The following is a 45,279-nucleotide window of genomic DNA, read 5'->3' on the forward strand; positions in this document are numbered from 1 at the left end:
AGGAACATCGCACCGACGCCGCGGTCCTGCGCGAGATACCAGACCACTACGCAGAGGGCCACGAGGAGCACGCCGGCCTTCACCGCCATCAGGGTCAGCGACCCCTCGGTCAGCCCGGCGCGACGCCGCCGTACGGTCGTTCGCCAGTCGGAGAGGAACATCCCGAGCGCCGCCAGCCCGGCGAACGTGTACGCCAGCCACGGCGGCAGGAACAGCTGCTGCGTGAAGAACACCAGCGGCGAGTCGAACGGGATGTTGATCGTGCTGTTCCTCCCGAGCACCCACAGCTGGAGGCCGAGCACCGAGAGCAGCGCGGCGAGCGTGATCAGGAAGCTGGGCACCCCGAAGCGGGTGAAGAGCAACCCGTAGATCAGCCCCAGGACGCTTCCGGCGAGGATCGCCGCGACGATCGAGACCGCAAGCGGCCAGCCGAGGTTGACGAACGTGACCCCGACGATCACGCCGGACAGCCCGCTCACCGAGCCCACCGAGAGGTCGATCTGGCCGATGAGCAGCACCAGCACGATGCCGATCGCGATCGTTCCGACGGCCGCGCACTGCACGGCCAGGTTGACCAGGTTCTGCGGGGAGAGGAACGTCGGGTTGAGCAGCTGGAAGACGGCCCAGATGAGCACGAGGCCGATGACGACGGGCAGTGACCCGAGGTCGCCGCCGCGCACGCGGTGGCCGAAGCCGGCGATCGCGTCGCGCATGCTCTCGCCGCGGGGGAGCCGGTCGGTCTGCGGCGGCGTGGGAGCCGGTCTCGTGCGGGTCATGCGCTGTCTCCCCGGTCGCCGAGGCGTTCCGCGCGACGGCTGACCACGTTGTCGGTGGCGCCCGTGATGGCCGAGATGATCTCTTCGTAGCTCACGTCGGGTATCCGGAAGTCTCCGTTGTTGCGGCCGAGGCGCAGCACGGTCACCCGGTCGGCGACGGCTTGCACGTCGGCCATGTTGTGGCTGATCAGGATGACCCCCAGTCCTTGCTCGCGCAGCCGCTCGATGAGGTTCAGGACCTCCGCGCTCTGTGCGACGCCGAGGGCGGCCGTCGGCTCGTCGAGGATCACGATGCTGGGCTCGCCCACGAGCGAGCGGGCGATCGCGACCGTCTGGCGCTGACCGCCGGACAGGGTGGCGACCGCCACCCGCACCGACGGGATGCGCGCCGAGAGCTGGCGGAGCAGACTCCACGCCCGGCTCTCCATCTCCTCTTCGTCGAGCGTCCCGTGCGACACCTCGCGTCCCAGGAAGAGGTTGGCGACGACGTCGAGGTTGTCGCAGAGCGCCAGGTCCTGGAAGACCGTCGCGATGCCGAGTTCGCGCGACGCCGCCGGGCTCGGGATGACGACCGGGTCGCCGTCGAAGAGGATCGTCCCGGCGTCCTGGGTGTGCACACCGGCCAGGATCTTGATCAGCGTCGACTTCCCGGCGCCGTTGTCGCCGACGATCGCCACCACTTCGCCCGGGTACACCTCGAAGTCGACATCGGTCAGCGCCTGGACGGCTCCGAACCATTTCGAGATGCCGAGCATCGCGAGCACGGGCTGTCGCGGGTTCGCGGCTTCCGCGAAGCCTGAGTTCTCCATCGTCACGGTGTTCCTATCCGATTCCGTGCTGGGCACAGGCGGCTTTGTAGTCACCGGCGCAGATCTTCGCTGTCGTGTCCGGTCCGTAGAACTTGTCCTTCACGACGGAACCTTCCACATCGGCGGCGGTGACGGGGGTCACGTTGAGCAGGAACGACGCGATCTTCGCCCCGCCCACCGAGACGGTGGTGTCGGCGCGCGGGTGTTCCGAGCGCGTGAGGGCGACGGCGAGCTGCGCCGCCTTCTCCGCCTCCGGCTGGATCGCCTTGTACACGGTCATGTACTGGTCGCCCGCGAGGATGCGCTGCACGGCGGCGAGCTCGGCATCCTGACCGATCACCGGCCGCAGCGGGGTGACGTCCGCGGCTTTCAGCGACGCGATGGCGGCTCCGGCGAGCACATCGTTCGCCGCGTAGATGCCGTCGATGCGGTCGCCGTATTGCGTGATCTGCCCGGTGACCCAGTCCTGCGCCTTGGCGGGGTCCCAGGCCGGTGTGTCGTATTCGGCGAGCAGCGTGTAACCGCTGGCGTCGATCACCGAGTGCGCGCCCTTCTTGAACAGGGCCGCATTGTTATCGGTGGGCGATCCGTTGAGCATCAGGATGCCGTGGTCGCCCCGGCCGGCGCCGCTCGCCTTCAGCTTGTCGACCAGTGCCTGCGCCTGCAGCCGGCCGACCTTCTCGTTGTCGAACGAGATGTAGTAGTCCAGGTGCTTGCTGTGGACGAGCCGGTCGTACGAGATCACCGGGATGCCGTCGGACTTCGCCTCGACGGCGATCGAGGCCGCTGCCTGCGAGTCGAACGGGTCCAGGACGAGAACGCTGACGCCTTGCGCCAGCATCGATTCGGCCTGCTGCTGCTGCTTGCTGGCGTCGCCGTCCGCGTTGGCGTAGAGCAGCTTGCAGCCGGGGCACAGTGCTTTCAGCTCGGCTTCGAAGTACGGCTTGTCGGCGTTCTCGTAGCGCGCGGTGACGGAGTCGGGCAAGAGGAGCCCGATCTTGGCGGTCTGCGGGTCGTGACTGGGCCGCACGCCGGGGGTCACAGCGTTGGTGCAGGCCGACAGCGCGCCGACGACGAGGAGTGCCGTCGCGGCGGCGAGGAGGGACTTCGCGAGCGTCATCGGGGCCTCCGTTCGGGTCGTGGCGTGGTTGGTTGCAGGGGTCGTGGCATGGTTCGGGTGGGATGAAGGGTCATGGTGCGCATCAGTAGGAGGGGGGCTCTCCTCCGACGCCGGCACGGTCGACGGCGTAGACGACCGCGCCCAGTGTCGCCGCTCGGGTGCCGAGCGCGCCTTCGACGATTTCGGGCCCGATGTCGCCGCCCCCGATGATGGAGCGCTCGACCGCGTGGCGCAGCGGCCCGAGCAGGAGCTCGCCGGCTCGGGCCAGCTCGCCGTCGACCACCACCATCTCGGGGTCGAACAGGTTGCAGAGGTTCGCGGTCGCCTCGCCGATGTGCCGACCCGCGTCGCCGATGGCCCGGATGCACCGCGCATCCCCTGCCATCGCCTGCGTGACGACGTCGCCGAGCTTGAGACTGCCGAGGTGGTCGCGCAACTCGTCGAGGATGGCGGGCCCGCCCGCGATCGCTTCCAGGCACCCGCGGTTCCCGCACCGGCAGAGCGGTCCGTTCTCGCGGATGACCGTGTGACCGAACTCTCCGGCGATGCCGTGCGAGCCGCGGTACAGCTGTCCGTTGAGGACCAGCCCGGCTCCGATCGTGTCGGCGATGTCGAGGGTGACCGTGTTGCGCTTCGACCGGGCGACACCGAGCCGCGTCTCGGCCAGCGCCGTCAGATTGGCGGAGTTGTCGACCCAGACCGGGCGCTTGACCCGGCGTTCCAGCGACTCGGCGATCGGCACCCCGTCCCAGCCCCGCATCATCCCGAGCCGTGCGACCGTGTGCGTGGCCTGGTCGATCGGCGCGGGGACGGCGACTCCGACCGCGAGCACTTCGTCGCGCCCGGCGTCGACGGAGTCGAGCATGTCGGTGAGCAGCAGCGAGATCTTGTCGAGCTCGTTGTCGGCTCGATGGTCTTTGGCGAGCGGCATGTGGTGCTCGGCCACGACGGTGTGCGCGACATCGGCGAGGGCGATGCGCATGTGCCGGGTCGAGACGTGCACACCGACGACGAGTCCGAGGGCGTGGGCGAGTGTCACGTGCTGAGCACGGCGACCGCTCCGGATGCTCTGCGACGTGTTCACCACCCCGGAGCTCGACAGCTCCTTGACGATGTTCGACACGGTCGCGGGGGAGAGCCCGGTCGCGCCCGCGAGCTCGATCTGCGTCAGGCCGCCGTGGCGTTTGATGGCATTGACGATGCGTGCCCGGTTCGCTTCGCGCAGGGAGGTCTGCGATCCCGGAGTCCGACGCTGGGTTGCCACCAGATGAGCGTACAGTGCTGGAACCTCGGCTCATCGTGTGCGAATCCGCTGCGCAGACGGTTATGGCTTTGTGAGCATTCGACGCACACCAGGAGCAGTGGAGTTGGCAGGATAGGGGTATGGCCGATCTGCACGTTCACTCCGACCGACTTGAGATCCACCTCACAGCGGCCGAGAAGGTGCTCGCCTTCAAACGGGAGGACCTCGTGCTGCCGCGTGAGAGCATCCGGTCGGTGTCGATCACCGAAGACCCGTGGATCTGGATCCGCGGCATTCGCGCGCCCGGTGCGGCGGTGCCGCTGACGCTCGCGATCGGAACCTGGAAGTTCCACGGCGGCAAGGACTTCCTGCTCATCAAGGGCAAGCAGCGCGCCGCCGTGGTGATCGACCTCGAGGGCGAGGAGTACTCCCGGGTCATCATGTCGACGCCGCACGCGGCCAAACTCATCGAGACCCTGCGCGTCGACATCAACGACATCGCGGTCGACGGCGAGATCATCGACTGAACGGCCGGCCTGGTCAGCCGATCGCCAGCAGCACCAGCCCGACGATGGGCAGCACGCCCTGCAGCAGGGCGGCGCGCAGATACCGGCGGCCGGTCGTGAGCAGCACGAGGGCGGCGAGCACCATGCAGGTGGCGCAGAAGAACACCAGACCGAAGCCGACATCGCGCAGGGTCGTCCAGTAGAGCACCAGGCCCACCGCCGCGCCCCCGGCCAGGAACAGGTTGTAGAAGCCCTGGTTGTACGCCATCGGCCGCACGACGTCGGCGTCGCGCTGCGAGGCGACGCCGAACCGCCGCCACACGTTCGGCGACGACCACAGCACGCTCTCCATCGCGAAGAAGACGAGGTGAACGAGCACGGCGGCTGCGATCACGACCGATCCGATGATGGCCATGAGGGTGAGCATACGCTTAGCGTCGGAAGGGATTGCTCATGGAAACGTCCTGTGTGATCGCCGGAGGCGGTCCGGCCGGCATGATGCTCGGCCTCATCCTCGCCCGCGCCGGACTCGACGTGGTCGTGCTCGAGAAGCACGAGGACTTCTTCCGCGATTTCCGCGGCGACACGATCCACCCCTCGACCCTCACGCTGCTCGGCGAACTGGGGTTGCGCGAACGGTTCCTCGGACTGCCGCACACGAGCATCCGGACCCTCGACGCGGTGGTGAACGGAACCCGGCTGCATCCGATCGACTTCAGCCGTCTCGCGCCGCCCGACGACTTCCTCGTGCTCGCGCCGCAGTGGGACTTCCTGAACTTCCTCGCCGCGGAGGCCGCCGACTACCCGGGGTTCCACCTGCTGATGATGACCGAGGCCACGGGCGTGATCGAGGAGGGCGGTGGGATCCGCGGCGTCACGGCGCGCGGACCCGACGGCAAGTTCGACGTGCGCGCCGCGCTGACGGTGGCGGCGGACGGCCGTGACTCGGTCGTCCGGTCGGCCGCCGGTCTGCGCCCCCGCGCGTTCGGCGTCTCGATCGACGTGCTGTGGTTCCGGCTGCCGAAGCCCGAGCCGGTGCCGCCGAGCACGCTCGCCTACGTCGACCAGCACGGGATGATCGTGACGATCGACCGCGGCGACTACTACCAGTCCGGTCTGATCATCCCGAAGGGCGGGTTCGACGAGCTGAGGGCGAAGGGGCTCGACGCGTTCCACGAGGTGCTGGCCACGACGGCCCCGGTGCTCGCGCCGGTCGTGAAGAGCATCGGCAGCTGGGATGACGTGAAGCTGCTCAATGTCCAGATCAACCGACTGCAGCGCTGGTATCGCACCGGGCTGCTCGCCATCGGCGACGCGGCGCACGCCATGTCGCCAGCCTTCGGCGTCGGCGTGAACTACGCGATCCAGGATGCGGTGGCCGCGGCCAACGCGCTGGTCGCGCCCCTGCGCGCGGGCTCCGTGGACCTGCGGGTGCTCGACGCCATCCAGGAGCGGCGTCTCCCGCCGGTCGCACGCATGCAGTCGATCCAGCTGGCCGCGCACCGGCGCATCGCACGGCCGGGCGGTGCTGCGCTGCTGCCCGATCCGCTGCCGGAGCCGTTGCGGCTGGCGCTCGACGCGGCCATGCCGCTCGTGCAGCAGTTCACCGCGAAGATGATCGGCCGCGGCTTCCGGCCGGAGTCCGTCGCGCCCGAGCTGCGCGACCCCGCCCGTCCCGCCCCGCCCGCGCCGCCGCCCAGCACGCGAGTCCTGAGTTGATGGGTCGAAATCGCGGCTTTCGACCCATCAACTCAGGACTCGACCGTGGCGGCGGAGCCGAACGCAGTGTGGGTCAGGAGAAGAGCATGAGCACGAAGCCGAGGAGCGGGAGGATCCCCTGCACCAGCGCCGCCCGCAGGTAGCCGCGACCGGTGGTGACCAGCACGATCGCCGCCGCCACCATGCTCGCCATGGTGAACAGGATGAGTGCCAGCCCGGCCGCGTGCATCCCGACCCCGTAGAGGATGAGCCCGACGATGGCGCCGATCGCCAGGAACAGGTTGTAGAACCCCTGGTTGTACGCCATCGGGCGAACCGTGTCGGCCGCCTCCTGCGAGGCGACGTTGAATCGCTTCCACACGGCGGGCCGCGTCCACCCGATGCTCTCCATCACGAAGATTCCGATGTGGAGTGCTGCTGCGAGGGTCACGACAACCGTGGCGAGGACGATCATGCTGTCAGCTTAGGGGCGCGCTTCGCCGTTCAGCCGAGCGACAGCCCCAGGTAGTCGGCGTAGTCGGTGCCGGCCGCTTCGAGCGCCGCGGCCTCGGCGTCGTCGAGCGGATCGTCGAGCTGCACATCGATGCGCACCTCCGACCGGGTGGGGGTGGCCTTCCAGTGGCCGGCGAGACGACCGTCGAGCAGGACCGTGTGCAGGTAGGCCGCGAGTGTCGGAGTCGCCGAGCGGCGCGGATCCGTGCCCTCGAACAGCAGGACCTGCGTCTCGCTATACGACATCACGCACTCGTCGTACCCCTGCACGAGGTCGAGCCGCGGCCTGGCCGGCGCGCCGGGAGCGTCGGCGGCCTCGAACCACACCTCCACCCGCTCGAGCTCCGGATGCTCGACCGCGTCGCTCACCAGCTCGGATGCCACCTCGGCGTGCCCGTGACGCGCATCCGCGAGTGTGAGCCCCGACCAGCGGGCGAAGTCCTTCACGCTGGCCGGTCCCCGGGTGCGGAAGTACCGGCGCGCCAGCTCGGCGAGGTCGTGCTCGCGGTCGGTCGCGTCGCGCACCGGCACCCGAGCGTCGTAGTCGGCGTACGTGTGCTGCCGGCCGCGGAGGGGCCCGCTCACGATCACCCGGTCGAGCTCGGCGCGCATCAGCACGTAGCCGATGCGCACTCCGTCACCGGTGACGCCGGCTGCGGCGAGCGCCGTCGTCAATTCGGCGCGCGTGCGGGGTCCGCCGGCGACGGCCGCGGCGATCGCCCGTTCCCCGGCGTGGGCGACCTCGTCGTCGACCCCGGTCGTGCGGTACATGTATGCGTTGGCCGCGTGCACCCGCTCGGAGAGCAGGCGCAGCATCCAGTCGGTGTCGTCGCGGGCGAGCAGGTGCCAGGTCGGCCTCACGGCGTGGGTGCGCAGCAGCTCGCCGGCGTTGAACGCGGCCCGCATCGCGCGGGCGTCGACGCTCCGGATGCCCCCAGCGCGCCGCACCCGCTGGGCCGTGCCCCACAGGGCGTACGCGAACTCCTGTCCTTGCATGGCGGCGAGCCGGCTGACCGCTTCAGCCGGTGTCCCCGCGCTCGCCCCGCCCCACAGTCCCAGGCCGTGCATCCGGCGTGAGACCGCTTCGTTCGCGTCCACGTCTCGACCCTAGCCGCGCTGCAGCCGCTTGTGCCGACCCGATCGGGCCGGGTGACCCGCTCACGCCCGCACGTCGACGACGGTTCGCCCCCGCAGGCGCCCGGCCAGGATGTCGCCGGCCGCGGGGACGGCGGCGGCCAGCGGGATGACCGTCGTCATCCGGGCGAGCAGTTCGGGGTCGAGGTCGGTGGCGAGGCGTCGCCAGGCGGTCTCACGCAGTGCGAGGGGCGCCTCCACCGAGTTGATGCCGACGAGCGTCACGGCACGCAGGATGAATGGCATCACTGTGGCCGGGAGGTCGCCTCCCTGCGCCAGCCCGCACGCGGCGACCGTGCCTCCGTATCGGGTCTGGGCCAGCACGTTGGCGAGTGTGTGGCTTCCGACGGCGTCGACCGCTCCCGACCAGCGCTGGCTCTGCAGCGGTTTTCCGGGGTCGGCGAGCTCGGCGCGGTCGATGATCGCGGTCGCGCCGAGGCCGGTCAGGTACTCCGACTGCTCCTCGACCCGCCCTGTCGACGCGGTGACCGGGTAGCCCAGTCGCGAGAGGATCGCGACGGCCACCGAACCGACGCCGCCCGCCGCTCCGGTGACCAGCACGCTCGACCCGTGCTCGCGCACGCCGTCCGGGTCGAGACCGTTCCGCTCGAGCGCCAGCACGGCGAGCATCGCGGTCAGCCCCGCCGTGCCGATCGCGGCCGCCTGCTCACTGCTGAGCGCGTCGGGCACCCGCACCAGCGCATCCCCGCCCACCCGGGCCCGTTCGGCGAGTCCGCCGTGGTGCTTCTCGCCGATGCCGTCTCCGTTCAGCACCACCCGGTCGCCCGGCTGCCAGCGCGGGTCGGCGGACTCCTCCACGGTGCCGACGAGGTCGATGCCCGGGATGAGCGGCGAAACGCGCGCCACGCCGGGCTTGCCTGCGATGGCGAGGCCGTCTTTGAAGTTCAGGTCGGAGAACTCGACTGCGATCGTCACGTCTCCCGGCATCAGGAACGCATCGGTGAGCCGCCGGACCTCCGCGGTGTGAGCGAGGATGCGTCCCGCTTCGGTCTCCTGCTCGATCACGATGGCCCGGAAGTCGCTCATGTTTTCACCATACGCCGGGAGGTCTACTGCGCCTTCGACGTCTCTGACGGGCGCGCTCCGGCCCGCCGTAGGATGGCCCCATGCCGCAGACCACGGTTCCGAAGACGCGGTCGACGACGGCGCGCCCGCGGTCGATCAGTGCGGCCGTCGACAACGCGTTCTTCGTGTTCGGCGGCGTGGCCGCGGTGTGGCTGGCGTGGATCGCCTTCACCGAGAGCTTCGGGTGGGGCTGGTTCCTCATCCTGTTCTTCATCGCGTTCTGGCTGCTGCTGGCCTACCTGGTTCTGCCGCGCCTGCACCGCATCCTGACCTCGATCTACGTCCCCGACTACTTCATCGGCCGTGCCCGCACGAGCGACGGCCTGCTCGGCGACCCGATCAACCTGGCCGCCATCGGCACGGAGGCGCAGCTCGACGAGGCGATGGCGAAGGCCGGCTGGACGCGCGCCGACGCGATCACCCTCGGCTCGAGCGGGAGGATCATCGCGTCGACCCTGCTGCGCCGCAGCTACGACGAGGCGCCGGTCAGTCCGCTGTTCCTGTTCGGCCACCAGCAGGACATCGCCTACCAGCAGGAGGTGCTCGGCAACCCGTCGAAGCGTCATCATGTGCGGTTCTGGCGGTGCCCGGACGGCTGGCTGCTTCCCGGAGGCCACCGGGCCGACTGGATGGCCGCCGGCACCTTCGACCGGGCTGTCGGCTTCTCGCTGTTCACCCTCCAGGTCACGCACAAGATCGACGCCAACACCGACATCGAGCGCGATCATGTCGTGTCGACGCTCGTGGATGCCGGCATCGGCGTGGACGTGAAGGTCATCCACGACTTCTCGACCGGCTACCACTCGCGCAACGGCGGCGGGGACAGCATCGAGACCGACGGCGATCTGCCGGTGCTCGACGTGAGCGCCGTCGCGGTCGACTCGAACGCGCTCGCCGTCGCCGATCAGGCGGCTGCCCGGCGGAGCGCCCTGGCCGACCGGAGGCCCGCCCCCACCACCCTCGGCTTCCTGCTGATGCTCTGGCGGGTCGTCGCTGCTCTGCTGTTCATCACACTGACGGTGCTCGATTGGCGCAGATTCGTCCAGTCCCAGCTGGCCGACCCGAGTGTCGGCCCGCTTGATCCGCAGACCCGGCACACGGTCGAGCTGGTCCTGGGGATCGTGATGGTGGTGTGGGCGATCGGGGTCGTCGTCTACCTGGTGCTCGCCGTACTGGTCTTCCGGGGCAGCAACTGGGCGCGCATCGCCTCGATGTCGTTCAGCTCGCTGCTCGTGATCGCGGCCGCCATCGACTTCTTCAACGGCGGCCCCCAGGTCTCCTTGCGCAACAATCTGCTCGGACTGCCCTTGGACATCCTGGTCGTGCTCGCTCTGTCGTCGCAGCGCTCCCGTCTCTGGGCGCGCCGGCTGCACCCATCGCGCCGCGAACGTCGCGAAGCCGCGGAGGCGCTTCCCGCCGCCTCGTCTTCGACGGCGCCCGCGGACGACACCACCCTTCGCTAGCCCGGGCGGCCACCGTCACAGCATCGGCTTGCGCGGCCCCGACTTGAGGGCGGCCTCCTCCGCGTCGAGAAACGCCAGCACCGACCGCACAGCGAGCTCCTGGTAGCGGCCCTCCGAGCGCGCCGACAGCACGGCGTGCCGCTCCGCCTTGATCATCGACCGCCGCAGCCGCTGGTACTCGATCGGGGCGTCCTCCGTCTCTTCCGGCGTCGGATTCTCGAGCGCGTCGGAGAGGAACACGGCGTTGATGCGCAGACGCTCGATCACCCGATGGTCCTCGTCGCCCGTGACCTCGGACTGCAGGTGGTCGAGCCCCGCCGTCTGCGCTTCGGCGAGCAGGCGCTGCATCTCGCCGGACTCCTGGGCGAAGTCGGGCGGGGGCAGCCGAAGCCGGCGGATGATCCAGGGCAGGGCGAGCCCTTCGAGCAGCGTCGCCACCACGACGACGAAGGCCAGGAACTGCAGGAATTCCCGGTGCGGAGTCACCGTGGGCAGCAGGAACACCGCGGCCAGCGTGACGACGCCCCGGATGCCCGCGAAGGAGACCGCGATGCCCGTGGGCCAGTTCCACCCGCGTTCGCGCAGACGCTCCGGGCCGTATCGGTAGAGGGCCGTCGTGAACACCATCCACACGAACCGGGCGACGAACAGCGCCAGCAGCACGACGACGCTGATGAGAACCGTCTGGGGGACCGTGATGCCGGAGCGGAAGGCGCCGTTGAGGATGCTCGACAGCTCCAGCCCGATGAAGAGGAAGACCGCGTTCTCGAGCAGGAACTGGATCGTGCGCCAGTTGATCGCCTCGGCGATGCGTGCCTCGGCGGTCTGGATCGTCGGAGACCGGTAACCCAGGAAGAGCCCGGCGACGACCACCGCGAGGATGCCCGACCCGTGCAGGAACTGCGCCGGGATGAACGCGATGTACGGGGTGATCAGGCCCAGAGAAGTGTCGAGCACCGGAGCCCGGAGCTGCTTCCGGATGATCGCCAGCAGGTAGCCGACCCCGAGTCCGACGGCGACGCCGACGACCACCGCGAGCACGAAGTCGCCCGCGATCGCCCACGGATTGATGACGCTCACGATCGCCGCGATGGTCGCGTTGAGGGCGACGAGCGCCGTGGCGTCGTTGAGCAGGCTCTCGCCTTCGAGCACGGTCACGAGACGCCTCGGCAGATGCAGCCGGCCGGCGATCGCCGTCACCGCGACCGTGTCGGTGGGCGCGACCACCGCGCCGAACGCGAATGCCGCCGCCAGGGTCAGCGACGGCACCACCAGCCACGTCGCGAATCCGACGACGACCACCGTGAAGATGACCAGCCCCACGGAGAGGAGGAGGATGCCGTCACGCCTGGCACGGACGTCGACGAACGACGTCTGGATCGCGGCGGCGAACAGCAGCGGCGGCAGCAGCCCGTAGAGCACGAGCTCGGGCTGCAACTCGACGTGCGGGACGCCGGGGATGAACGACACGGCCGCACCGACCGCCACGAGCACCACCGGCGCCGACCAGCCGACACGGCGCGACAGTCCCGTGACCGTGACCGTCACGAGGACGAAGGACACGATCCAGACGATGGTGGCGACCGGATCCATGGTGTTCATGATGGCCGCAACGCCTCGAAGGCGGCAATGTTTCCCGCCAGCCTGTGGAGAACTGATCGCTCAGAGCGAATGTGAGGGGATGTCCGTCACACCGCGTGGACGCCGCAGCGGGCATCCGGTGCCGACTCACCGCAGCCCTCGCACACCACCAGCTGCTCGCGACACGACGGGTCGGCGCAGTTGCGCATCCGGTTCGTCGGCGTCGCGCACACCACGCAGCGGCCCAGCACCGCGGCGTGGTCGCTGAAGTCCATCGATCCGCGTCCGTCGAAGACGTAGAGCGACCCCTCCCAGAGTCCCTCGTCGCCGAAGGTCTCCCCGTAGCGGACGATACCGCCGTCGAGCTGATACACCTCGCCGAAGCCGCGCGAGCGCATCAGGCCCGAGAGCACCTCGCAGCGGATGCCGCCCGTGCAGTACGTGACCACCGGCTTGTCCTTGAGATGGTCGTACTTGCCGCTCTCCAGCTCCGCCACGAACTCGCGGGTGTTCGACACGTCGGGGACGACCGCATCCTTGAACCTGCCGATCTCCGCCTCGAAACGGTTGCGCCCGTCGAAGAACACCACGTCGTCCCGGCGACCGATGAGAGCGTGCAGGCCCACCGGGTCGAGCCGTTCCCCGCCGCCGACCACGCCGGAGGAGTCGACACGCAGCTCGCCGGGCGCCCCGAAGCTCACGATCTCGTCCCGCACCTTCACCGACAGGCGGGGGAAGTCCAGGCTCAGCCCCTGGTCGTCGAGCCCGGTTCCCTCGCTCCACTTGACGTCGAGGGCTGTGAAGGCCGGATAGTCCTTCGTCTTGCGCAGGTAGCGCTTGAGCGCGGTGAGTTCGCCGCCGACGGTGCCGTTGAGGCCGTGCTCGGAGATCAGGATGCGCCCGCGCAGCCCCAGCGACTCGCAGAGGTCGCGCTGCCACAGTCGCACGGCATCCGGGTCGGGGAGCGGTGTGAAGGCGTAGTAGAGCAGGATCTTCGGAACGGGCACCGCACCATGGTAGGCGGCCCCGGCTGTGGGGATTCTCAGCAGCAGACCGCCCCCCGGTTTCCTCTCCTTCACCCGCATCCGCGATGCTTAGGGGCGTACAGTGCGTTTCGCCCGAAAAGGAGGTGGGTCCATGAGCACCCTCGTGATCGTCCCCACCTACAACGAACGCGAGAACGTGACGACGATCGTGGCCCGCGTGCGCGCCGCCGCCCCCGAGGTCGAGATCCTCGTCGTCGACGACAACTCTCCCGACGGCACAGGTGCGCTGGCGGACGCGCTCGCCGCGGACGACCCGATGATCCACGTGCTGCACCGCGCGGGAAAAGAGGGACTGGGCGCGGCCTACCGCGACGGGATGCGCTGGGCGCTCGACTCGGGTTACGCCCGCGTCGTCGAGATGGACGCCGACGGGTCGCACCAGCCCGAGCAGCTGCACCGCCTGCTCGACGCGCTGCGGCCGGAGCATCCGGAGCATCCGGAGCCTGCGGAACCGACCCGAGCCGGCGCGAGCGGCGCGGATGTCGTCCTCGGCTCCCGGTGGGTGCCGGGCGGGGGAGTGGAGAACTGGCCGGCGCGACGGCGGATGCTCTCGCGCGGCGGAAGCACGTACTCGCGCCTGGCGCTCGGCATCCCGGCCCGCGACGTGACCGGGGGCTACCGCGCCTTCACGGCCGACGCGCTGCGCCGCATCCACTTCGCCGACGTGGAGAGCCAGGGCTACTGCTTCCAGATCGACATGCTCCGCCGTGCCTACGAGGCCGGCCTGCGGGTCTCCGAGGTGCCGATCACGTTCGTCGAGCGCACGCACGGGGCCTCCAAGATGACCGGCGGGATCGTCGCCGAAGCGATGCTGCGCGTCACCGGCTGGGGGATCGCCGGCCTGCCCGCGCGGTTCCGCCGTCATCCGCAACCCACGTCTACGTCTCAGGGAGCGGGCATATGGTGAGTTCATGACTGAGAAGGATCCCCTCGCGCGCTTCGGCGCCGTGCCCCTGTTCACCCTCACCAGCGACGACATCGCAGACGACCGCCCGCTCGGCCGCGCCCAATGGGGCGCCGGTGGCGGCGGCGGCGACATCTCCCCGCAGCTGAGCTGGAGCGGCTTCCCCGCCGGCACCAAGAGCTTCGCCGTCACCATCCATGATCCGGATGCTCCGACAGGGTCGGGATTCTGGCACTGGGCCGTCTACAACATCCCGGCGACCGTGACCTCGCTTGAGCCGGGAGCGGGCGCCGAGGGCGGCGGATCGCTGCCCCAGGGCGCGGCGATGCTCTCCAACGAGCTGGGCTCGAAGAGCTTCACCGGCGCCGGCCCGCCTCCTGGAACGGGCACGCACCACTACAACGTGATCGTGCACGCGCTCGACGTCGAGAGGCTCGACCTCGACCCCGCGTCGTCGTCGGCGATCCTCGGCTTCAACGCGCACTTCCACACGCTCGCACGCGCTGTGCTCGTGCCGATCGCCACCGCCGGAGACATCTAAGCGGGTCACGGACGCGGCGGTCAGTGCTTGTTGCCCGTGAGGGCGAGCACCCCGCCGAGTCCGATCATCATCACGCCGCCCGTCGCCCCGAGGCGCTCCACGCGCTTCGGGGAGCGGGCGAACCAGGTGCGCGCGGTCCCGGCCGCCAGCGCCCACACGCTGTCGCACACCAGGGCCAGCGCCAGGAACACCAGGCCCAGCGCCATCAGCTGCACCGGGATCGACCCCGCCGAATAGTCGACGAACTGCGGAAGCACGGCGACGAAGAACACCAGCGACTTCGGGTTCGTGAGGCCCACCACGAAACCCTCCGACAGGATGCGCAGCCGTGACCTCCGCAGCGGCACCGCTTCATGGGTCACAGCCGAGTGGCGACGATGCCGGATGGCCTGCACGCCCAGGTAGACGAGGTACGCGGCTCCGGCGAACTTGATGATCGTGAACACGACCACCGACTGGGCCACCACCGCGCCGATGCCGAGAGCGACGGCGGCGACCAGGGGGAGCATCCCGAGAGCGTTGCCGAGCACGCTGAGCAACCCGCCGGCGCGGCCGAGTGACAGCGATCGCCCGATCACGAAGAGCACGCTGGGACCGGGGATGACGATGAGCGCCAGCGACGCCAGCGCGAAGCCGAGCAGCGACGACGGGGGAACCATGCGCACAGCGTACTGCCGACCACTCGCCCGGCCCGAACAGGTAGGTTCGAGGTGTGAAGCTCCACAACGTGCGCGTGCACCGCAGCGACGAAAACCTCACCCGCCAGAACCAGCTCGCCTGGGCGATCGCCGAGGTCGCCGCCGACCCCGTCGAGGTCCTCCCCGAGGTGACCGACATGGTCATCAACCGGGTCATCGACAACGCGGCCGTCGCCGCCGCGTCGCTCACCCGACGGCCCGTCGTCAGCGCCCGCGCCCAGGCGCTCGCCCATCCGCTGCCCACCCGGCAGCTCGAGGAGCTGACCGAGGCCGTCGAGCGTCCGCAAGACGGCTCGACCGTCTTCGGCGAGCCCGCCGCCACGCGCGTCTCACCCGAGTGGGCCGCCTGGGCGAACGGGGTCGCCGTGCGCGAGCTCGACTACCACGACACCTTCCTGGCCGCCGAGTACTCCCACCCGGGAGACAACATCCCGCCGATCGCGGCGGTCGCCCAGCACGCCGCGCGCGCCTTCGGGCTGAGCGGTCGCGAACTGGTGCGCGGCGTCGCCACGGGCTACGAGATCCAGATCGACCTCGCCAAAGCGATCAGCCTGCACGCCCACAAGATCGACCACGTCGCGCACCTCGGCCCGAGCGCCGCCGCCGGCATCGGCACCCTGTTGGGACTGCCGGTCGAGACGATCTTCCAGGCCATCGGCCAGGCGCTCCACACGACCACGGCCACCCGTCAGTCCCGCAAAGGCGAGATCTCCAGCTGGAAGGCCCACGCACCCGCCTTCGCGGGAAAGATGGCGGTCGAGGCGATCGACCGGGCGATGCGCGGCGAGACCAGCCCCACCCCGATCTACGAGGGCGAAGACGGCGTGATCGCCTGGCTGCTCGACGGACCGGACGCGAGCTACGACGTCCTCCTGCCCGAGCCGGGGGAGGCGAAACGCGCCATCCTCGACAGCTACACCAAGGAGCATTCGGCCGAATACCAGGCGCAGGCCTGGATCGACCTCGCCCGCAGGCTGCACCGCGAGCATCCGGAGGCCGCCGACCCCGCGAACGTCGCGAGCATCCTCATCCACACGTCGCACCACACGCACAACGTGATCGGGTCCGGCGCCGGCGACCCGCAGAAGTACGACCCCGCGGCCTCCCGTGAGACGCTCGACCACTCCATCCCGTACATCTTCACCGTCGCGCTGCAGGACGGCGGCTGGCACCATGTCGAGTCCTACCTCCCCGAGCGCGCCGGCCGGCCGGACACCGTCGAGCTGTGGCACAAGGTCACCACGACCGAAGACCCGGAATGGACCCGCCGCTACCACTCGAACGACCCCGCCGAGAAGGGGTTCGGCGGCCGCGTCGAGATCACGCTGACCGACGGGACGGTGATCGTCGACGAGATCGCCGTCGCCGACGCCCACCCGCTCGGCGCCCGTCCGTTCGCCCGCGCCGACTACGTCGCCAAGTTCCGGATGCTCGCCGCCGACGTGCTCGAGGAGGCCGAGATCGACCGCTTCCTCGCCCTCGCCGAACGCCTCCCCCAGCTCACCGCCGCCGAACTGGGCGGCCTCACCATCACGGCCAAGCCGGGGCTGCTGGCGACCGTCCCGGCCCCGAAGGGACTCTTCTGATGCTGTACTCCACCGTTCCCGCGCACGAGAAGCGCGCGGCGTTCCGCGCCCGCCTGAACTCCGGCGAGCTGATCCGGATGCCCGGAGCATTCAATCCCCTCTCCGCCCGCCTCATCGAGCGCAAGGGCTTCGAGGGCGTGTACATCTCGGGCGCCGTGCTGAGTGCGGACCTCGGACTCCCCGACATCGGCCTCACCACGCTCACCGAGGTCGCGGGGCGATCCGCTCAGATCACCCGGATGACCGACCTGCCCGCCCTCGTCGACGCGGACACGGGGTTCGGCGAGCCCATGAACGTGGCGCGCACCGTGCAGACCCTCGAAGACGCGGGGGTCGCCGGCCTCCACATCGAAGACCAGGTCAACCCCAAGCGCTGCGGACATCTCGACGGCAAGCAGGTGGTCGACGAGAACACGGCCCTGAAGCGCATCCGGGCCGCCGCCGACGCGCGTCGCGACCCGAACCTGCTGATCATGGCGCGCACCGACATCCGGGCCGTCGAAGGCCTCGACGCGGCGATCGACCGCGCCAAGGCGCTCGTCGACGCCGGGGCCGACGCGATCTTCCCCGAGGCGATGGCCGACCTCTCCGAGTTCGAGGCGGTGCGCAACGCCATCGACGTGCCGATGCTGGCCAACATGACCGAATTCGGCAAGAGCGACCTGTTCACGGTCGACCAGCTGCGCGACGTCGGCGTCAACATCGTCATCTGGCCGGTCTCGCTGCTGCGGCTCGCCATGGGCGCCGCGGAGCGCGGACTCGACCAGCTGCTCGAGAGCGGAACCCTCGAACCGAAGCTCGGCGAGATGCAGCATCGCGCGGAACTGTACGACCTGATTGACTACGAGGGATACAACACGTTCGACACGTCGGTGTACAACTTCGAGGTCCGGCGTTGACGACCGACTGCAGCGAGGGAGCAGCATGACCGATCCGGAGATCCACAAGGGCCTGGCCGGTGTCGTGGTCGACACCACCGCGGTCTCGAGCGTCAACCCCGAGACCAACTCCCTTCTCTATCGCGGATACCCCGTTCAGGAACTGGCCGAGCACTGCTCCTTCGAGGAGGTGGCCTACCTGCTGTGGCACGGCGAGCTGCCGGGCGACGACGAGCTCGCCGCGTTCGAGTCGCTCGAGCGTTCGCTGCGCCCGCTGGACGAGCGCACGAAGCGGATCATCGACGACGTCCCGCTCACCGCGCACCCGATGGATGTGGTGCGCAGCGCGGTCAGCCAGCTCGGCGGCCTCGACGCCACCCTGCACCAGGCCGACGGCATCCTCGACCCGGAGCTCAACGACGGCCGGGCGGTCTACCTCCTCGCCCAGCTGCCGACGATCGTCGCCTACGACCAGCGCCGCCGCCACGGCCTTCCCGCCGTGGAGCCCCGCGACGACCTCGACTACTCACGCAACTTCCTGTGGATGACGTTCGGGGAGATACCGGATGACGTCGTCGTCGACGCCTTCCGTGTCTCGCTGGTGCTGTACGCCGAGCACTCCTTCAATGCGTCCACCTTCACGGCGCGGGTGATCGCCTCCACCCTCTCCGACGTCTACTCGGCCGTGACCGGTGCGATCGGCGCCCTCAAGGGCCCGCTCCACGGCGGCGCGAACGAAGCGGTGATGCACACGTTCGACGAGATCGGGTCGGCCGAGCGGGCCGAAGCGTGGCTGGATGCCGCCCTCGCTGAGAAGCGCAAGATCATGGGATTCGGCCACCGCGTCTACAAGAACGGCGACTCGCGGGTGCCGACGATGAAGGCGGCCCTCGAGAAGCTGGCCGAGCACTACGACCGGCAGGACATGCTCGACCTCTACGACACGCTGGAGAAGGCGATGGGCGACCGCAAGAACATCAAGCCCAACCTCGACTACCCGTCCGGTCCGGCCTACAGCCTGATGGGCTTCGATACCGAGACGTTCACGCCGCTCTTCGCGGCCGCTCGCGTCGCCGGCTGGACCGCGCACGTCTTCGAGCAGTACGCCGCCAACTCGCTCATCCGGCCGCTCTCGCTCTACACCGGCGCCGCCGAGCGCCACCTGTCGCGCTAGCGGCGCCCGTCCCGCCGGCGCTCTGGGCGCCTCACCTCCAGAGCAGCAGTGCCTCGCCCTGTCCGCCGCCGCCGCAGAGCGACACCGCGGCGCGCCCCGACCCGCGCCGTGCGAGCTCGTGCGCGGCATGTCCGGCCAGCCGCGCACCCGACGCCCCGATCGGATGCCCGATCGCGATCGCCCCGCCGTGGATGTTCACCTTCTCGTCGTCGAGCCCCAGGTCGGCCATCGACTGCAGCGCGACCGCCGCGAAGGCTTCGTTGATCTCCACGAAGTCGAGGTCGCCGACCGCCCAGTCCGTCTTCGCGAGCGCCGCCTCGATGGCGTGCGACGGCTGCGAGTGCAGAGAGTTGTCGGGCCCGGCCACCTGACCGCTCGCGCCGACGACGGCGAGCCACTCGAGCCCGAGCCGCTCGGCGTTCTCCCGGCTGGTCAGCACGAGTGCCGCCGCGCCGTCGCTCAGCGGCGACGAGTTGCCGGCCGTCAGGGTGCCGTCCTCGGTGAAGCTCGGCCGAAGCCGGGCCAGCGTCTCGGCGGTCGAGTCCGGGCGCACTCCTTCGTCCGCCGACACCACCACCGGCTCGCCGCGGCGCTGCGGGATGCTCACCGGAGCGATCTCGTCGTCGAACACACCCGACGCGGCTGCCCGCCCGGCCCGCTGGTGGGACGACGCCGCGAACGCGTCCTGGGCCTCGCGCGTCAGCCCGAGCTTGCGGGTGTAGCGCTCCGTCGACTCTCCCATCGAGATCCCGTCGAAGGCGTCCGTCAGCCCGTCGTGCGCGGCGGAGTCGAGCGCGGTGATCGAGCCGTAGGTCCAGCCCAGACGTGACCCCGGCAGCACGTGCGGAGCGTTCGTCATCGACTCCTGCCCGCCCGCCACCACGACCTCGGCTTCTCCGGCCCGGATGAGGCGGGCGGCGTCGGTCACGGCCGCCAGGCCGGACAGGCACACCTTGTTGATCGTCACCGTGGGCACGTTCCAGCCGAGTCCCGCGGCGATCGACGTCTGCCGGGCGGGGTTCTGGCCGGCGCCCGCCTGCAGGACCTGGCCGAAGATCACAGCGTCCACCGCGTCCGGCGCCACTCCGGAGCGTTCGAGCGCCCGGCGGAGCGCGACGGCTCCCAGTTCGACTGCGCTCAGCGATGCCAGCGACCCCTTGATCTTGCCCTGCGGGGTGCGTGCTGCGGACAGGATGACCACGTCTCGTGGACTGTTCATGGCGACTCCTTCGTTGCCTCGTTCGGCCGGCTTGTGGCCTGCTCCCTTCACCATCTCACACCCGGAGCCCCTCCGCGACGTGGGCTCCGCGACCTGTGGGACGCGGCTCGTCTGCGAGTCTCCACAGGCTCGAGTTGTGCACAGATCGTGGGCGGCCGACCACCTCGCATCCCGTCCTTCCTAGCGTGGACGTCATGTCCCCAGACGTCACGTTGCCAGACCACGAGGAGGTGCCTCTTGCGGACATCCCGCATCACGACAGGCCACGCGAGCGGATGCGGCGCCTCGGCGTCGGGTCGCTCACCGATGACGAAGTGCTCGCCCTCGTCCTCGGCTCGGGCCAGCCCGGTCAGAACGTCATCGCCTTCGCGCGGTCGATCCTGCGCAGAACCGGCGGTTTCCCGGTCTGGCGACCATGGACTACGCCCGCCTCGAGAACCTGGCGGGCGTCGGCCCCGCGACGGCGGGTCGACTCGTCGCGATCATCGAGATCTGGCGCCGGGCGGGAACCTCCAAGGCGTGGGCGAGACTCGTCGACCACGACGCCGTCGCGCGCATCGTCCTGCCCGAGCTGGTCCATCGCGACACCGGGCGCTTCGTGGCCGTCGTCGCCGATCGGGCAGCGCGGCCCATCGAGGTCGTCCTCCTGCGTGACGGCGGCGTCGACCAGGTCAACGTCGAGCCCGCCGAGGTGCTCCAAGCCGTGCTCGCGCGCGGCGGCCGTTCCTTCGCGGTCGCGCACAATCATCCGGGGGGAACGCTCGACGCCAGCGTCGCCGACGTGGCGACCACGAGGCGGCTCGACCAGGCGGCGGCCACCATCGGCATCCGCTTCCTCGGTCACATCCTCGTCGCGGGCGACGACTGGATGGCCCTGCCCCCTCGGGCTACGGCAGCAGGCGCGTCGGTCCGCGGAAGAGGTACGTCGTCTCACGCAGGTTCGCCAGGTGCAGCATGAGCATCAGCACGCGGGCGAGGCCCATGCCGAAGCCGCCGTGCGGCGGAACGCCGTAGCGGAAGAAGTCGAGGTAGAACCCGAGCTCCTCGGGGTCGAGACCCTTCTCGCGCGCCTGCTCCTCCAAGATCTCCACCCGGTGCTCGCGCTGAGCCCCCGTCGAGATCTCCACACCGTTGAAGATGAGGTCGTAGCTGTTGGTGAGCGAGGCGTCGCCGTCATGACGCATGTGATAGAACGGCCGGATGCTCGACGCGTAGTCGGTGAGGAACACGAACTCGTGCCCGTAGGTCTCCTTGACGTACGCCGAGATCTGACGCTCGCCCTCCGGATCCATGTCGTCGTCGTGACGCGGGACCTCGTAGCCGCGCTCGGCCACGATCCTCTTCGCCTCGGCCAGCGGGATGCGCGGGAAAGGCGTGCTCGGCACGACGACCTCGACGTCGAACAGCTCTTTGATCTGCTCGCCGTGCTTCTCCTTGACAGCGGTGAACCCGGCGACGATGAGGTTCTCGTGCAGGGTCATCACGTCTTCGTGGCTGTCGATCCAGCTGAGCTCGGTGTCGACGCTCGTGAACTCCGTCGCGTGCCGGCTGGTGAAGCTCGGGTCGGCGCGGAACGCCGGGCCGATCTCGAAGATCTTCCCGAACCCGGCCGACTGGGCCATCTGCTTGAAGAACTGCGGGCTCTGCGAGAGGTAAGCCGTGTTGTCGAAGTAGTCCACCTCGAACAGCTCGGCACGCGATTCGCTCGGGCTCGCCATGAGCTTGGGCGTGTGGATCTCGATGAAGTCGTTGTTCACCCAGTACTCGCGCAGTGCGTGCTCGAAGGTGGTCTGGATGCGGAAGATCAGGTTGTTCTTCGGCTCCCGCAGGTCGAGGAAGCGCCAGTCCATGCGCTTGTCGATGCCGCTGTCGGCCGCGATCGGGGTCTCGGGGATCGCCGCGGTCGCGACGTCCAGCGAGGCCAGCTTGATCTCGATGCCGCCGAGCTTCACGCGCTCGTCGTGCTTGAGCTCGCCGGTCGCGGTCACGAAGCTTCCCTGCGCGAGGCCGGAGATGGTGGTGGCCGGCTCGTCGGCGATCACGACGCCGTCGGCGTCGACGTTGCGCGGGTTTACGAGCTGAACGGCGCCGGTCTCGTCGCGGAGGACGACGAACTGCACCTTCTTCTGGTCGCGAACGGTCTCCACCCAGCCGGCGACGGTCACGGGTCCGTCGGGAGAGGCGGCCAGGTCCTTGATCAATACTCGAGCAGTCACGAGGCACTAGCCTACCGTCCGCCACTACCGGCCGAACGGGCCTTCCGGTCGACGCCCGACCCGACGCTCAGTGAATTCAAGGCAAACGCCTCCGTAGACTGGGGCGGTGGTAGCAAGCCAAGTCCATCTCGTCCGTCACGGAGAGGTGTTCAACCCCGACGGCATCCTGTACGGCAGGCTGCCGGGCTTCGGCCTCTCCAAGCTCGGTCACCGCATGGCCGCAATGGCCGCCGAAGACCTCCGCTCCCGCGGGCGAACCATCGCCGGCCTGCGCGTCTCGCCGCTGCAGCGCACCCGGGAGTCGGCGGCGCCGATCGCTGCGCTGTTCGCGCTCGACCCCGAGTTCGACGAACGCATCATCGAGCCGACCAATCACTTCGAGGGCACCGTCATGAAGCGCGCCCTCCGCAATCCGATCAACTGGCCCTATCTCGTCAACCCGCTGAGGCCGACCTGGGGCGAGGCATACACGAGCATCGAGAAGCGGATGCTCGCCGCGATCGACGACGCCTTCGACTCGGTCGACGGGGGAGATGTCGTGCTCGTCAGTCACCAGTTGCCCATCTGGGTCGCCCACCTGTCCGTTTCGGGCGAGCGGTTCTGGCACGATCCGCGCAAGCGCCGCTGTGCGCTCTCGAGCATCACCACGCTCGAGCGCACCGCCGAGCCGCCTGCGCAGCCGGAGAACACCGCGCCAGGCGCTTCGCCCGCGCCCGCAGCCGTGACTGCGACGTCGGCCGGCTCCGCGCCATCTGCCGTGCCTGTACCCGTGGAGGCAGGCACGCCGGTCCTCCGCCTCGTCGAGGCGGGCTACGCCGACCCGGCCGCCTCCCTCAACGCCACCGCCACCGATGTGGGGGCCGTGTGAAGCACCGTCTTCGTCTGCTGATCCCGGTCGTCGCGCTCGTCGCATCCGCCGGCCTCGCGCTCAGCGGCTGCACCACCGACAAGCTGGCAGAGCAGTACCGCGCCGGCACCGGACAGAACTACATCGCCGGCGACGGCTCGGTCAGCGAGTTCGCTGCCGCCGACCGCGGTGCCGCGGTGTCCTTCGAGGGAAAGACCGGCGACGGCGAGACGGTCTCGTCCAAGCAGTACGCCGGCAAGGTCCTCGTGGTCAACTTCTGGTACGCCGGATGCCCGCCCTGCCGCCTCGAGGCCCCCGATCTCCAGTCGCTCTACACGAAGTACAAGGCAGACGGCGTCGGCTTCCTCGGCGTCAACCTCTACGACACCCAGAGCACGGCCGCCAGCTTCGAGAAGGACAAAGGCGTGACGTATCCGTCCGTCCTCGACCGCGACACCGGCTCCGTGCTGCTCGCCTTCAGCAAGACGGTCCCGCCGAAGGCGACGCCGACGACCCTGGTCATCGACAAGAAGGGGCGCGTCGCCGCCCGCATCCTCGGAGGCATCCCCGACCGCAGCATCCTGGACAGTCTGATCAGCGACGCGCTGGCCGAGACCGACTGACGTGGGAAGCATCGGAGAGATCGTCTTCAGCGGGCAGCTGTTGCTGGCGCTGCCCATCGCTGTGCTGGCCGGACTGGTGTCGTTCGCGTCGCCGTGCGTGCTGCCACTGGTGCCGGGCTATCTGGCGTACGTCGGCGGGTTCAGCGATCCCGGCGCCAAGCGCGACAAATCCCGCCTGCTGACGGGCGTCGCCCTGTTCATTCTCGGGTTCGCGATCGTCTTCGTCGCCTACGGTGCGGCGTTCGGCGCGCTCGGGTTGTGGCTTGTGCGCTGGCAGGACATCGTCGTGCGCATCCTGGGTGTCTTCGTCATCGTGATGGGGCTGGTCTTCATCGGGCAGTTCTCCTTCTTGCAGCGCACGATCAAACCGTCGTGGCGCCCGGCGACCGGATTCATCGGCGCCCCGCTGCTCGGCATCGTCTTCGGCCTCGGCTGGACGCCCTGCATCGGCCCGACCCTCGCGGCCATCAGCGCTCTGAGCGTGGGCACCGGCTCACCGTGGCGCGGAGCACTGCTCGGACTCTTCTACTGCATCGGCCTCGGCATCCCGTTCCTCCTCGTCGCCCTCGGCTTCGACTGGGTGGCGGGGTCGGTGGCATTCCTCAAACGGCACATCCGTGCCATCAACATCATCGGCGGCGTTCTGCTGGTCATCATCGGGATCCTGATGGCGACCGGCCTGTGGAGCGCCCTGATGTCGCAATTCCTGGCGGTGATCCAAGGCTTTGAGCCGGCCCTCTGACCACATCGACTCCGCGCCCCCGCGCGAGGATCCCGGCGTCGTCCAGCCCAAGCTGGGCTTCGTCGGGTGGCTGCGCTGGGCCTGGCGGCAGCTCACGAGCATGCGCACCGCGCTGTTCCTCCTTCTGCTGCTCGCGGTCGCCGCCGTGCCCGGCTCGCTCGTCCCGCAGCGCAGCTCCGACCCGAACGGTGTCACCAAGTACTTCACCGACCACCCGGACATCGCGCCCTTCCTCGACAAACTGCAGGCGTTCGACGTCTACACCTCGGTCTGGTTCTCGGCCATCTACCTGCTGCTGTTCGCCTCGCTGGTCGGCTGCATCATCCCGCGCACCAAGCACCACTTCGACGCGCTGCGCGCCAAGCCCCCTCGCACCCCGATCCGCCTGACCCGGATGGCCGGCTTCCGCGCCCGGCTGGTCCCGGCCGGCCCGGCGGCTGACGGACCGGAACCGATCGGCGTCGCCCGCGACCTGCTCCGCAAGGCCGGCTACCGGGTCGCGCTCTACGAAGACGCGACGTCGACGTCCGTCTCGGCCGAGCGCGGCTACCTCCGCGAGACCGGCAACCTCGTCTTCCACACGGCCCTGGTCGGCGTGCTCCTCACCGTCGGCCTGGGAGGCGGCTTCGGCTTCACCGGTCAGAAGGTCGTCGTGGTCGGGCAGACCTTCGTCAACAGCCTCCCGTCCTACAACACGTTCAACCCGGGCCGCTTCTTCAGCGACAGCTCCCTGGAACCGTTCTCCGTCCGGGTCGACAAGCTCGACGTCACCTACGAGACCAAGAACAAGAACGCCATCGGGACCCCCCTCGACTACACGGCGCACGTCACGGCCACCGAGCCCGGCTCCGCACCCCGTCGGGAGACCATCAAGGTGAACGATCCTCTCGCCATCGGGGGGACCAACGTCTACTTGCTCGGCAACGGCTACGCGCCCACGATCACCGTGCGCGACCCCGGGGGCAAGGTGGTCTTCCAGGACTCGGTCCCGTTCTTCGTCCAGGATCCGAACAACACCTCGCTGGGAACGATCAAGATCCCGGATGGCCTCGCCAAGCAGGTGGGCATGACCGGCTTCTTCTATCCGACGAAGGGGGAGAGCCAGACGGCCGCCGGGGCGATGACGTCGATCTTCCCCGGCCTGCGGGATCCGCTCGTCACCCTCAACGTGTACGTCGGCGACCTCGGACTCGACAAAGGCGTCCCCCAGAACGTCTACAGCCTCAATACGGACAAGCTGACGCAGGTCGCCGGGCCCGGGACCGACACCAAGTCGCTCGAGATCGCACCGGGCCAGACGGTCCAGCTCCCGAACGGGCTCGGCTCCGTATCGGTGGACGGCATCGAACGCTACGTGGGCCTCGACATCCATCACGATCCGGCGCAGGGCTGGGTGCTGCTGTTCGCGATCCTGATCCTCGGCGGCCTCCTCACGTCGCTGTTCGTGCCGCGCCGGCGCATCTGGGTCAAGGTCGTCCCGAACCGCGACGGCTCGCTCACCCTCGAGTACGCGGGACTGGCCCGAGGGGAAGACCCGAACCTCGAGTCGGCGATCGCGGAGATCGCCGAGCAGCACTCCGCCGCACTCACCCGGACACCGGCACCGACGCGAACAGAAAACACTTAGGCTTACACCGTGACTGACACCCTCGCTCAGCTCTCGACCGTTCTGATCTACGCGGCCATGGGCATCTATGTGGTCGCGTTCATCGCGTTCGCGCTCGATCTCGCGCGCCGGGGGGCGCGGGCGACAGCGGAAGAGGCGGCTGTCGTGCCGAGCGCGGTGAGCAGGCGCGCCTCAGCGCAGTCCGCGTCGGCACAGTCCGAGTCGGCATCGTCGGCGGGTGCGGCGCCCACGGTCGTGACCGCGGAAGCGGCCGGCGGCGGGGGCGATCGCGGAGCGACGGCGACGCTCACACGGTTGAGCTCCCGGATCAGTTCGAGGGTGCAGGACGACGTCGACAACGGCGGGCCGGTCTCGCTGAGCATGCGGATCGCGTTCATCGTCACGATCGTCGGGTTCGCCTTCCACCTCGCGGCAACGGTGCTGCGGGGGATCGCGGCGGACCGCGTTCCGTGGGCCAACATGTGGGAGTTCTCCATGACGGGCACGCTCGTCATCATCGGAGTGTTCCTCGCGGTCAACCTCAAACTCGACCTGAAGTACCTCGGCACCTTCGTGCTCGGGCTCGTGCTGATCCTGCTCGGCATAGCGCTGGTGCGCTACTACGTCCCGGTCGTTCCCCTTCAGCCGGCACTGCAGTCGTATTGGCTCGTGCTGCACATCATCGTCGCCATCACAGGCACGGCGTTCTTCGCGCTCGGTTTCGCCCTCTCCGGGCTGCAACTCCTGCAGTACCGTCGCGAACGCCAGATCGCCGAGTCGGTGCCGCAGCAGTTCAAGTTCCTCGCGACCCTTCCGGGATCGAAGACCCTCGAGAACCTCGCCTACCGAGTGAACATCGTCGGCTTCATCGCCTGGACCTTCACTCTGATCGCGGGGGCCGTCTGGGCCGAAAAGGCCTGGGGCCGTTACTGGGGCTGGGACACCAAGGAAGTCTGGACGTTCATCATCTGGGTGATCTACGCCGGATACATCCACGCCCGCGCCACCCGCGGATGGCGCGGCTCGCGTTCAGCGTGGCTGGCGATCATCGGATTCTCCGCCGTGATGTTCAACTTCGGCATCGTGAACGTGTTCTTCAAGGGCCTTCACGCGTACTCGGGTCTCTAGACCCCGATCTCTCGCGCCCCGCGTCGATCAGCGCCGGCCATCACCCGCAGCAGCTCCGGATGCTCGAGCAGCCCCGGATGCTCGAGCAGCCCCGGATGCTCGAACCGCGCCGGATGCTCGCGCAGCTCCGGATGCCCGTGCCGACACGACGAACGCGGAACACCGCCGTCCCCGCATCGCCGCAGTTTCTCGGGCGGGCGCTCGCCGCGAGGACGCGGATCTGCCTGGTTCGCGCACGCCGCAGGTGCGTTGTGCCGGTGGTTTCGGGGCTCCCCGAGCGGAGGAAACGCCTCACGAGCCGCCCGGTTCCGCGGAATCACGCGGAAGTCGCGGTGCGACACGCCCGGGCTGCAAGCCGGATTTGCGAGCCCCTGGGGACCTGCGTAAAGTAATCACTTGTCACCCCAAAGGTGCGGGAAGCGGAAGAGCTTCCCGGCCTCAAGAGGGACCAAATCCAAAGCTTAGCGGCAAACCGAACTTGTTTCAGTGCGCCCTCAATGCTTAGGATATAAACCCCACTCACTGAGCAGGTCTAACCGACTCGGATCGTGTGAAACGGTTGCGTCCAGAAGGGCCGCCGCGAGAACGCGAAACGGTCGACTTGACAAACTGACTGAGAGTGGTAAGGTAGAGAAGTTGCCCCAGGGAGCAAGCCGAGAGGCTGAAAACTGGGAGCGTCCGATCCTTGAGAACTCAACAGCGTGCACATGTCAAATGCCAAAAACCTCGACTCGTAGCTTCGGCTACGTGAGAGATTCCTTTGGAAACAGATTAAACAACAAAGCAAGTCAGTAATGATTTGTTCTGTCAGTTTCAAACTTGCACCTCGTCCGCCTATTCCGGTGGCGTGGTGCACTAGATGTGCCGGATAGCTTGCTATCCGTGCAATCAAACATTTACGGAGAGTTTGATCCTGGCTCAGGACGAACGCTGGCGGCGTGCTTAACACATGCAAGTCGAACGATGAACCAGGAGCTTGCTCTTGGGGATTAGTGGCGAACGGGTGAGTAACACGTGAGTAACCTGCCCTTGACTCTGGGATAACCTCCGGAAACGGAAGCTAATACCGGATATGACGCACGGAGGCATCTCCTGTGCGTGGAAAGAATTTCGGTCAAGGATGGACTCGCGGCCTATCAGGTAGTTGGTGAGGTAACGGCCCACCAAGCCTACGACGGGTAGCCGGCCTGAGAGGGTGACCGGCCACACTGGGACTGAGACACGGCCCAGACTCCTACGGGAGGCAGCAGTGGGGAATATTGCACAATGGGCGCAAGCCTGATGCAGCAACGCCGCGTGAGGGACGACGGCCTTCGGGTTGTAAACCTCTTTTAGTAGGGAAGAAGCGAAAGTGACGGTACCTGCAGAAAAAGCACCGGCTAACTACGTGCCAGCAGCCGCGGTAATACGTAGGGTGCAAGCGTTGTCCGGAATTATTGGGCGTAAAGAGCTCGTAGGCGGTTTGTCGCGTCTGCTGTGAAATCCCGAGGCTCAACCTCGGGCCTGCAGTGGGTACGGGCAGACTAGAGTGCGGTAGGGGAGATTGGAATTCCTGGTGTAGCGGTGGAATGCGCAGATATCAGGAGGAACACCGATGGCGAAGGCAGATCTCTGGGCCGTAACTGACGCTGAGGAGCGAAAGCGTGGGGAGCGAACAGGATTAGATACCCTGGTAGTCCACGCCGTAAACGTTGGGAACTAGATGTGGGGACCATTCCACGGTCTCCGTGTCGCAGCTAACGCATTAAGTTCCCCGCCTGGGGAGTACGGCCGCAAGGCTAAAACTCAAAGGAATTGACGGGGGCCCGCACAAGCGGCGGAGCATGCGGATTAATTCGATGCAACGCGAAGAACCTTACCAAGACTTGACATATACGAGAACGGGCCAGAAATGGTCAACTCTTTGGACACTCGTAAACAGGTGGTGCATGGTTGTCGTCAGCTCGTGTCGTGAGATGTTGGGTTAAGTCCCGCAACGAGCGCAACCCTCGTTCTATGTTGCCAGCACGTAATGGTGGGAACTCATAGGAGACTGCCGGGGTCAACTCGGAGGAAGGTGGGGATGACGTCAAATCATCATGCCCCTTATGTCTTGGGCTTCACGCATGCTACAATGGCCGGTACAAAGGGCTGCAATACCGTAAGGTGGAGCGAATCCCAAAAAGCCGGTCTCAGTTCGGATTGAGGTCTGCAACTCGACCTCATGAAGTCGGAGTCGCTAGTAATCGCAGATCAGCAACGCTGCGGTGAATACGTTCCCGGGCCTTGTACACACCGCCCGTCAAGTCATGAAAGTCGGTAACACCCGAAGCCGGTGGCCTAACCCTTGTGGAAGGAGCCGTCGAAGGTGGGATCGGTGATTAGGACTAAGTCGTAACAAGGTAGCCGTACCGGAAGGTGCGGCTGGATCACCTCCTTTCTAAGGAGCATCTGGCACTCTTCGGAGTGTCCAGGCGCCGGATCTGAGCGAATGTCTCAGCCGGTAGCTCATGGGTGGAACATTGACATGTGTGCGGAGCCGAACGGCTCGACGTCAGTACGCTCTTCGGAGTTGGAACGCATCGAACTGGGAAGCATCGCACATGCACGCTGTTGGGTCCTGAGGGACCGGGCCCCATCCACTCGGATGGGAACTGGACCTCTGGACCTTTTCTTGTCGCTCATAACTGGAGCGCAGAGAAGGTACCGCCCGTACTTTGAGAACTACACAGTGGACGCGAGCATCTTAGATTCGAGACTTTCGAGTCTCGGATCACAAAGATCTGATTTATTAGATCATTGGTCAATTTTTCCTTCACCTCTTTTGAGGTGTGAAGAATCGATTCAAACTCATGTGATTTCAAATTTCTAAGAGCAAACGGTGGATGCCTTGGCATCTGGAGCCGAAGAAGGACGTAGTAATCTGCGATAAGCCTCGGGGAGTTGATAAACGAACTTTGATCCGAGGATTTCCGAATGGGGAAACCCCGCTGGGCCCGTAAGGTGACCCAGTGACTCCCGCCTGAATATATAGGGCGGGTAGAGGGAACGTGGGGAAGTGAAACATCTCAGTACCCACAGGAAGAGAAAGCAAAAGCGATTCCGTTAGTAGTGGCGAGCGAAACCGGAAGAGGCTAAACCGATCATGTGTGATAGCCGGCAGGCGTTGCATGGTCGGGGTTGCGGGACTTTTCTGCTGATTCTGCCGAACAGCGAGCGTTACAAAGGAATATAGACGAATGGCATTGAAAGGCCAGTCATAGAGGGTGCCAACCCCGTAGTCGAAATGTTCCAATGGCGCGAAGAGTATCCCAAGTAGCACGGGGCCCGAGAAATCCCGTGTGAATCTGTCAGGACCACCTGATAAGCCTAAATACTCCCAGATGACCGATAGCGGACAAGTACCGTGAGGGAAAGGTGAAAAGTACCCCGGGAGGGGAGTGAAATAGTACCTGAAACCGTTTGCTTACAAACCGTTGGAGCCTCCTTGTAGGGGTGACAGCGTGCCTTTTGAAGAATGAGCCTGCGAGTTAGCGATATGTGGCGAGGTTAACCCGTGAGGGGTAGCCGTAGCGAAAGCGAGTCTGAATAGGGCGATTCAGTCGCATGTCCTAGACCCGAAGCGAAGTGATCTATCCATGGCCAGGTTGAAGCGACGGTAAGACGTCGTGGAGGACCGAACCCACTTAGGTTGAAAACTGAGGGGATGAGCTGTGGATAGGGGTGAAAGGCCAATCAAACTTCGTGATAGCTGGTTCTCTCCGAAATGCATTTAGGTGCAGCGTTGCGTGTTTCTTGCCGGAGGTAGAGCTACTGGATGGCCGATGGGCCCCAAAAGGTTACTGACGTCAGCCAAACTCCGAATGCCGGTAAGTGAGAGCGCAGCAGTGAGACGGTGGGGGATAAGCTTCATCGTCGAGAGGGAAACAACCCAGACCACCAACTAAGGTCCCAAAGCGCGTGCTAAGTGGGAAAGGATGTGGAGTTGCACAGACAACCAGGAGGTTGGCTTAGAAGCAGCCACCCTTGAAAGAGTGCGTAATAGCTCACTGGTCAAGTGATTCCGCGCCGACAATGTAACGGGGCTCAAGCACGCCACCGAAGTTGTGGCATTGACATTATTGGTAGGCCTTCGTGGTCCAGCCGTGTTGATGGGTAGGAGAGCGTCGTGTGGCCAGCGAAGCGGCGGTGTGAACCAGCCGTGGAGGCTACACGAGTGAGAATGCAGGCATGAGTAGCGAAAGACGGGTGAGAAACCCGTCCTCCGAAAGACCAAGGGTTCCAGGGCCAGGCTAATCCGCCCTGGGTAAGTCGGGACCTAAGGCGAGGCCGACAGGCGTAGTCGATGGACAACGGGTTGATATTCCCGTACCGGCGAAGAACCGCCCAAACTAATCCAGTAATGCTAAGTGTCTGAATCCCCTTGATCGAAGCCTTCGGGCCTAGACGAGCGGGCCTAGCACACGACCCTATGCTGGTGCGGTTAGCGTATTAACAGGTGTGACGCAGGAAGGTAGCCGAGCCGGGCGATGGTAGTCCCGGTCTAAGTGTGTAACCCGAGGGATAGGCAAATCCGTCTCTCATATAGGGCCAGGCACGATGGGTAGTCTTAATTGACGAAATCGGTGATCCTATGCTGCCAAGAAAAGCATCGACGCGAGGTTCCAGCCGCCCGTACCCCAAACCGACTCAGGTGGTCAGGTAGAGAATACCAAGGAGATCGAGAGAATCGTGGTTAAGGAACTCGGCAAAATGCCCCCGTAACTTCGGGAGAAGGGGGGCCTGAGGCGTGTAGGAATTTACTTCCGAAGCGTTTGAAGGCCGCAGAGACCAGTGGGAAGCGACTGTTTACTAAAAACACAGGTCCGTGCTAAGTCGCAAGACGATGTATACGGACTGACGCCTGCCCGGTGCTGGAAGGTTAAGAGGAAGGGTTAGCTTCGGCGAAGCTCAGAATTTAAGCCCCAGTAAACGGCGGTGGTAACTATAACCATCCTAAGGTAGCGAAATTCCTTGTCGGGTAAGTTCCGACCTGCACGAATGGCGTAACGACTTCCCAGCTGTCTCAACCGCGAACTCGGCGAAATTGCACTACGAGTAAAGATGCTCGTTACGCGCAGCAGGACGGAAAGACCCCGTGACCTTTACTACAGCTTGGTATTGGTGTTCGGTGTGGCTTGTGTAGGATAGGTGGGAGACTTTGAAGCGGACACGCCAGTGTTCGTGGAGTCATTGTTGAAATACCACTCTGGTCACTCTGGATATCTAACTTAGAACCGTAATCCGGTTCAGGGACAGTGCCTGGTGGGTAGTTTAACTGGGGCGGTTGCCTCCCAAAAAGTAACGGAGGCGCCCAAAGGTTCCCTCAACCTGGTTGGCAATCAGGTGTCGAGTGTAAGTGCACAAGGGAGCTTGACTGTGAGACTGACAAGTCGAGCAGGGACGAAAGTCGGGACTAGTGATCCGGCAGTGGCTTGTGGAAGCGCTGTCGCTCAACGGATAAAAGGTACCTCGGGGATAACAGGCTGATCTTGCCCAAGAGTCCATATCGACGGCATGGTTTGGCACCTCGATGTCGGCTCGTCGCATCCTGGGGCTGGAGTAGGTCCCAAGGGTTGGGCTGTTCGCCCATTAAAGCGGTACGCGAGCTGGGTTTAGAACGTCGTGAGACAGTTCGGTCCCTATCCGCTGCGCGCGTAGGAAATTTGAAAGGATCTGACCCTAGTACGAGAGGACCGGGTTGGACGAACCTCTGGTGTGTCAGTTGTTCCGCCAGGAGCACCGCTGATTAGCTACGTTCGGGATGGATAACCGCTGAAAGCATCTAAGCGGGAAGCCGGCCTTAAGATGAGATTTCCATGCCTTCGGGCGAGAGGCTCCCAGCTAGACTACTGGGTTGATAGGCCGGATGTGGAAGTGGGGACTAAAGACCCATGGAGCTGACCGGTACTAATAAGCCGATAATTTGATAATCATTACTCTCATACTGTTTGTAAGGCTGGTATGAGGGGCCATGAGAATGCTTGCGTCCACTATGTGGTTCTCGATGTACGGTCGAGAACCGAATCAATCAGCAATGATTGTTCGTTCACTTTGATACATCAATAGTGTTTCGGCGGCCATAGCGAGAGGGAAACGCCCGGTTACATTCCGAACCCGGAAGCTAAGACTCTCTGCGCCGATGGTACTGCAGGGGGGACCCTGTGGGAGAGTAGGACACCGCCGGACTTCTTTTGTGAAATGGCCACCCAGCAATGGGTGGCCATTTCGCGTTTAACCGCCAGTGCGAAGATGCTGGCGCCGAACATCCAATAACACCAAAGTCGTAGGCTGAGCACGTCGTGCCCGCAGCCCAACAGGAGAAGTCGTGAGCGAAACACCGGCAGACGACCACAACGAGTCGCGCAAGCCTGGGCGAGCAGACGGTCCCACGGGCGCCGGCAGCCGAGGCCGCGGTGACGGCGACCGACGCCCCCCGCGCAGCGACGCAAGCCCCCGTCACAACGACCGGCCTGCGCGCAGCGGACAGGGCGGGCGTCCCCGCGGCGACGGTCCCCGAGACGGACAGAAGAGCAGCTGGTCGCGCGACGGTGGCAGCGGGTCTGGGGCATCCGGAAGCCGAAGCGGCCAGAGCCGCGACGGTCAAGGCCGTGACGGCGGTGGCCGCGGCAACAGCGGCCGCGATGGACAGGCGCGAGGCGGTCAGGAGCGAGCGAGCTTCAACCGCGACGGCCAGCGCGGCGGGCCGGCCCGAAGCGGCTACAGTCGCGACGGGCAGGGCGGCGGACAGTCGCGCGGCTACGGTCGCGATGCGCAGGGCGGCGGATCCCGCGACGGCCAGCGCGGGGCACAGAGCCGCGACGGTCAAAGCCGGGACGGCCAGAGTCGTGGCTACTCGCGCGACGGTCAAGGCGGCGGACAGTCCCGTGACGGGCAGTCCCGTGACGGAGCTCGTGGCGGACAGTCGCGTGACGGACAGGCGCGCGGCGGATACAACCGCGACGCACAAGGCCGGGACGGGCAGTCGCGTGGAGGCTACTCGCGCGATGGGCAGTCCGGGAGCGGGCAGTCCCGCGGCGGGCAGAGTCGAGACGGACAGGAGCGCCGGGGGTACGCCGCCGGCGGTTCGTCACGTGACGGCGATCGGCGCGGTGGAACCGGCCGGGACAACGGGAAGCGCGAGTGGTCGCATGACGGCAAGCCGGCCGCGCGACAGGGAGGCGCGCATCCGGGTGGTGCTCGTGGCAACCGCGACGAGAAACTGTGGACCCGAGAGGGCCGGCCGGCGCGTGGCGACAAGGACGCTCGCGACAACGAGTACGAGCTGACCGAAGAGGAGCGGATGGCGCGCGAGCTGCGCTCCGTGCGCACCCGGCATGACGATCCGGATCTTCCCGACGACGTCGAGCCGCGCGACCTGGACAAGGGCGCACGCATCGAGCTCAAGACCTTGAGCAAGGAGAACTCCGACTGGGTGGCCCGTCACCTGGTGATGGCCGCCCGGCTGATCGAGGAAGACCCCGAGCGGGCGCACCAGCATGCGATGTCCGCTGCCCGGCGGGCCGGACGGATCGGGGTCGTTCGCGAGACGCTGGCGATCACCGCATACGCGACCGGCGACTTCGCCCTGGCTTTGCGTGAACTGCGCACCTATCGCCGCATCTCCGGATCCAACGAGCAGCTTCCGCTGATGGTGGACTCCGAGCGCGGTGTCGGCCGGGCGGATCGAGCCCTCGAGCTCGGGCGCAGTGTCGACCGCTCGTCGCTTCCGAACGACGTTCAGGTGTCATTGGCGATCGCCATGTCGGGTGCACGCCTCGACCTCGGACAGAGCGAGGCGGCTCTGGCCGAACTCGAGATCCCGCAGTTGGACCCGAATCGGGCGTTCAGCTGGAGCCCCGACCTGTTCCACGCCTACGCCGACGTCCTGGACGAGCTGGGGCGCACCGAGCAGGCCGAGACGTGGCGCGAGCGCGCGGCGCGTGCGGATGAGGCGATCGGCACAGCGATGAGCATCGACGAGCACGAGACCGTCGACATCGTCGAGGAGGAGTACGAGGACTTCGAGGTGTTCGACATCGACGACGAGGACAGCGTCTCGATCGGCGATGCCGCGGCCGACGGGTTCGCAGAACCCGCCCCTGCCGATGATGAGCTGAACGACGAGACGCTCGCCGACGACGAGCTCGCCTCCGTCGAGCTCGAGAACGAGCTGCTGGCCGAAGAGGAGCTCGAGGACGAAGAGCCCGAGGAGCCCGAGAGCGACGCGACCCGAAGCGACGTGCCCGAGAGCGACGAACTCGAGAACACTGAGAACGAGGACGAAACCGACGATGGCACTGTTCCGACGGACCGCTGAGACCGTGACCCCGCTCGATGGAGTCGACCTGGTGCTGGCGGACCTCGACGGCGTCGTCTACAAGGGCCCGAACCCGATCCCTCATGCCGTCGAGAGCCTCAACGGCGTGAGCGAGCGGGTGCGCGTCGGCTACATCACCAACAACGCCGCCCGCACCGACGCATCCGTCGCCGCGCATCTGAGCCAACTGGGACTGCACGCGCAACCGTCTGATGTGGTTACATCACCGCAGGCCGCCGTGCGGTTGCTGGCGCGGCATGTGCCGGCCGGGTCGCGCATCCTGGTGGTCGGCGGCGACGGGCTGGTCGACGAGGTCGAGAAGGCAGGCTTCACGGTCACCCGCTCGGCCGACGATGAGCCGGCGGCCGTCATCCAGGGCTTCGCGCCCGAGGTCGGATGGGTGCACCTGGCCGAGGCGGCGTTCGCCCTGCAGGATCGCACCGAGGACGAACGGCCCTGGGTCGCGACGAACACCGACTGGACGATCCCGGTCGCCCGCGGCATCGCGCCCGGCAACGGCACCCTGGTCTCCGCCGTGCACACCGCGATCGGTCGACTGCCGCTCGTCGCCGGCAAGCCGGAGATCGCGATCTTCGAAGAGGCCGTGGCGCGCTTCGGGGCAGCGAAGCCGCTGTTCATCGGCGATCGGCTCGACACAGACATCCTGGGCGCCAACCGCGCCGGCATCGACTCCGTGCTGGTGCTGACCGGAATCGACCGGGCCAAGCAGCTGATCGCGGCCGATGCCAACTCGCGTCCCACGTTCATCCTCGAGGACCTTCGCGGGCTGACCGAGCCGTATCCCCAGACGGTGTTCTCGAAAGACGGCCTGACGGCGACGGTCGGGACGGCCACGGTGCGGATCGCGGGAAACGAGGTTCAGGTGGTCGCCGACGGCGACTCCGAGCTCGACCTGCTGCGCGCGACCTGCGCGGTCATCTGGAACTCGCGCCGCGCCATCTACGGACTCGAGGTCCCGGAGCGGCTCTACAGCTAGGACGTCAGAGCGCGGTGGAGTGCTCCACGATCCGGTAGCAGCGCCGGATGCGGTCGAGCCACCACTCGCGGCGCTCGGCGTCGGCGGCGAGCGAGTCGAGTCGTGAACTCGAGACCGCCGGACGTATCACCGGGATGGAGCCGTCGACGGGGAGGAGCGGCTCGTCTGCGACATCCTGAACGAACATCGCGACCGTCCCCAGCCCGCAATCGAACTCCAGGTCGGGGACGGCTGCGGCCAGATGAGCGCCCATGGCGATGCCCACCGAGGTGTCGAGGGCGCTCGACACCACGATCGGAAGCCCCGCTTCTGCGACGATGCGGAGTGCCGAGTGGACGCCGCCGAGCGGTTGCGCCTTGATGATGAGCAGGTCGGCTGCGCCGGCCCGCGCCACCGCGAGCGGGTCTCCGGACTTGCGGACGCTCTCGTCGGCGGCGATGGGCACGCCCATGTACTTCGTGCGGCGGCGGATCTCCGCGAGCTCATCGACGGTCGCGCACGGCTGCTCGACGTATTCGAGGTCGAACGGAGCGAGAGCGTGGATCGCGTGCTCGGCCTCGTCGACATTCCAGAGGGTGTTCGCATCCACCCGGATGCGCCCCTCGGGACCGAGTTGCTCACGCACCGCGTGCACGCGTGCGACATCGTCGGCCAGGGTCTGTCCCGGCTCGGCGACCTTCACTTTGGCGGTGCGAGCGCCGGGGTAGCGCGCCAGGATGCCCGGAACGTCCGCCGCGGGGATCGCGGGCACCGTCGCGTTGACGGGGATGCGGTCGCGGAGCGGGGTCGGCGTCGCGCGCCAGCCGAAGTCGATCGCTGCGTGGAGCCATGCGGCGGCCTCGGCGTCGTCGTATTCGACGAACGGCGAGAACTCCGTCCACCCGTGAGGTCCCTCGAACAGGACGGCCTCTCGTGTGGTGATCCCGCGGAATCGTGTGGTCATCGGCAGCGAGACGACGCGTGCCGCCCTCAACAGGTCGGCCAAGTCGGGCAACATTCCACAAGTGTGCCACGCCCCGGTCCGCCGTCGACCGGCGAACCGTAGTCTGGAGGTATGGCACAGGCAGTCTCAGACATTTTCGATGCGCGTGCGTGGCGCGAAGTCCCCGGGTTCGAGGGACTCACCGACATCACGTATCACCACGATGTGGCCGGGCGCGTTGCCCGGGTCGCGTTCGACCGGCCCGAGGTCCGCAACGCGTTCCGGCCGCACACGGTCGACGAGCTCTACGGCGCGCTCGAGCATGCGCGCACCGACCCGCGCATCGGTGTGGTGCTGCTCACCGGCAACGGTCCGAGCCCGAAAGACGGCGGGTGGGCGTTCTGCTCGGGAGGCGACCAGCGCATCCGGGGCCGCGACGGCTACAAATACGCCGAGGGGGAGACCGCGTCGGGCATCGATGCAGCGCGCAGCGGCCGGCTGCACATCCTCGAGGTGCAGCGCCTCATCCGTTTCATGCCGAAAGTCGTGATCGCCGTCGTTCCCGGGTGGGCGGCCGGCGGCGGTCACTCGTTGCATGTCGTCTGCGACCTCACGATCGCAAGCGCGGAGCACGGGCGGTTCAAGCAGACGGATGCCGACGTGGGGTCGTTCGACGGTGGCTACGGCAGCGCCTACTTCGCCCGGCAGGTCGGGCAGAAGGTCGCGCGGGAGGTGTTCTTCCTCGCGCAGGAGTACTCGGCGCAGCGCGCCTACGAGATGGGGGCGGTCAACGCCGTCGTTCCCCACGCCGAGCTGGAGAGCACGGCGCTCGCATGGGCGAACGAGATCCTCACCAAGTCGCCCACGGCGATCCGCATGCTCAAGTTCGCGTTCAACGCGGTGGACGACGGCATGGTCGGGCAGCAGGTCTTCGCCGGCGAGGCCACCCGCCTGGCCTACGCCTCCGACGAAGCGGTCGAAGGTCGCGACGCGTTCCTGGAGAAGCGGGAGCCTGACTGGTCCCCGTTCCCCTGGCAGTACTGATGACGCGCCCGCTCCGGGTTCTCGGGTCGGATCGGCCCGAAGACGTGTTCGTCGCACTCCGTGAGGCGCTCGCCGGCGGTGGCTCGGCGGTGGTTCCGCGGGATTCGGGTTCGACGTCGGGCACCGACTGGCCCGCCGCGGACGACACGGTGGCGCAGAACGTGGCCCTCGTGATCGAGACCTCCGGATCGACAGGGACGCCCAAGCGAGTGGCCCTCTCGGCGGACGCTCTGCTCGCGAGTGCGGCCGCGTCCGCGGGTGCGATGGGCGGTCAGGGGCAGTGGCTGCTCGCGCTGCCGGCCCACTACGTCGCCGGCGCTCAAGTGCTCGTGCGATCCATCGCCGCCGAGACCGTGCCCGTCTCCTACGGCAGCGGCCATTTCGACCCGGTCCGGTTCTCCGCGCTGGCCGCCGAACTCACCCACGATCTCCGTTTCGTCTCGCTCGTTCCGGTCCAGCTCGGCCGGCTCGTCGACGCCGCCGAGCAGGGGTCGCGTCCGGTGGCCGACGCGCTGCGCCGGTTCGACGGCATCCTGGTGGGCGGTCAGGCGCTCGGCGAGGGGCTGCGCGAGCGTGCGCTGGCGGCCGGGGCGCGCATCCTGGGCACCTACGGCTCGAGCGAGACGGCGGGCGGCTGCGTGTACGACGGCATGCCGATCGGGCCGACCGTGGTGCGGGAGGTGCACGGGATGCTCGAGATCGGCGGTCCGGTGCTCGCCGAGGGCTACCTCGACGATCCGGAGCGCACGGCCGCCGCGTTCCACGAGGCCGACGGGATGCGCTGGTATCGCACCGGAGACCTCGGCAGCGTGTCCGCCGACGGGCGCGTCAGTGTGCTGGGCCGTGCGGACAATGTGATCATCTCGGGCGGAGAGAAGGTGCTGCTCGATGCGGTCGAACGGGCCGTCCGTATGCTCGACGGGTACGAGCACGCGATCGTGGTCGCGGCTCCGAGCGAAGAGTGGGGCCAGGTGCCGGTGGTCGCTGTGTCCGGGCATCCGGTGGTCGCGCTCGCCGAGGTGCGGAGGTTCGTCGCGGAGCGGGTGGGGAGGCCGGCCGCCCCGGCGCGCGTGGTGCGATTCGATGAGCTGCCCCACCTGACGAGCGGCAAGCCCGACCGCGTCGCCGTCGCTCGCTCGGTCGCCGCCGCGTCCGTCGAGACCGCATAGCCGATGTCGTTACAATTCGCTTTGTGATGAGTCAGAACAAACCACGGATGCAGCGGATGTCGGCGGCGCAGCAGCGCGCCAGGGGCCGGAGCGGACGACCGGGCGCACCCAAGGCCAAGGTCAAGCCGGCGACGGCCTCCGACTGGATCGCCGGTGCGCGGCTGCGCACCCTCCCGCTCGCGATCGCGCCGGTCATCATCGGTGTGGGAGCCGCCAAGCTGGCCGACGGTCCCGGCATCTGGCACCCGGTCCGGGCGCTGCTCTGTCTGGCCGTCGCCATATGCCTGCAGATCGGCGTCAACTACGCCAACGACTACTCCGACGGCGTGCGCGGAACCGACAAGTACCGGGTCGGACCGAGCCGGCTCACCGGGTCTGGTCGTGCCGCGCCCAAGCGCGTGCTCACCGTCGCGCTCGTATTCTTCGGGCTCGGGGCGCTCTCCGGCCTGCTGCTCGTCCTGCTGACGCAGCACTGGTGGCTGCTGCTCGTCGGCGCCGCCGCGATCGCCGCGGCCTGGTTCTACACGGGCGGAAAGCGGCCCTACGGCTACTACGGGCTCGGCGAGGTGTTCGTCTTCCTCTTCTTCGGCATCGTCGCGACCGCCGGCACGACCTACCTGCTCGCCGGTCTGGTCAACCAGGAGGCGTGGTTCGGTTCCGTCATCGCCGGTCTCATCGCGTGCGCCGTGTTGATGGTCAACAACATCCGCGACATCGTGCCCGACAAGCAGGCCGGCAAGCGGACGCTCGCGGTGCTGCTCGGCAATGTCGCCTCGCGCATCGTCTACTGCGTGTTCCTGCTGGTGCCGTTCGGCATCCTCGCCGTGCTGGCCCTGCTCTACCCGATCGCCTGGCTCGGCTTCTTCGCCCTGCTCGCGGCGTTGCCCGCCTGTGCGATCACCCTGTTCGCCAAGACTCCCCGCGAGCTGGTGACCGCCCTGCAGTTGACCAGTCTGACCGGCCTGCTGGTCGCGATCGCCGTCGGCGGCGCCTTCGCGTTCTGACGCGCGGGTCAGGCCGCGGTGTCGTGCGGCTTCGGATGCTCGACCGAGCGCTCCGCCGGCTGCTCGGCTGAGCGGTCGGCCGACTGCTGGGCCGAGTCGATCGCGGCATCCTCGACGTCATCGTCGACCGTGGTGGCCGGCTTGTCGCGGTGGCGAGCGGCGTAGAGGTCGGTGGCGACGGCATCCCGTGGCTTGCGCAAGAAGATGTACGACAGGCACAGCCCGATGAGCGCGGCGGCGACCACCGCGATCCACGCGTCGATGCGGAGCACGAGGAGAACTGCGAGCGGGATCACGAAAACGAGGAGCCGGAGCACCGTATATGTGACCCAGGAGGGAATGCCTTTCACCCTCCCAGCTTAGAGACACTCTCTGAGAGTTACGATTGACACATGGTTCGCCTCTGGATAGTCCTCGGCGTCGCCGCCGCGGTGTTCTACATCTATTCCGTGGCAGACTGCGCCCTTTTCGACCGCTCTCGAGTGCGCGGCCTTCCCAAGCCCGTGTGGCTTCTCGTGATCATCCTGTTCCCGGTCATCGGCGGGGTGCTCTGGTTCCTGATCGGCCGCGGGCGGCGGCGCACCACCATCGCTGGACGGCGCACGGTCGCGCCGGACGACGACCCTCAGTTCCTGAAGCGCCTGGCGCGGGATCGCGATCAGGAGGAGAGGATCCGGCAGCTCGAGAAGGAGCTCTCCGACCTCGACGACCCCGGGACCGATAACGACCAAACCGGCCGCCGGGATGGGTGACGCCGCACACGAGGCGTCTGGCACGACAACGGCTGGGACTCCGCTCACCGGCAACCCGGCCACCGACTACTCCGTCGCGCTGCTGAGCGCTTTCGTGCGTTCGGGCGTCACCGACATCGTCGTGAGCCCCGGTTCGCGATCGCAGGCGCTCGCGCTGGTCGCCGCGGAACTCGAACGTTCCGGCTCCGTGCGGCTGCACGTGCGCATCGACGAGCGGGTCTCCGGATTCCTCGCCCTGGGCCTGGCCCGCGAGAGCGGTGCGCCGGCGGTGGTCATCACGACCAGCGGGACGGCCACCGCCAACCTGCACCCGGCCGTGCTCGAGGCTCACGAGTCGGGCATCCCGCTGATCGTGCTCACCTCCGATCGCCCGGACGAACTGCGGGGCATCCGGGCCAACCAGACGACGCGGCAGCCGGGACTGTACGCGGAGGCGGCCCGCTGGGAAATCGACGTCCCGGCGCCCGAAGGGTCCGATGACGAGCTCGAGGCCGCGAGCGAGATCGGTCGGGCGGCTGTGCGCACGGCCGTCGGGGCTGATTCCGCCGATCCGGGTCCCGTCCACATCAACCTCGGGCTCCGCGAGCCCCTGTCGGTCGCGGTCGCGGAACTGCCGCCGATCGAGCGCGGGAGCCTGCCGGTCACGGCGGGCGTCGGCGCGATCGGCCGCACCGCCTTCGAACCGGCCGACGGTCCCCGCACTATCGTGGTCGCCGGCGCCGACGCGGGCGAAGCGGCTGAGGCGTTCGCCCGGGCCGGAGGCTTCCCGTTGCTGGCCGAGGTGTCGAGCGGCGCGCACTTCGGCCCCAACCTGGTCGTGGCCTACCGCGAGCTCCTGCACGACGAGGCGTTCGGCGGGCGTGTCGAGCGAGCCGTCGTCTTCGGGCATCCGACGCTCAGCCGCGAGATTCCGGCGCTGCTGATGCGGGACGACGTCGAGGTGATCGTCGTGGCTCCGCGCGGGGCGCAGGCCTACAACCCGGGGCACCGTGCGCGCATCGTGGGGGAGGCGATCGCTCCGGCATCCGTCGACCTGCGCTCGCCGGAGGTGCGGGGCTGGGTGGGCAGCTGGGTGTTCGCGAGCCGCCGGCTGCGGGAGGCGGCCGAACTCGCCGCGGACGCGGGTGCAGCGGCGCCGGATGTCGCGAAGGCGCGTTCCTTCGCTCCGGCCGATGCGCTCGCGTTCGCCAAGGCGGAGCTCGCCGCGGTGCGCGCCCCCATCACGCGACCGCTGCTCGCTGAGGCTCTGTGGCGGTACACCTGGCCGCACGATCGTCTCGTGTTCGGGGCGTCACGCTTGATCCGGGATGCCGACCGCATCGTTCCGGGCAAGAAGCTCCGGGTGCACGCCAATCGTGGTCTGGCGGGAATCGACGGCACGATCGCGACCGCCGTGGGCATCGCGATCGCGAGCCAGGCGGCGGCGGAGACGGCGGGGAAGCCGGCCGGCGTCACCCGGCTGCTCCTCGGCGACCTGGCCCTGCTGCACGACGTCGGGTCCCTGCTGTTCGGCGAGGGGGAGCGGCGACCGCACCTGCAGGTCGTCGTCGGGAACGACGGCGGGGGAACGATCTTCGATGCCCTCGAGGTGGCGGCGACCGCGCCCGAGGAGGCGTTCCGGCGCGTGCTCTACACGCCGCAGCAGGTGGACATCGCGGCGCTCGCCGCTGCCTACGGGTGGGACCACCGGGTGGTGCGAACGAAGGGCGAACTCGATCAGGCTCTCTCCGCGCCGCCGGCCGGTGTGAGCATCGTCGAGGTTCCGCTGGAGCGGTAGCCGGTTGTTGCTCGCCGCAAAGTAAAGGTTGAGTGCTAACCTTTACTAACGGCGGGATGGGAGACAGGTTTGACGACGGCTGTGACCTTTGAGGAGCGGACGCTTCCTTCGCGAGACGATCGCGAGTACTCCTCGCGAAGAATGAATCTGCTGCGGCGCGAGCCGTACCGGGCTTCCATCCCTGCGGCGATCGCCGATGCGACGATCCCTCTTGCTCAGAATGTCCTCGCGGAGGCCGATGACGCGACCGCCGCGCTCGTTCGATTCGATAGCGACATGGCTCAGTTCCCGGCGCCGTTCTCTGCGGTACTGCTTCGAACCGAATCCGCGTCGAGCTCGCAGATCGAGCAGCTGACTGCGGGTCCACGCGCAATCGCTGAAGCGGCAATCGGCGAAAGATCCGACGGAAATGCGCCGCTTATCGTCAGCAACGTCCGCGCGTTGGAAGCTGCCATCGCGCTTTCGGAAAGGCTCTCGAACGAGTCCATCATCGAAATGCAGGAGGCGCTGTTGATCGCTTCCCAACCGGACCTGGTCGGCGGCTACCGCGAGCGGCAAGTGTGGGTCGGTGGCGCGTTGCCGCAGAGCGCCACGTTCGTGCCGCCCCACCACGAACGCGTACGCCCGGCGATGGATGACCTCGTCGCATTTGTGCACCGCGTAGACCTCCCGGTTCTTGCTCAGGCTGCGATCGCTCACGCCCAGTTCGAAACCATCCACCCATTCCCCGATGGCAACGGTCGAACCGGGCGCGCGCTTTTGCATGCCATGCTGAGGCATGGTGGTGTCCTGCGTCATCTCGCAGTGCCCGTTTCCGCCGGCCTTCTTACGGACGTCGACTCGTACTTCGACGCCCTCACGGAATACCGCACGGGTGACCCGAACCCGATCGTCGCGGTCTTTGCCACCGCTTCCTTGAGAGCATTGGACAATGCGAAGCATCTCGCGGACGATATCGCCGGCTATCAGAGCGAATGGGACGAGAAGTTGGCCGGGATTCGCAGCGATGCTGCCGCCCGAAAGATCGCGAAACTGACAGTTGAATATCCCGTACTCAATCTGTCCACTGCTGTCTCGCAGACGGGCACCAGCAAGGCTGCCATCACGAACGGGCTCGATCAGCTCGTTGACCGCGGCGTCCTGGCTCTCGGAAACTCGAAGAAGCGGAACCGTGTGTGGGTGAACCAGGACGTCATCGACGCACTCGATGCCTTCGCGGTCCGTACGGGACGTCGGCAGCAGCCATAGACGACCAAGGTTGCCGCTGACATCACCCCTTTCTGGCCAGAAGGGAGGGTCCCACCTTCGGAATGACCGCGGGCACAATCGGGGGCGCATCCGGATGCCCGGCGATTGGAGGCTCTCGACAACGATCGTGAAAGTCTGTTGGCGACTGGCTAGCATGACCGGGTGCACATGATCTTTCGGACGATGCTTCATGCTCTGCTGTCCCGGTTCGGGGTCCGGCTCGGTCACTGGGATGTGGCGCGCACGAAGTTCCGGGCGCTGCCGACCGACCTCGACATCCTCAATCACATGAACAACGGCGTATATCTGTCGATCGCCGACATCGGGCGGTTCGACCTGCTGACCCGCAACGGTGTCTGGGCGATCTTCAAGAAGCGCGGCTGGTACCCGGTCGTCGCGTCGGAGACGATCTCGTTCCGCAAGTCGCTGGAGCTGTGGCAGCCGTTCGTGGTCGAGTCGCGCATCCTCGGTTTCGACGAGAAGGCCGTCTATGTGGAACAGCGTTTCACGGTCGACGGCGAGATCTTCACGCAGGCGTTCATCCGCGGTCGCTTCCTGAAACGCGGCGGCGGCATCGTCACGATCGACGAGTTGCTGGATGCGGTCGGCCCGGCACCGACCGACGTCACCGTTCCCGAGTGGCTGCGCGAATGGGGTGGGCACGCCACCCTCCCGTCGACGCGTGCTGAGGCGCCCAGCGTCTGGAGTGAGTGACCGCGCCCACGCCGACCGCACCCTCTGACCGTCCCTCGCCGCGTTCCGCTCCGCGATCGAGTCCGGACTGGGGGGGGGGGAATGGGGGGCTTGGGCCCCCCCCGGCCGGGCGGGGGGGGGGGGGGGGCCCGCGGGGGGGGCGCCCGGGGGCGGGCGGCGGGGGCGGGGCCGCGGATG

39 protein-coding genes, 3 rRNA genes and 1 pseudogene (1 of these 43 cut by a window edge) are annotated in these 45,279 nt (G+C 67.4%); 27 read left to right on the plus strand and 16 right to left on the minus strand.

Features of this window, described 5'->3' with window-relative positions; translation table 11 throughout:
* From ACFVV5_RS16300 to ACFVV5_RS16315, 4 genes are all read right to left on the minus strand, one after another.
* Positions 1-776: the 5' portion of a sugar ABC transporter permease gene (locus tag ACFVV5_RS16300; RefSeq protein WP_387246183.1), read on the minus strand. 466 nt of this gene lie to the left of the window's left edge; the window shows 776 of its 1,242 coding nt (coding positions 1-776); its start codon is at positions 774-776; its stop codon lies beyond the left edge, outside the window.
* Positions 773-1,585 carry an ATP-binding cassette domain-containing protein gene (locus ACFVV5_RS16305; RefSeq protein ID WP_387246260.1) on the minus strand — a complete coding sequence of 271 codons (813 nt, stop codon included), beginning with the start codon at positions 1,583-1,585 and terminating at the stop codon, positions 773-775. Before ACFVV5_RS16305 ends, ACFVV5_RS16300 begins: the two co-directional genes overlap by 4 nt.
* Before the next feature lie 13 nt (positions 1,586-1,598).
* Positions 1,599-2,705: a sugar ABC transporter substrate-binding protein gene (locus tag ACFVV5_RS16310; RefSeq protein WP_387246185.1), complete on the minus strand. Its 1,107-nt coding sequence runs from the start codon at positions 2,703-2,705 to the stop codon at positions 1,599-1,601.
* Between the two features lie 82 nt (positions 2,706-2,787).
* A complete protein-coding gene (locus tag ACFVV5_RS16315; RefSeq protein ID WP_387246187.1) occupies positions 2,788-3,969 on the minus strand; it encodes an ROK family transcriptional regulator in 1,182 nt (393 codons plus the stop codon).
* Between the two features lie 119 nt (positions 3,970-4,088).
* On the opposite strand from ACFVV5_RS16315, the gene ACFVV5_RS16320 reads away from it, so the two are divergent.
* Positions 4,089-4,475: a hypothetical protein gene (locus ACFVV5_RS16320; RefSeq protein ID WP_387246189.1), complete on the plus strand. Its 387-nt coding sequence runs from the start codon at positions 4,089-4,091 to the stop codon at positions 4,473-4,475.
* Positions 4,476-4,488: 13 nt separating this feature from the next.
* On the opposite strand, the gene ACFVV5_RS16325 is transcribed toward ACFVV5_RS16320, so the two are convergent.
* Positions 4,489-4,869, minus strand: a complete 381-nt coding sequence (locus tag ACFVV5_RS16325; protein ID WP_387246191.1) for a DUF1304 domain-containing protein — start codon at positions 4,867-4,869, stop codon at positions 4,489-4,491.
* A 38-nt stretch (positions 4,870-4,907) separates the two neighbouring features.
* On the opposite strand from ACFVV5_RS16325, the gene ACFVV5_RS16330 reads away from it, so the two are divergent.
* On the plus strand, positions 4,908-6,173 hold the full coding sequence (locus ACFVV5_RS16330) for an FAD-dependent oxidoreductase (RefSeq protein WP_387246192.1): 1,266 nt from the start codon (positions 4,908-4,910) through the stop codon (positions 6,171-6,173).
* Between the two features lie 73 nt (positions 6,174-6,246).
* Here the strand turns inward: ACFVV5_RS16330 and ACFVV5_RS16335 are convergent, their stop codons facing one another.
* From ACFVV5_RS16335 to ACFVV5_RS16345, 3 genes are read right to left on the minus strand one after another with little or no spacing between them, the layout of a single operon-like run.
* The gene (locus tag ACFVV5_RS16335; RefSeq protein WP_387246194.1) at positions 6,247-6,627 is read right to left on the minus strand and encodes a DUF1304 domain-containing protein; all 381 of its coding nucleotides are present in this window, start codon (positions 6,625-6,627) and stop codon (positions 6,247-6,249) included.
* Positions 6,628-6,656: 29 nt separating this feature from the next.
* Positions 6,657-7,763, minus strand: a complete 1,107-nt coding sequence (locus tag ACFVV5_RS16340) for a winged helix DNA-binding domain-containing protein (protein ID WP_387246196.1) — start codon at positions 7,761-7,763, stop codon at positions 6,657-6,659.
* Positions 7,764-7,823: 60 nt separating this feature from the next.
* On the minus strand, positions 7,824-8,846 hold the full coding sequence (locus ACFVV5_RS16345) for an MDR family oxidoreductase (protein WP_387246198.1): 1,023 nt from the start codon (positions 8,844-8,846) through the stop codon (positions 7,824-7,826).
* Between the two features lie 80 nt (positions 8,847-8,926).
* Here ACFVV5_RS16345 and ACFVV5_RS16350 point away from each other — a divergent pair, with 80 nt between their 5' ends.
* The gene (locus ACFVV5_RS16350) at positions 8,927-10,348 is read left to right on the plus strand and encodes an LssY C-terminal domain-containing protein (protein WP_387246200.1); all 1,422 of its coding nucleotides are present in this window, start codon (positions 8,927-8,929) and stop codon (positions 10,346-10,348) included.
* A 15-nt stretch (positions 10,349-10,363) separates the two neighbouring features.
* On the opposite strand, the gene ACFVV5_RS16355 is transcribed toward ACFVV5_RS16350, so the two are convergent.
* Together ACFVV5_RS16355 and ACFVV5_RS16360 are read right to left on the minus strand one after the other, a co-directional pair.
* Positions 10,364-11,950: a Na+/H+ antiporter gene (locus ACFVV5_RS16355; RefSeq protein WP_387246202.1), complete on the minus strand. Its 1,587-nt coding sequence runs from the start codon at positions 11,948-11,950 to the stop codon at positions 10,364-10,366.
* A gap of 86 nt (positions 11,951-12,036) precedes the next feature.
* Positions 12,037-12,936: a rhodanese-related sulfurtransferase gene (locus ACFVV5_RS16360; protein WP_387246204.1), complete on the minus strand. Its 900-nt coding sequence runs from the start codon at positions 12,934-12,936 to the stop codon at positions 12,037-12,039.
* A gap of 130 nt (positions 12,937-13,066) precedes the next feature.
* Between ACFVV5_RS16360 and ACFVV5_RS16365 the strand changes: the two genes are divergently transcribed.
* Together ACFVV5_RS16365 and ACFVV5_RS16370 are read left to right on the plus strand one after the other, a co-directional pair.
* Positions 13,067-13,882, plus strand: coding sequence for a polyprenol monophosphomannose synthase (locus ACFVV5_RS16365; protein ID WP_387246206.1), 816 nt, complete (start codon positions 13,067-13,069; stop codon positions 13,880-13,882).
* 4 nt (positions 13,883-13,886) lie between these two features.
* Positions 13,887-14,420: a YbhB/YbcL family Raf kinase inhibitor-like protein gene (locus ACFVV5_RS16370; protein ID WP_387246208.1), complete on the plus strand. Its 534-nt coding sequence runs from the start codon at positions 13,887-13,889 to the stop codon at positions 14,418-14,420.
* A gap of 20 nt (positions 14,421-14,440) precedes the next feature.
* On the opposite strand, the gene ACFVV5_RS16375 is transcribed toward ACFVV5_RS16370, so the two are convergent.
* Positions 14,441-15,079 (minus strand): LysE family translocator, encoded by a 639-nt coding sequence (locus tag ACFVV5_RS16375; protein ID WP_387246210.1) that lies wholly within the window; start codon positions 15,077-15,079, stop codon positions 14,441-14,443.
* 53 nt (positions 15,080-15,132) lie between these two features.
* Here ACFVV5_RS16375 and ACFVV5_RS16380 point away from each other — a divergent pair, with 53 nt between their 5' ends.
* The 3 genes from ACFVV5_RS16380 to ACFVV5_RS16390 are packed head-to-tail and all read left to right on the plus strand — an operon-like array spanning position 15,133 to position 18,756.
* Positions 15,133-16,704 (plus strand): MmgE/PrpD family protein, encoded by a 1,572-nt coding sequence (locus tag ACFVV5_RS16380; protein WP_387246212.1) that lies wholly within the window; start codon positions 15,133-15,135, stop codon positions 16,702-16,704.
* Positions 16,704-17,603: a methylisocitrate lyase gene (gene prpB, locus ACFVV5_RS16385; protein ID WP_387246214.1), complete on the plus strand. Its 900-nt coding sequence runs from the start codon at positions 16,704-16,706 to the stop codon at positions 17,601-17,603. The genes ACFVV5_RS16380 and prpB overlap by 1 nt, the downstream gene beginning before the upstream one ends.
* A gap of 25 nt (positions 17,604-17,628) precedes the next feature.
* Positions 17,629-18,756: a bifunctional 2-methylcitrate synthase/citrate synthase gene (locus ACFVV5_RS16390; RefSeq protein WP_387246215.1), complete on the plus strand. Its 1,128-nt coding sequence runs from the start codon at positions 17,629-17,631 to the stop codon at positions 18,754-18,756.
* 31 nt (positions 18,757-18,787) lie between these two features.
* Here ACFVV5_RS16390 and ACFVV5_RS16395 read toward each other — a convergent pair whose 3' ends face one another.
* A complete protein-coding gene (locus tag ACFVV5_RS16395) occupies positions 18,788-19,975 on the minus strand; it encodes an acetyl-CoA C-acetyltransferase (RefSeq protein ID WP_387246217.1) in 1,188 nt (395 codons plus the stop codon).
* Positions 19,976-20,169: 194 nt separating this feature from the next.
* Between ACFVV5_RS16395 and ACFVV5_RS16400 the strand changes: the two are divergent.
* Positions 20,170-20,358: pseudogene (locus ACFVV5_RS16400) on the plus strand (UPF0758 domain-containing protein); the annotation flags it as partial.
* A 32-nt stretch (positions 20,359-20,390) separates the two neighbouring features.
* Positions 20,391-20,933 carry a JAB domain-containing protein gene (locus ACFVV5_RS16405; RefSeq protein WP_387246219.1) on the plus strand — a complete coding sequence of 181 codons (543 nt, stop codon included), beginning with the start codon at positions 20,391-20,393 and terminating at the stop codon, positions 20,931-20,933.
* Here ACFVV5_RS16405 and aspS read toward each other — a convergent pair.
* Positions 20,863-22,191, minus strand: a complete 1,329-nt coding sequence (gene aspS, locus ACFVV5_RS16410; protein WP_387246221.1) for an aspartate--tRNA(Asn) ligase — start codon at positions 22,189-22,191, stop codon at positions 20,863-20,865. The genes ACFVV5_RS16405 and aspS overlap by 71 nt on opposite strands.
* 106 nt (positions 22,192-22,297) lie before the next feature.
* Here aspS and ACFVV5_RS16415 point away from each other — a divergent pair, with 106 nt between their 5' ends.
* Genes ACFVV5_RS16415 through ccsB form a run of 5 tightly spaced genes read left to right on the plus strand, consistent with a single transcriptional unit; the run spans position 22,298 to position 27,137 of the window.
* A complete protein-coding gene (locus tag ACFVV5_RS16415) occupies positions 22,298-23,059 on the plus strand; it encodes a histidine phosphatase family protein (RefSeq protein ID WP_387246223.1) in 762 nt (253 codons plus the stop codon).
* A complete protein-coding gene (locus ACFVV5_RS16420) occupies positions 23,056-23,661 on the plus strand; it encodes a TlpA family protein disulfide reductase (RefSeq protein WP_387246262.1) in 606 nt (201 codons plus the stop codon). Before ACFVV5_RS16415 ends, ACFVV5_RS16420 begins: the two co-directional genes overlap by 4 nt.
* A gap of 1 nt (position 23,662) precedes the next feature.
* Positions 23,663-24,403, plus strand: coding sequence for a cytochrome c biogenesis CcdA family protein (locus tag ACFVV5_RS16425; RefSeq protein ID WP_387246225.1), 741 nt, complete (start codon positions 23,663-23,665; stop codon positions 24,401-24,403).
* Positions 24,387-26,030 carry a cytochrome c biogenesis protein ResB gene (locus tag ACFVV5_RS16430; RefSeq protein WP_387246227.1) on the plus strand — a complete coding sequence of 548 codons (1,644 nt, stop codon included), beginning with the start codon at positions 24,387-24,389 and terminating at the stop codon, positions 26,028-26,030. The genes ACFVV5_RS16425 and ACFVV5_RS16430 overlap by 17 nt, the downstream gene beginning before the upstream one ends.
* A 9-nt stretch (positions 26,031-26,039) precedes the next feature.
* Positions 26,040-27,137, plus strand: coding sequence for a c-type cytochrome biogenesis protein CcsB (gene ccsB, locus ACFVV5_RS16435; protein WP_387246229.1), 1,098 nt, complete (start codon positions 26,040-26,042; stop codon positions 27,135-27,137).
* Here the strand turns inward: ccsB and ACFVV5_RS16440 are convergent.
* Positions 27,134-27,478 (minus strand): hypothetical protein, encoded by a 345-nt coding sequence (locus ACFVV5_RS16440; RefSeq protein ID WP_387246231.1) that lies wholly within the window; start codon positions 27,476-27,478, stop codon positions 27,134-27,136. The genes ccsB and ACFVV5_RS16440 overlap by 4 nt on opposite strands.
* Before the next feature lie 554 nt (positions 27,479-28,032).
* Here ACFVV5_RS16440 and ACFVV5_RS16445 point away from each other — a divergent pair.
* From ACFVV5_RS16445 to ACFVV5_RS16465, 5 genes are all read left to right on the plus strand, one after another.
* Positions 28,033-29,556: ribosomal RNA gene (locus ACFVV5_RS16445) — 16S ribosomal RNA — on the plus strand.
* Between the two features lie 418 nt (positions 29,557-29,974).
* Positions 29,975-33,089, plus strand: a 23S ribosomal RNA gene (locus ACFVV5_RS16450).
* Positions 33,090-33,227: 138 nt separating this feature from the next.
* Positions 33,228-33,344, plus strand: a 5S ribosomal RNA gene (gene rrf, locus ACFVV5_RS16455).
* Together the 16S, 23S and 5S rRNA genes form the textbook arrangement of a ribosomal RNA operon.
* 1,114 nt (positions 33,345-34,458) lie before the next feature.
* Positions 34,459-35,475, plus strand: a complete 1,017-nt coding sequence (locus ACFVV5_RS16460) for a tetratricopeptide repeat protein (RefSeq protein WP_387246233.1) — start codon at positions 34,459-34,461, stop codon at positions 35,473-35,475.
* The gene (locus ACFVV5_RS16465) at positions 35,450-36,472 is read left to right on the plus strand and encodes an HAD-IIA family hydrolase (RefSeq protein WP_387246235.1); all 1,023 of its coding nucleotides are present in this window, start codon (positions 35,450-35,452) and stop codon (positions 36,470-36,472) included. The genes ACFVV5_RS16460 and ACFVV5_RS16465 overlap by 26 nt, the downstream gene beginning before the upstream one ends.
* A gap of 4 nt (positions 36,473-36,476) precedes the next feature.
* Here the strand turns inward: ACFVV5_RS16465 and ACFVV5_RS16470 are convergent, their stop codons facing one another.
* Complete coding sequence (locus ACFVV5_RS16470; protein ID WP_387246237.1) at positions 36,477-37,469, minus strand: o-succinylbenzoate synthase; 993 nt, start codon at positions 37,467-37,469, stop codon at positions 36,477-36,479.
* 57 nt (positions 37,470-37,526) lie between these two features.
* Between ACFVV5_RS16470 and ACFVV5_RS16475 the strand changes: the two genes are divergently transcribed.
* From ACFVV5_RS16475 to ACFVV5_RS16485, 3 genes are read left to right on the plus strand one after another with little or no spacing between them, the layout of a single operon-like run.
* Positions 37,527-38,438 (plus strand): 1,4-dihydroxy-2-naphthoyl-CoA synthase, encoded by a 912-nt coding sequence (locus tag ACFVV5_RS16475; protein WP_387246239.1) that lies wholly within the window; start codon positions 37,527-37,529, stop codon positions 38,436-38,438.
* The gene (locus ACFVV5_RS16480; RefSeq protein ID WP_387246240.1) at positions 38,438-39,607 is read left to right on the plus strand and encodes an AMP-binding protein; all 1,170 of its coding nucleotides are present in this window, start codon (positions 38,438-38,440) and stop codon (positions 39,605-39,607) included. Before ACFVV5_RS16475 ends, ACFVV5_RS16480 begins: the two co-directional genes overlap by 1 nt.
* A 26-nt stretch (positions 39,608-39,633) precedes the next feature.
* Positions 39,634-40,611 carry a 1,4-dihydroxy-2-naphthoate polyprenyltransferase gene (locus ACFVV5_RS16485; RefSeq protein WP_387246242.1) on the plus strand — a complete coding sequence of 326 codons (978 nt, stop codon included), beginning with the start codon at positions 39,634-39,636 and terminating at the stop codon, positions 40,609-40,611.
* An 8-nt stretch (positions 40,612-40,619) separates the two neighbouring features.
* Here the strand turns inward: ACFVV5_RS16485 and ACFVV5_RS16490 are convergent, their stop codons facing one another.
* Positions 40,620-40,961 carry a DUF4229 domain-containing protein gene (locus tag ACFVV5_RS16490; protein ID WP_387246244.1) on the minus strand — a complete coding sequence of 114 codons (342 nt, stop codon included), beginning with the start codon at positions 40,959-40,961 and terminating at the stop codon, positions 40,620-40,622.
* 42 nt (positions 40,962-41,003) lie between these two features.
* Here ACFVV5_RS16490 and ACFVV5_RS16495 point away from each other — a divergent pair, with 42 nt between their 5' ends.
* The 4 genes from ACFVV5_RS16495 (at position 41,004) to ACFVV5_RS16510 (ending at position 45,102) form a co-directional block, all read left to right on the plus strand.
* Positions 41,004-41,363, plus strand: a complete 360-nt coding sequence (locus ACFVV5_RS16495) for a PLDc N-terminal domain-containing protein (RefSeq protein ID WP_387246246.1) — start codon at positions 41,004-41,006, stop codon at positions 41,361-41,363.
* Positions 41,356-43,140: a 2-succinyl-5-enolpyruvyl-6-hydroxy-3-cyclohexene-1-carboxylic-acid synthase gene (menD, locus tag ACFVV5_RS16500; protein WP_387246248.1), complete on the plus strand. Its 1,785-nt coding sequence runs from the start codon at positions 41,356-41,358 to the stop codon at positions 43,138-43,140. The genes ACFVV5_RS16495 and menD overlap by 8 nt, the downstream gene beginning before the upstream one ends.
* 69 nt (positions 43,141-43,209) lie before the next feature.
* Positions 43,210-44,388, plus strand: a complete 1,179-nt coding sequence (locus tag ACFVV5_RS16505) for a Fic family protein (protein ID WP_387246250.1) — start codon at positions 43,210-43,212, stop codon at positions 44,386-44,388.
* Between the two features lie 168 nt (positions 44,389-44,556).
* Complete coding sequence (locus ACFVV5_RS16510) at positions 44,557-45,102, plus strand: thioesterase family protein (RefSeq protein WP_387246264.1); 546 nt, start codon at positions 44,557-44,559, stop codon at positions 45,100-45,102.
* Positions 45,103-45,279: the final 177 nt, after the last annotated feature.

This window comes from Leifsonia sp. NPDC058248, from assembly GCF_042881905.1.
Classification (GTDB): Bacteria; Actinomycetota; Actinomycetes; order Actinomycetales; family Microbacteriaceae; genus Leifsonia.

Bases quoted from the DNA above. Each gene is read 5' to 3' on its own strand.
- menD (WP_387246248.1), top strand. From the start codon at position 41,356: ATGGGTGACGCCGCACACGAGGCGTCTGGCACGACAACGGCTGGGACT.
- ACFVV5_RS16365 (WP_387246206.1), top strand. From the start codon at position 13,067: ATGAGCACCCTCGTGATCGTCCCCACCTACAACGAACGCGAGAACGTG.
- ACFVV5_RS16330 (WP_387246192.1), top strand. From the start codon at position 4,908: ATGGAAACGTCCTGTGTGATCGCCGGAGGCGGTCCGGCCGGCATGATG.
- ACFVV5_RS16480 (WP_387246240.1), top strand. From the start codon at position 38,438: ATGACGCGCCCGCTCCGGGTTCTCGGGTCGGATCGGCCCGAAGACGTG.
- ACFVV5_RS16485 (WP_387246242.1), top strand. From the start codon at position 39,634: ATGAGTCAGAACAAACCACGGATGCAGCGGATGTCGGCGGCGCAGCAG.
- ACFVV5_RS16310 (WP_387246185.1), bottom strand. From the start codon at position 2,705: ATGACGCTCGCGAAGTCCCTCCTCGCCGCCGCGACGGCACTCCTCGTC.
- ACFVV5_RS16350 (WP_387246200.1), top strand. From the start codon at position 8,927: ATGCCGCAGACCACGGTTCCGAAGACGCGGTCGACGACGGCGCGCCCG.
- ACFVV5_RS16335 (WP_387246194.1), bottom strand. From the start codon at position 6,627: ATGATCGTCCTCGCCACGGTTGTCGTGACCCTCGCAGCAGCACTCCAC.
- ACFVV5_RS16495 (WP_387246246.1), top strand. From the start codon at position 41,004: ATGGTTCGCCTCTGGATAGTCCTCGGCGTCGCCGCCGCGGTGTTCTAC.
- ACFVV5_RS16405 (WP_387246219.1), top strand. From the start codon at position 20,391: ATGGACTACGCCCGCCTCGAGAACCTGGCGGGCGTCGGCCCCGCGACG.
- ACFVV5_RS16465 (WP_387246235.1), top strand. From the start codon at position 35,450: ATGGCACTGTTCCGACGGACCGCTGAGACCGTGACCCCGCTCGATGGA.
- ACFVV5_RS16320 (WP_387246189.1), top strand. From the start codon at position 4,089: ATGGCCGATCTGCACGTTCACTCCGACCGACTTGAGATCCACCTCACA.
- ACFVV5_RS16390 (WP_387246215.1), top strand. From the start codon at position 17,629: ATGACCGATCCGGAGATCCACAAGGGCCTGGCCGGTGTCGTGGTCGAC.
- ACFVV5_RS16460 (WP_387246233.1), top strand. From the start codon at position 34,459: ATGGCGCGCGAGCTGCGCTCCGTGCGCACCCGGCATGACGATCCGGAT.
- ACFVV5_RS16345 (WP_387246198.1), bottom strand. From the start codon at position 8,846: ATGAGCGACTTCCGGGCCATCGTGATCGAGCAGGAGACCGAAGCGGGA.
- ACFVV5_RS16370 (WP_387246208.1), top strand. From the start codon at position 13,887: ATGACTGAGAAGGATCCCCTCGCGCGCTTCGGCGCCGTGCCCCTGTTC.
- ACFVV5_RS16305 (WP_387246260.1), bottom strand. From the start codon at position 1,585: ATGGAGAACTCAGGCTTCGCGGAAGCCGCGAACCCGCGACAGCCCGTG.
- ACFVV5_RS16395 (WP_387246217.1), bottom strand. From the start codon at position 19,975: ATGAACAGTCCACGAGACGTGGTCATCCTGTCCGCAGCACGCACCCCG.
- ACFVV5_RS16325 (WP_387246191.1), bottom strand. From the start codon at position 4,869: ATGGCCATCATCGGATCGGTCGTGATCGCAGCCGCCGTGCTCGTTCAC.
- ACFVV5_RS16470 (WP_387246237.1), bottom strand. From the start codon at position 37,469: ATGTTGCCCGACTTGGCCGACCTGTTGAGGGCGGCACGCGTCGTCTCG.
- ACFVV5_RS16375 (WP_387246210.1), bottom strand. From the start codon at position 15,079: ATGGTTCCCCCGTCGTCGCTGCTCGGCTTCGCGCTGGCGTCGCTGGCG.
- ACFVV5_RS16510 (WP_387246264.1), top strand. From the start codon at position 44,557: ATGATCTTTCGGACGATGCTTCATGCTCTGCTGTCCCGGTTCGGGGTC.
- ACFVV5_RS16475 (WP_387246239.1), top strand. From the start codon at position 37,527: ATGGCACAGGCAGTCTCAGACATTTTCGATGCGCGTGCGTGGCGCGAA.
- ACFVV5_RS16355 (WP_387246202.1), bottom strand. From the start codon at position 11,950: ATGAACACCATGGATCCGGTCGCCACCATCGTCTGGATCGTGTCCTTC.
- prpB (WP_387246214.1), top strand. From the start codon at position 16,704: ATGCTGTACTCCACCGTTCCCGCGCACGAGAAGCGCGCGGCGTTCCGC.